The 55,747-nt window shown below is 69.8% G+C and carries 52 protein-coding genes and 2 pseudogenes (2 of these 54 only partly in view); 28 read left to right on the forward strand and 26 right to left on the reverse strand.

What is annotated here, in order from left to right; genetic code table 11:
- From H5399_RS01505 to H5399_RS01535, 7 genes are all read right to left on the reverse strand, one after another.
- Positions 1 to 74: the 5' end (the start) of an FMN-binding negative transcriptional regulator gene (locus tag H5399_RS01505; RefSeq protein ID WP_182781260.1), read on the reverse strand. 661 nt of this gene lie to the left of the window's left edge; the window shows 74 of its 735 coding nt (coding positions 1–74); it begins with the start codon at positions 72 to 74; its stop codon lies off the left edge, out of view.
- A gap of 70 nt (positions 75 to 144) precedes the next feature.
- Entirely contained in the window at positions 145 to 600 is a 456-nt protein-coding gene (locus H5399_RS01510; protein ID WP_182781261.1) for a GyrI-like domain-containing protein, read from the reverse strand.
- Positions 601 to 658: 58 nt separating this feature from the next.
- Positions 659 to 898 (reverse strand): helix-turn-helix transcriptional regulator, encoded by a 240-nt coding sequence (locus tag H5399_RS01515; protein WP_182781262.1) that lies wholly within the window; start codon positions 896 to 898, stop codon positions 659 to 661.
- Complete coding sequence (locus H5399_RS01520; protein WP_182781263.1) at positions 898 to 1,638, reverse strand: hypothetical protein; 741 nt, start codon at positions 1,636 to 1,638, stop codon at positions 898 to 900. The genes H5399_RS01515 and H5399_RS01520 overlap by 1 nt, the downstream gene beginning before the upstream one ends.
- A gap of 95 nt (positions 1,639 to 1,733) precedes the next feature.
- On the reverse strand, positions 1,734 to 2,648 hold the full coding sequence (locus H5399_RS01525) for an alpha/beta hydrolase (RefSeq protein ID WP_220490699.1): 915 nt from the start codon (positions 2,646 to 2,648) through the stop codon (positions 1,734 to 1,736).
- Between the two features lie 5 nt (positions 2,649 to 2,653).
- The gene (locus H5399_RS01530; RefSeq protein ID WP_182800220.1) at positions 2,654 to 3,643 is read right to left on the reverse strand and encodes an alpha/beta hydrolase; all 990 of its coding nucleotides are present in this window, start codon (positions 3,641 to 3,643) and stop codon (positions 2,654 to 2,656) included.
- An 80-nt stretch (positions 3,644 to 3,723) separates the two neighbouring features.
- Entirely contained in the window at positions 3,724 to 4,185 is a 462-nt protein-coding gene (locus tag H5399_RS01535; RefSeq protein ID WP_182781264.1) for an Lrp/AsnC family transcriptional regulator, read from the reverse strand.
- Between the two features lie 98 nt (positions 4,186 to 4,283).
- Between H5399_RS01535 and H5399_RS01540 the strand changes: the two genes are divergently transcribed.
- The 3 genes from H5399_RS01540 to H5399_RS01550 all read left to right on the forward strand — a co-directional run bounded on the left by H5399_RS01540 (position 4,284) and on the right by H5399_RS01550 (position 7,049).
- Entirely contained in the window at positions 4,284 to 4,904 is a 621-nt protein-coding gene (locus H5399_RS01540) for a LysE family translocator (protein ID WP_182781265.1), read from the forward strand.
- Between the two features lie 122 nt (positions 4,905 to 5,026).
- The gene (locus H5399_RS01545) at positions 5,027 to 6,001 is read left to right on the forward strand and encodes a squalene cyclase (protein ID WP_182781266.1); all 975 of its coding nucleotides are present in this window, start codon (positions 5,027 to 5,029) and stop codon (positions 5,999 to 6,001) included.
- 82 nt (positions 6,002 to 6,083) lie between these two features.
- Positions 6,084 to 7,049, forward strand: coding sequence for a hypothetical protein (locus tag H5399_RS01550; protein WP_182781267.1), 966 nt, complete (start codon positions 6,084 to 6,086; stop codon positions 7,047 to 7,049).
- A 25-nt stretch (positions 7,050 to 7,074) separates the two neighbouring features.
- Here the strand turns inward: H5399_RS01550 and H5399_RS01555 are convergent, their stop codons facing one another.
- Together H5399_RS01555 and H5399_RS01560 are read right to left on the reverse strand one after the other, a co-directional pair.
- Positions 7,075 to 7,794 (reverse strand): NYN domain-containing protein, encoded by a 720-nt coding sequence (locus H5399_RS01555; RefSeq protein ID WP_182781268.1) that lies wholly within the window; start codon positions 7,792 to 7,794, stop codon positions 7,075 to 7,077.
- Between the two features lie 48 nt (positions 7,795 to 7,842).
- Positions 7,843 to 8,886, reverse strand: a complete 1,044-nt coding sequence (locus tag H5399_RS01560) for a LacI family DNA-binding transcriptional regulator (RefSeq protein WP_182781269.1) — start codon at positions 8,884 to 8,886, stop codon at positions 7,843 to 7,845.
- Positions 8,887 to 9,111: 225 nt separating this feature from the next.
- Here H5399_RS01560 and H5399_RS01565 point away from each other — a divergent pair, with 225 nt between their 5' ends.
- The 4 genes from H5399_RS01565 (at position 9,112) to H5399_RS01580 (ending at position 15,258) form a co-directional block, all read left to right on the forward strand.
- Positions 9,112 to 10,416, forward strand: a complete 1,305-nt coding sequence (locus H5399_RS01565) for an ABC transporter substrate-binding protein (protein WP_182781270.1) — start codon at positions 9,112 to 9,114, stop codon at positions 10,414 to 10,416.
- A 72-nt stretch (positions 10,417 to 10,488) separates the two neighbouring features.
- Entirely contained in the window at positions 10,489 to 11,448 is a 960-nt protein-coding gene (locus H5399_RS01570) for a carbohydrate ABC transporter permease (RefSeq protein ID WP_182781271.1), read from the forward strand.
- Positions 11,441 to 12,253, forward strand: a complete 813-nt coding sequence (locus H5399_RS01575) for a carbohydrate ABC transporter permease (protein WP_220490700.1) — start codon at positions 11,441 to 11,443, stop codon at positions 12,251 to 12,253. The genes H5399_RS01570 and H5399_RS01575 overlap by 8 nt, the downstream gene beginning before the upstream one ends.
- Complete coding sequence (locus H5399_RS01580) at positions 12,250 to 15,258, forward strand: glycoside hydrolase family 2 TIM barrel-domain containing protein (RefSeq protein WP_182781272.1); 3,009 nt, start codon at positions 12,250 to 12,252, stop codon at positions 15,256 to 15,258. The genes H5399_RS01575 and H5399_RS01580 overlap by 4 nt, the downstream gene beginning before the upstream one ends.
- Positions 15,259 to 15,330: 72 nt before the next feature.
- On the opposite strand, the gene H5399_RS01585 is transcribed toward H5399_RS01580, so the two are convergent.
- On the reverse strand, positions 15,331 to 16,725 hold the full coding sequence (locus H5399_RS01585; protein ID WP_182781273.1) for a nucleoside kinase: 1,395 nt from the start codon (positions 16,723 to 16,725) through the stop codon (positions 15,331 to 15,333).
- Positions 16,726 to 16,848: 123 nt separating this feature from the next.
- Positions 16,849 to 17,754 (reverse strand): right-handed parallel beta-helix repeat-containing protein, encoded by a 906-nt coding sequence (locus H5399_RS01590; RefSeq protein ID WP_182781274.1) that lies wholly within the window; start codon positions 17,752 to 17,754, stop codon positions 16,849 to 16,851.
- 209 nt (positions 17,755 to 17,963) lie between these two features.
- On the opposite strand from H5399_RS01590, the gene H5399_RS01595 reads away from it, so the two are divergent.
- Positions 17,964 to 18,851 carry a VOC family protein gene (locus H5399_RS01595; protein WP_182781275.1) on the forward strand — a complete coding sequence of 296 codons (888 nt, stop codon included), beginning with the start codon at positions 17,964 to 17,966 and terminating at the stop codon, positions 18,849 to 18,851.
- A 464-nt stretch (positions 18,852 to 19,315) separates the two neighbouring features.
- On the opposite strand, the gene panB is transcribed toward H5399_RS01595, so the two are convergent.
- From panB to H5399_RS01615, 4 genes are read right to left on the reverse strand one after another with little or no spacing between them, the layout of a single operon-like run.
- Positions 19,316 to 20,224, reverse strand: coding sequence for a 3-methyl-2-oxobutanoate hydroxymethyltransferase (gene panB, locus H5399_RS01600; RefSeq protein ID WP_370585663.1), 909 nt, complete (start codon positions 20,222 to 20,224; stop codon positions 19,316 to 19,318).
- A 9-nt stretch (positions 20,225 to 20,233) separates the two neighbouring features.
- Entirely contained in the window at positions 20,234 to 20,623 is a 390-nt protein-coding gene (panD, locus tag H5399_RS01605; protein WP_182781276.1) for an aspartate 1-decarboxylase, read from the reverse strand.
- On the reverse strand, positions 20,623 to 21,477 hold the full coding sequence (gene panC / locus H5399_RS01610) for a pantoate--beta-alanine ligase (protein ID WP_182781277.1): 855 nt from the start codon (positions 21,475 to 21,477) through the stop codon (positions 20,623 to 20,625). The genes panD and panC overlap by 1 nt, the downstream gene beginning before the upstream one ends.
- Positions 21,477 to 22,211 carry a Rossmann-like and DUF2520 domain-containing protein gene (locus tag H5399_RS01615; protein WP_182781278.1) on the reverse strand — a complete coding sequence of 245 codons (735 nt, stop codon included), beginning with the start codon at positions 22,209 to 22,211 and terminating at the stop codon, positions 21,477 to 21,479. Before H5399_RS01615 ends, panC begins: the two co-directional genes overlap by 1 nt.
- A 301-nt stretch (positions 22,212 to 22,512) precedes the next feature.
- Between H5399_RS01615 and H5399_RS01620 the strand changes: the two genes are divergently transcribed.
- Entirely contained in the window at positions 22,513 to 23,835 is a 1,323-nt protein-coding gene (locus H5399_RS01620; RefSeq protein WP_182781279.1) for a hypothetical protein, read from the forward strand.
- Between the two features lie 18 nt (positions 23,836 to 23,853).
- Here H5399_RS01620 and H5399_RS01625 read toward each other — a convergent pair whose 3' ends face one another.
- Entirely contained in the window at positions 23,854 to 24,378 is a 525-nt protein-coding gene (locus H5399_RS01625; RefSeq protein WP_182781280.1) for a DUF6328 family protein, read from the reverse strand.
- A gap of 326 nt (positions 24,379 to 24,704) precedes the next feature.
- Between H5399_RS01625 and H5399_RS01630 the strand changes: the two genes are divergently transcribed.
- The 4 genes and pseudogenes from H5399_RS01630 to H5399_RS01645 all read left to right on the forward strand — a co-directional run bounded on the left by H5399_RS01630 (position 24,705) and on the right by H5399_RS01645 (position 30,185).
- Positions 24,705 to 26,120, forward strand: coding sequence for a phage tail sheath subtilisin-like domain-containing protein (locus H5399_RS01630; RefSeq protein ID WP_182781281.1), 1,416 nt, complete (start codon positions 24,705 to 24,707; stop codon positions 26,118 to 26,120).
- Positions 26,121 to 26,128: 8 nt separating this feature from the next.
- Positions 26,129 to 27,019 (forward strand): hypothetical protein, encoded by an 891-nt coding sequence (locus H5399_RS01635; RefSeq protein WP_182781282.1) that lies wholly within the window; start codon positions 26,129 to 26,131, stop codon positions 27,017 to 27,019.
- A 95-nt stretch (positions 27,020 to 27,114) separates the two neighbouring features.
- A pseudogene (locus H5399_RS01640) lies at positions 27,115 to 29,055 on the forward strand (acyl-CoA dehydrogenase family protein).
- Between the two features lie 179 nt (positions 29,056 to 29,234).
- Positions 29,235 to 30,185, forward strand: coding sequence for a DUF4389 domain-containing protein (locus H5399_RS01645; RefSeq protein WP_370585664.1), 951 nt, complete (start codon positions 29,235 to 29,237; stop codon positions 30,183 to 30,185).
- A gap of 9 nt (positions 30,186 to 30,194) precedes the next feature.
- Here H5399_RS01645 and H5399_RS01650 read toward each other — a convergent pair whose 3' ends face one another.
- Together H5399_RS01650 and H5399_RS01655 are read right to left on the reverse strand one after the other, a co-directional pair.
- Positions 30,195 to 30,917, reverse strand: a complete 723-nt coding sequence (locus H5399_RS01650) for a DNA alkylation repair protein (RefSeq protein WP_182781283.1) — start codon at positions 30,915 to 30,917, stop codon at positions 30,195 to 30,197.
- Positions 30,910 to 31,992, reverse strand: a complete 1,083-nt coding sequence (locus H5399_RS01655) for a hypothetical protein (RefSeq protein WP_182781284.1) — start codon at positions 31,990 to 31,992, stop codon at positions 30,910 to 30,912. The genes H5399_RS01650 and H5399_RS01655 overlap by 8 nt, the downstream gene beginning before the upstream one ends.
- Before the next feature lie 163 nt (positions 31,993 to 32,155).
- Between H5399_RS01655 and H5399_RS01660 the strand changes: the two genes are divergently transcribed.
- Entirely contained in the window at positions 32,156 to 32,590 is a 435-nt protein-coding gene (locus tag H5399_RS01660; protein ID WP_182781285.1) for an SRPBCC family protein, read from the forward strand.
- 220 nt (positions 32,591 to 32,810) lie between these two features.
- Here H5399_RS01660 and H5399_RS01665 read toward each other — a convergent pair whose 3' ends face one another.
- Both H5399_RS01665 and H5399_RS01670 read right to left on the reverse strand, forming a co-directional pair.
- On the reverse strand, positions 32,811 to 33,869 hold the full coding sequence (locus H5399_RS01665; protein ID WP_182781286.1) for an alpha/beta fold hydrolase: 1,059 nt from the start codon (positions 33,867 to 33,869) through the stop codon (positions 32,811 to 32,813).
- On the reverse strand, positions 33,866 to 35,434 hold the full coding sequence (locus H5399_RS01670) for a GMC family oxidoreductase (RefSeq protein WP_220490701.1): 1,569 nt from the start codon (positions 35,432 to 35,434) through the stop codon (positions 33,866 to 33,868). Before H5399_RS01670 ends, H5399_RS01665 begins: the two co-directional genes overlap by 4 nt.
- 185 nt (positions 35,435 to 35,619) lie before the next feature.
- On the opposite strand from H5399_RS01670, the gene H5399_RS17470 reads away from it, so the two are divergent.
- Positions 35,620 to 35,796: a hypothetical protein gene (locus H5399_RS17470; RefSeq protein ID WP_220490703.1), complete on the forward strand. Its 177-nt coding sequence runs from the start codon at positions 35,620 to 35,622 to the stop codon at positions 35,794 to 35,796.
- A gap of 80 nt (positions 35,797 to 35,876) precedes the next feature.
- Here H5399_RS17470 and H5399_RS17740 read toward each other — a convergent pair whose 3' ends face one another.
- Together H5399_RS17740 and H5399_RS17745 are read right to left on the reverse strand one after the other, a co-directional pair.
- The gene (locus H5399_RS17740; protein ID WP_255422071.1) at positions 35,877 to 36,062 is read right to left on the reverse strand and encodes a hypothetical protein; all 186 of its coding nucleotides are present in this window, start codon (positions 36,060 to 36,062) and stop codon (positions 35,877 to 35,879) included.
- 48 nt (positions 36,063 to 36,110) lie between these two features.
- Positions 36,111 to 36,227: pseudogene (locus tag H5399_RS17745) on the reverse strand (NAD(P)-binding protein); the annotation flags it as partial.
- Positions 36,228 to 36,330: 103 nt separating this feature from the next.
- Here H5399_RS17745 and H5399_RS01675 point away from each other — a divergent pair.
- On the forward strand, positions 36,331 to 37,842 hold the full coding sequence (locus H5399_RS01675; RefSeq protein WP_182781287.1) for an FAD-dependent oxidoreductase: 1,512 nt from the start codon (positions 36,331 to 36,333) through the stop codon (positions 37,840 to 37,842).
- Between the two features lie 354 nt (positions 37,843 to 38,196).
- Here the strand turns inward: H5399_RS01675 and H5399_RS01680 are convergent, their stop codons facing one another.
- Entirely contained in the window at positions 38,197 to 39,021 is an 825-nt protein-coding gene (locus H5399_RS01680; RefSeq protein ID WP_182781288.1) for a tryptophan-rich sensory protein, read from the reverse strand.
- A 220-nt stretch (positions 39,022 to 39,241) separates the two neighbouring features.
- Here H5399_RS01680 and H5399_RS01685 point away from each other — a divergent pair, with 220 nt between their 5' ends.
- The 6 genes from H5399_RS01685 (at position 39,242) to H5399_RS01710 (ending at position 47,367) form a co-directional block, all read left to right on the forward strand.
- The gene (locus tag H5399_RS01685; protein ID WP_182781289.1) at positions 39,242 to 39,451 is read left to right on the forward strand and encodes a hypothetical protein; all 210 of its coding nucleotides are present in this window, start codon (positions 39,242 to 39,244) and stop codon (positions 39,449 to 39,451) included.
- Between the two features lie 65 nt (positions 39,452 to 39,516).
- Entirely contained in the window at positions 39,517 to 42,456 is a 2,940-nt protein-coding gene (locus tag H5399_RS01690; protein ID WP_182781290.1) for a LuxR family transcriptional regulator, read from the forward strand.
- A 110-nt stretch (positions 42,457 to 42,566) separates the two neighbouring features.
- Positions 42,567 to 43,937: an FAD-binding oxidoreductase gene (locus H5399_RS01695; RefSeq protein WP_182781291.1), complete on the forward strand. Its 1,371-nt coding sequence runs from the start codon at positions 42,567 to 42,569 to the stop codon at positions 43,935 to 43,937.
- A gap of 188 nt (positions 43,938 to 44,125) precedes the next feature.
- Positions 44,126 to 44,710: a DUF4956 domain-containing protein gene (locus H5399_RS01700; RefSeq protein WP_370585665.1), complete on the forward strand. Its 585-nt coding sequence runs from the start codon at positions 44,126 to 44,128 to the stop codon at positions 44,708 to 44,710.
- Complete coding sequence (locus tag H5399_RS01705) at positions 44,707 to 45,477, forward strand: polyphosphate polymerase domain-containing protein (RefSeq protein WP_182781293.1); 771 nt, start codon at positions 44,707 to 44,709, stop codon at positions 45,475 to 45,477. The genes H5399_RS01700 and H5399_RS01705 overlap by 4 nt, the downstream gene beginning before the upstream one ends.
- Before the next feature lie 297 nt (positions 45,478 to 45,774).
- Entirely contained in the window at positions 45,775 to 47,367 is a 1,593-nt protein-coding gene (locus tag H5399_RS01710) for a carbohydrate-binding domain-containing protein (protein WP_255421936.1), read from the forward strand.
- A 280-nt stretch (positions 47,368 to 47,647) separates the two neighbouring features.
- Here H5399_RS01710 and H5399_RS01715 read toward each other — a convergent pair whose 3' ends face one another.
- The gene (locus tag H5399_RS01715; protein ID WP_182781295.1) at positions 47,648 to 48,577 is read right to left on the reverse strand and encodes a DUF808 domain-containing protein; all 930 of its coding nucleotides are present in this window, start codon (positions 48,575 to 48,577) and stop codon (positions 47,648 to 47,650) included.
- A gap of 172 nt (positions 48,578 to 48,749) precedes the next feature.
- On the opposite strand from H5399_RS01715, the gene H5399_RS01720 reads away from it, so the two are divergent.
- Genes H5399_RS01720 through H5399_RS01730 form a run of 3 tightly spaced genes read left to right on the forward strand, consistent with a single transcriptional unit; the run spans position 48,750 to position 51,751 of the window.
- Positions 48,750 to 49,694, forward strand: a complete 945-nt coding sequence (locus H5399_RS01720; RefSeq protein ID WP_182781296.1) for an NAD-dependent protein deacetylase — start codon at positions 48,750 to 48,752, stop codon at positions 49,692 to 49,694.
- Positions 49,691 to 50,467, forward strand: coding sequence for a fructosamine kinase family protein (locus H5399_RS01725; protein WP_182781297.1), 777 nt, complete (start codon positions 49,691 to 49,693; stop codon positions 50,465 to 50,467). Before H5399_RS01720 ends, H5399_RS01725 begins: the two co-directional genes overlap by 4 nt.
- Before the next feature lie 48 nt (positions 50,468 to 50,515).
- Positions 50,516 to 51,751: a dicarboxylate/amino acid:cation symporter gene (locus H5399_RS01730; protein WP_182781298.1), complete on the forward strand. Its 1,236-nt coding sequence runs from the start codon at positions 50,516 to 50,518 to the stop codon at positions 51,749 to 51,751.
- Between the two features lie 46 nt (positions 51,752 to 51,797).
- On the opposite strand, the gene H5399_RS01735 is transcribed toward H5399_RS01730, so the two are convergent.
- Positions 51,798 to 52,472 carry an AAA family ATPase gene (locus H5399_RS01735; RefSeq protein WP_182781299.1) on the reverse strand — a complete coding sequence of 225 codons (675 nt, stop codon included), beginning with the start codon at positions 52,470 to 52,472 and terminating at the stop codon, positions 51,798 to 51,800.
- Positions 52,473 to 52,644: 172 nt separating this feature from the next.
- On the opposite strand from H5399_RS01735, the gene H5399_RS01740 reads away from it, so the two are divergent.
- From H5399_RS01740 to H5399_RS01750, 3 genes are all read left to right on the forward strand, one after another.
- The gene (locus H5399_RS01740) at positions 52,645 to 53,247 is read left to right on the forward strand and encodes a DsbA family protein (RefSeq protein ID WP_182781300.1); all 603 of its coding nucleotides are present in this window, start codon (positions 52,645 to 52,647) and stop codon (positions 53,245 to 53,247) included.
- Positions 53,248 to 53,337: 90 nt separating this feature from the next.
- Positions 53,338 to 53,835, forward strand: a complete 498-nt coding sequence (locus H5399_RS01745) for a flavodoxin domain-containing protein (protein ID WP_182781301.1) — start codon at positions 53,338 to 53,340, stop codon at positions 53,833 to 53,835.
- A gap of 89 nt (positions 53,836 to 53,924) precedes the next feature.
- The gene (locus H5399_RS01750; RefSeq protein ID WP_182781302.1) at positions 53,925 to 54,674 is read left to right on the forward strand and encodes an extensin family protein; all 750 of its coding nucleotides are present in this window, start codon (positions 53,925 to 53,927) and stop codon (positions 54,672 to 54,674) included.
- On the opposite strand, the gene H5399_RS01755 is transcribed toward H5399_RS01750, so the two are convergent.
- A protein-coding gene (locus tag H5399_RS01755; protein WP_182781303.1) for a DUF885 domain-containing protein crosses the window boundary here: on the reverse strand, positions 54,665 to 55,747 show its 3' portion. Its footprint extends 582 nt past the window's final position; 1,083 of the gene's 1,665 nt are visible here — the last part of the coding sequence; its start codon lies off the right edge, out of view; its stop codon occupies positions 54,665 to 54,667. The genes H5399_RS01750 and H5399_RS01755 overlap by 10 nt on opposite strands.

Raw genomic sequence — 55,747 nt, forward strand, 5'->3', positions numbered from 1 at the left:
CGGCAACGCTCGACGTCGTCCACCCGCTGGCTGCTGGGGACGTAGACCCTGCTCCGCGGCGGCTCTGGATGCATGCCGGAATGTTACCCCCACCCCGTCTACCGCCCGCGGGCGACCCCTGCCGCGATCCTGACCCCGGGGCCGTCAGGCCAGCGGCCAGACGATCAGCGTCCGCCACGTCGCGGGGTCGGGCTCGGCCGCTGGGTCGCTGAGGTACTGCTCCCACATCCCCTCGGCCAGCGCCATGCCCTCCAGCTTCACCCAGGTCATCAGCTCGCCGTAAGTGCTCTCCAGCTGCTCGTACGGACCCTGGTGGGTGCCGACGATCGCCTGCCCGCCGGGCAGTTCGAACGGCTGTACGTCGCCGGCCGCGACTGTTGTCGACACCGGGAACCCGATCGACACGTCGACGGTCTCCCCCGGCATCGAGTGGTAGTAGCCGAAGGGCGGCCCGGTGACGGTGGCGCCCTGCTCGGTGACTGCGCGCATCACCTGCGAGAAGCCGGTGTCGAACGCCGTCGTGAGCTCGGCCACGGGCACGTTCCGCCGGACCGCCGCCGCCTGCTGCGCATCGATGGTGCTGATGCTGAACTCGGTCATCACATCCTCCTCGGCCCCGACGCTGGGGCCCTCGTGTTCAGTATGCGCCGGAACCAGGTCAGCGTCGCGGCCCGTCGAGCACCAGCAGCTCACCCACGTCACAGTCCAGCACGCGGCAGATGGCACGCAGGGTGGAGAAGCGGACCGCCCGGGCACGGTCATTCTTCAGGATGCTGAGGTTGACCATGCTCACCCCCACCAGCTCGCTCAGCCGGGTCAGGGTCATCCCACGATCCGCGAGCAGTTCGTCCAGGCGGCAGTGGATGCCCGTGTCCTCCTCAGGCTCGGCCGGGACCATCAGACGAGCCCGGCGGTGTCGCGCTCGAGAGCCTCCCCGTAGCGGAACGCGGCCGCGACGGCGGCGAGGGCGAACCCGGTGAAGATCGGCCAGAACTGGATGGTGATCCCGAGGCGCGGTTCGGGCATGAGCACGGTGGGATCGTCGATCCCCAGCGACTCGTCCCAGCTCCACCCCACGGCCCCGAGAACCTCGTTGGCGGCCATAGACTCCCCGATGCCGGTGCACACCTGCCACAGGATGCCGCCCCCGATGAGCGCGGCGGCCGCCAGAAGCACGGCCTTGCGCACGACGGGCCGGAACGGCTCCCCGGCCAGGAGGCGGTGGGCGATGAGGAAGACCGCCGCGGTGACGGCCAGCTGGGTGAGGCCCTGCACCAGGGTTCCCGCGGCGAGGAGCGCCCGGGCGCCCATGCCGAGGCCTGACACCGAGGACAGCGTCTCGGTGAAGCCACCGCCGACGATGCGGGCGTCGCCGCCCGGGGTCATCTCGACGCCCTCGGGGAGAACGGGCCAGAACGTCTGGACGGGGAGCGCCACCTCGATCGTCTCCAGCGTGACCTGGCCCACCACCGCGACCACGGTCAACACCAGGACGATCACCGCATAGACGGCAGCTCCTCCTCGCACCACCCGTAGCGCCGTCGCGCCTCCGCCCACCCGGCCGCGCGCGATGAGGGCCACGAGGGCGACCACCAGGGCCGCCGCCACCACTACCAAGCCTGCTGCCCCTGCGAACATCTCCGCTCCTTAACGATTCTCGATAACAACGTTCATCGATAAGGTACGCGCCGACACGGGCCCAGCGCAAGGGGCAGGGGCTCGACGGCTCTTGGCTACGCCAGGGTGTCGCCCAGCCACTGCCGGGCCCGGCCGACCACGCCTCGGGCCAACTCGCTGCCCGGGGCCCATGCCTCAACCCCGTGGGGCGCGCCCGAGATGACGTCCAGCGTGGTGTCCACCCCGGCCGCCCTGAGCCGTTCCGCGTACCGGACGACCTCGTCGTGGAACAGTTCGATGTCGGAGGCGTAGAGCCACGCGGGCGGCAGCCCGGAGAGGTCCTCGCGCCGGGCGGCGACTGCGTAGCGCGGCACGTCGTCGGTCGCGAAGGCTGCGCCCAGATAGGAACGCCACCCCACCAGGTTGGAGCGGTTGTTCCAGACGAAGTGGTCCTCGGCGTCGCGCGTGCGATCCCGCGCGGTGCGGTCGTCGAGCATGGGGCAGAACAGCCACTGCGCCGCGACACCCGCGCCCTCGTCGTGCAGGCGCTGGACCAGGCTGGCCGCCAGCCCGCCGCCGGCGCTCTGTCCACCGACGGCCAACCGGGCCGTCGAGATGCCCAACTGCCCGGCGTGGAACGTCAGCCACTCCCAGCCGCGATGCGCGTCGTCGAGGGCCGCGGGGAAGGGGTGTCGCGGGGCGAGGCGGTAGTCGACCGAGACGATCACGACCCCCAGTTGCTGGGCAGTGTCGCCGCAGAAGCGGTCGTCCATGGCTGCGGCGCCCAGCACCAGCCCGCCGCCGTGGATCCACAGCAGCCCGGCGCCCGACGGGGTCGCGGGTGTGTAGACCCGGAGTCGTGCGCCGTCGCCCAGGCGAACAATCCGTCGGCTTACTCCGTCCACCCGCTTGCCCGGGATCACCCGCGACACTCGCCCTGCCGCGGCCAGGACCACACGGTTCTCCAGATGCATGGCGGGCATCCGGCCGAGCCGGGCGCGGAGCTCCGGATCAACCCGAGAGATGTCCACCGCGGTCAGCCGAGCTCGGCGAGCTCGCGCTCCAACGCCGCCAGGGCTTCGGGCGAGACCGCGCCCGGCTGATGCCCGAGCGCCTGGCGGATCGACGCCGACCCGACGAAGGGGTCGGTCTCCATCGCGGCGGCCAGGGCCGGGGCGTGCCGGCGGAGCGAGTCGGCTGCGCGCTCGTCGGCGACGAGGCGTCCGAGCGGCATGTCCAGGCTCACGCGACGGCGGTTGAGCAAGGTCTGGTAGGTCTCGGGCTCGCCCTCCACGGCGAAGTCCCCGAAGACGGTGCGGAGGAAGCGCACGGAATCCGGCAGCCACCCCGCGACCGACGACTCCACCATCGGCCCTTGTCCGCTAGCGGTCAGCGGCTTGGCGAGGCTGATCCCGTGCGGACCCAGGAGATAGATGTGCGACTCGAACGGCACGGCATGCTCGGCCAGCGCAGCGAGGAAGGCGATCGAGTTGCGGATGGGCACGACGGTGTCGTCTGAGGTGCTGAACAGGAAGGTGGGCGGGGTGTCGGCGGAGACGTGGCTGGGCACGTCGACGATCTCCTTGCCCACGGGCGGGCCGAACTCCTCCAGCGTCACTGGGTAGCAGGCCACCAGCGCGTCGGGCTTGTCCTCGGCGGCGGTGGCGAGGCTCGCGGCCAGGTGCCCGCCGGCGGAGAACCCGACGACGGCGACCTTCGCGGGGTCGATGTGCAGCTCGGCGGAGTTGTCGCGGATCCAGGCCAGCGCGGCCTTCGCGTCGTCGAACGACATCTCGAACGGCGACTCGGGCCCGACGGCGTAGCGCAGCACGAAGGCGTTGAAGCCCTCAGCGAGGTACGCGAGCGCGATGGGCTCTGCCTCGCGGTCCGAGGTGATGAAGTAGCCGCCGCCGGGGAGGACGAGGACGGCGGGGCGGACGGCTGCGTTGGCGAGCTCGGCGCTCGGCTCCTGGACGTAGCAGGTGAGGGGGGCGTCGTGGCCGACGGTCTGGGTGAAGATCTGCATGGCCCCATTCTTCCTGCACGCCCGAGCGCGGGGGAGCTGGGACCGTCCGACGCGTGTTCGGGCCTGGACCGGGTGCCCCGTCACCGCCTGCCGAGGGGTGGGGGACGGTTGTCCACCACCGTCTTCATCACCAGGGTCGAGACCAGCTTCTGCACCCCAGGCAGGGTGGAGAGTCCCTCGTCCCAGAGGCGCTGATACTCCGGCAGATCGGCGCAGAGGATGCGGAGCAGGTAATCGGGGTCGCCGAAGAGCCGCTGCGCCTGGACGACGGCGGGGATGGCGTGGACGCTGCGCTCGAAGGCGTCGATCGTCTCGTGATCCGCGCTGCGCATCGTGATGAACAGGAGCGCCTCGAACTCGAGGCCCAGGGCCTTCGGGTCCAGGGAGGCGTGATAGCCGGCGATGACGCCGTCGCTCTCGAGCTTGCGCACCCGTCGATGACAGGGCGACAGGCTGAGCTGCACCCGATCCGCCAGCTCGGTCAGCGAAAGGCGGCCGTCCTCGACGAGCTCAGCAAGAATCTTCCTGTCGATAGCGTCCATGGCGTGAAGTCTTCCACCGTCCAGCCGGTTCGACGAAGAAGTGGCAAATATTTCGGACGCTCGCGTGAGTAGCGTCGAGGCGACGGAGAGGCAACAAGATGGATCTGAGTGCGGCGGTGGCGTTCGCGGGCGTGTCGATGCTGTTCGTGCTGACGCCGGGGGCGGACTGGGCCTACGCCATCGCCGCGGGCCTGAGGCACCGCAGCGTGGCGCCCGCCGTCGTGGGGATGCTGGCGGGGCATCTCCTCGCGACGCTCATCGTCGCCGCGGGAGTGGGGGCGCTGGTGGCCCGGCTCCCGCTCGCGCTGGCGCTGCTCACCGGCGTCGGGGCGGCCTACCTGCTGTGGCTGGGCTACCGGACATGGGTGGCGCCGTCGACGATCCGTGCGGGCGATGCAGACGGCGACGCCGGCGCCCTGCGCAACGCCGTCGCCGGGTTCGCCGTGAGCGGCCTCAATCCGAAGGTCGTGCTGCTGTTCCTCGCCCTGCTGCCACAGTTCGCCCGAGAGGACGCCGCGCTGCCGATGTGGGCGCAGCTGCTCGCGCTCGGCGGGGTCCACCTCCTCAACACAGCCGTCGTCTACTTCGCGGTGGCCGCCTCAGCCAAGGTGATGCTGCGTAGCCGCCCCGCCGTCGCGCTGGCGGTCAGCAGGGCCAGCGGCGTGATCATGATGGCGCTCGGCGGGTTCCTCCTCCTCGAGCAGTTCCACCTGGCGTGAGCTTCCCCCGTCGCTCCCGGGTGCACGACACGCCGTGCGAGTGCGCCCGCGATGCCGCAGTTGTCGTCGAGGTTCCTTCGCGACGGCGTGTCGTGCACGCGAGAGGCGCCTAGGCTCATCGCATGCCTGAGGACCCCGAACTCATCGATTGGCTGCTCGACACGGACCCGGCACTGCGCTGGCAGGTCCAACGCGACCTTCTCGGCGAACCCGACGCCGTCTGGCAGGCCACGCGCGCCCAGATCGCCACCAGCGGGATGGGCGCGCGCCTCCTCGCACTCCAGGACGACGACGGGCAGTGGGCGGGCGGGGCGTACTTCCCCACCCGGGCGGACCCGCGAGCGCTCAACCACCCCGACGACGACGAGGGCCAGCCTTACACCGCCACCACCTGGACCCTGAACACGCTGCGGGAGTGGGGTCTGGACGCCTCGGCGCTGGCCGGGACCGCCGAGAAGCTCGCGGCCAACAGCCGCTGGGAGTACGACGACCTGCCCTACTGGGGCGGCGAGGTGGACTGCTGCATCAACGCGTTCACCCTGGCCAACGGCGCCTGGCTAGGGGCCGACGTGAGCGGGATCGCCGACTGGTTCCCGGCCCACCAGCAGGCCGACGGGGGCTGGAACTGCGAGTGGGTGGAGGGGTCGACGCGGTCCTCCTTCCACTCCACCCTGAACTCGCTGCGGGGGATCCTCTCGTACGAGCGGGCGGTCGGCGGCCACGACGGGCTCAAGGCCGCACGCCATCGGGCGCAGGAGTACCTGCTGGAACGCCGGCTGATGTACAGGCTGAGCACCGGCGATGTGGTGGGTGAGTGGGTGGGCTACTTTGCCTACCCGTTCCGGTGGTTCTACAGCGCCCTCAACGTGCTGGACCACCTGCGGGAGGCATCGGAGTTCGACGGCGTGCCTCCGGACCCCAGGGCCGCCGAGGCGATCGAGCTGGTCCGGGCGGCACGGCTTGATGACGGCCGTTGGCCGCAGGGAGGGCGCTACAAGGGCCAGGTGTGGTTCGACATCGACGTCCCGAAGGGTGAGCCGTCACCGTGGCTGACCTTCCACGCCATCAGGGTGCTCCGCTGGTGGGACGAACTGTGAACAACCTCACGCAAGGGGAGCGAGGTTGTGGATAACCCCCTATGGCCGAGAAATGGACCGACGTCACGGCTACGGTCAGTGCATGAGACCACTTGGGGGGCCCGCCCGGGCGCTTGTTCTTCTGCCATTGCTCCTCGTTGTCACCGGTTGCGTGAAGCTGGACGCCGACATCGAGATCACCGCGCGGGACACCGTGAACATGACCATGCTGCTCGCCATCCAGGACGAGTACGCGGACTCGCTGGACGGGTCCTGTGAGGCGGAGCCCGGCGTCACGGTCACGCCCTACAACGAGGGGGGCTTCATCGGCTGCGTGCAGGAGGCCAGCAACGCACCGCTCGATGCCATGGCCGGCTCGTCCGACACGCTCACCATCGTCCACCAGGACGGCGAATACACCTTCGTCATGGCTGGGAGTGAGCTGAGTGGGGAATCGGGCGCAGACTCGACGATGGCGGCTGCGATGTTCACGGACTTCAGGGTCGCGGTGACGTTTCCGGGTGAGGTGATCTCGCACAGCGGATCGAGCACGGTGGACGGCACCACCGTCACGTGGACAAACGCCACGGACCTGATGTCCGCCGAAGGGCTGAGGGCGACGGCGAAGGAGGCGAATGCGCTCCTCACGCTGCTGCCGTGGCTGGGGGCAGGGCTCCTGGTGGCGGCCGGGATCGTCGTGGGGCTTCTTCTGTGGAAGCGCACGACTGCCGGCGCGCCGCCTCCGCCTGGGCCCGCGCCGTGGTCTGGCCCGGCGCAGCCCGGTCCGGGCTATCCGCCACCGCCCGGGGGCTACCCGCCACCGCCCGGGGGCTACCCGCCACCGCCCGGGGGCTATCCGGCTGCTCCCGCGTATCCACCCCCAGCTGATCCGGCAGGCGGCTATGCGCCCCCTCCGCCGACGGGTGGGTCAGCCGCCCAGCCGCCACAGCGCGATGTGCGCGACTATGCCGACACGTCCTACATGGACTCGCCGCAGCCGGAGTCGCCGCCCGCCCACGAGCCGCCACCCAACGAGCCACCACGCAATCCGTGGGGCCCGCCGGGCTGAGCCCGCCGTCGAGCCTCTGGAGCGGTCACTTGGGCTGGACCAGCACCTCGTTCGGCTTGGACTGGATGACGTACCCGGGGTGCGCCGCGAACAGGTCCTTGAGCTTGGCGAAGCCCCAGGTGCGGGAGTCGAAGTCCGACGCCAACCGCGACAGGTTGCTGCCCACCACGCCGAGGTTGGCCCAGTTGTCGTCGCCCGCGGCCGCGTTGACGGCCTCCGCCAGGAGCTTGTCCAGGAAAGCGTCGGTGGTGAGCTTCTGGGTGGTCACCGTCGCAGCCTTGTTGACCGACGGCGCCGCCGTCGTCAGGTTCTCGACGTAGATGAACGTGTCGCACGCGGCCACGAAGGGCTTGGGCGTCTTGCGTTCACCGAAGCCGTAGACCAACCTGCCGTCCTCACGGATCCGGGCGGCCAGGCGGGTGAAGTCGCTGTCGCTGGAGACCAGACAGAAGCCGTCGAGGTTGCCGGCGTGGAGGAGGTCCATGGCGTCGATGATGAGCGAACTGTCCGTGGCGTTCTTGCCGGTGGTGTAGCTGAACTGCTGGATGGGTTGGATCGAGTGCTGGAGCAGCTCGGTCTTCCACGAGGTGAGCTGCGTCGACGTCCAGTCGCCGTAGGCGCGCCGGACGGAGGCGCGGCCGTACTTCGCCACTTCGACGAGTAGCTGGTCGATGTGGGTGGCGCGCGCGTTGTCGGCGTCGATCAGCACGGCCAACCGTGCTTCCCTCGGTGTCTCTTTGCTCATCTGGGTTCCCCTTCGTCGTGCACGAACCTACCGCGTGCGCGTCCTCCGTCAGCGCGCGGGCGGCGGGGCGGTGGTGGCCCGGACGATCAGCTCGGTCGGGACGACGACGCGGTCGTGGCGCGTCATCGCACCCGTCGACCTGATCTGTGACAGCACCAACTTCACCAGCGCGTGGCCGATCTGATCGAAGTTCTGCCGCACCGTCGTCAGCGGCGGATACGCGAACTCGCTCAGCGCGATCGCGTCGAACCCCACCACCGAGACGTCCTCAGGCACCCGCCGCCCCGCCTCGTGGAGGGCGCGGATCAACCCGAACGCCATTTCGTCGTTGGCGACGAACACCGCGGTCACGTCCGGGTCCTGCGCGATCCTCCTCCCCACCGCGTAGCCGGACGCAGGCGTCCAATCCCCCTGCCACACCGGGGGCGCGTGGCTGCCCGCCGCCTCGAGCGCACGCTCCCAGGCTCCGCGTCGCATCAAGGCCGGCTCCGATTCGGCCGGTCCGGACAGGTGGTGGACCATCCGGTGCCCGAGACCCAACAGGTGGCGGGTGGCGTCGCGGGCCCCCTGCACCTGGTCCGCCATCACCGCCGGGTAGTGGCCCACAAGCCGCGAATCCGACACGGCCACCGGCATTCCGGCGGGCAGAGTCAGGGTCTCTGGGGTGGCTTCCTCTGCGCGGATGATGACCAGGCCGTCGATGGCCTGGTTGGAGATGCGGTGCGCCGCGCTCTCCCAGTCCTCGGCGACGGCCGTCTCGTCGTCGATGCTGAGGAGCGTGACGGTGTAGCCCTCCTCGTCGGCCGCCTTCACCACGGCGCCGGTGGTGAGCACCTCGCCGGTGCGCTCGTAGCGGTGGGCCAGGAGGCCGATGGTGCCGAAGGAGCCGTTGCGCAGCGCCCGGGCGGCCCGGTTGGGGGAGTAGCCGAGCTGAGCGATGGCGGCCATCACCTTCGCTTTGGTCTCCGGGCGCACGGGATCCGCGCCCGTCGACACGCGCGACACGGTTTGTGCGGAGACGCCGGCCAGCCGGGCCACGTCTTCGATCGACGGGCCGGTCTTGCGTCGTCCTCGACCCGAGACGGTCCCCATGGCCGGGAGTGTAGCCCGGTTCAGATGTTGACGTCACCATTGGGGCGAAAGCAGCCGGCGAAGCGGGTGAACAAGTGTTATCAGACCGTTATCTACCCCCCTATGTCGGCCCCATGGGGACGTGCTACGTTTACGTAAACATTGGTCACCGACGTAGGCGAGGATGCCTTCCGGGACGCACCGACCCGTGCCTCGGTGCACGCCACAACAGACAAGGAAGTTTTCATGAATTCGTGGAAGAAGCTCGCGGCCATGGCCGTCGTGGTGCCACTGGCCCTCACCGCCTGCGGTGGAGACAACGGTTCAAGCGGGAGCAACGGTTCCGACGGGGACACCGGCGACGGCAAGCTCACCGTGTGGGCCTGGGACCCGGCGTTCAACATCTACGCACTCGAAGAGGCCACCAAGATCTACCAGCGGGACAACCCCGACGTGGAGGTCGAGGTCATTGAGACCCCCTGGGATGACCTGCAGACCAAGCTCACCACGCTGGCGCAGTCGCAGGAGACCGGCGAGCTGCCGGACATCTTCCTGATGCAGAACAACGCGTTCCAGAAGAACGTCATCAACTACCCGGACCTCTTCAACGACTACTCCGACACCGACGTGGACTTCAGCGAGTTCCCCGAGGGTGTCGTGGCCTACTCCACCGTCGACGGCGTCAACTACGGTCTTCCCTTCGACAACGGCACGGCCATCACCGCGCTGCGCACCGATGTGCTCGAGGAGGCCGGCTACACGATCGCGGACTTCACCGACATCACGTGGGACGAGTTCATCACCAAGGGCAAGGACGTGCTGGCCAAGACCGGCCAGCCGCTACTCTCCGGCCTGGCGGGTGCGTCCGACCTCCTCATGATGATGCTGCAGTCCGCCGGCGGCAGCCTGTTCGACGACGAGGGCAACCCCACCATCGTGGACAACGAGGCGCTGATCGCATCGATCGAGACCTACAAGGAACTCGTGGACTCGGGCGTCTTCGTCGAGGTCAACTCGTGGGACGAGTACATCGGCACCTTTGTGAACTCCAACGTGGCCGGCACCATCAACGGCGTGTGGATCCTTGGCTCCATCCAGTCCGCTCCTGACCAGAGCGGGCTCTGGGGCATCACCAACCTGCCCAAGTTCGACGGCATCGACGGCGCCACCAACTACTCCGCCAACGGTGGCTCCTCCTGGGCCATCAGCGCCAACGCGGACAAGGACCTCGCCGCGGACTTCCTGAACACCACCTTCGCCGGCTCCAACGAGTTCTACGACACGATCCTCCCCGCCTCGGGCGCGCTGGCCAACTGGCTGCCTGCCGCAGACAGCGACGTGTACTCCGAGCCGCAGGAGTTCTTCGGTGGAGAGCCGATCTTCACCCAGGTGCTGGACTTCGCAGCTCAGGTGCCGAGCAACAACACCGGCGCCTACTACTACGAGGGCCGCGACTCCGTCAGCGCCGCGCTCACCAAGATCGTCGCCGGTGGCGACATGACCACCGCTCTCGAGGAGGCCCAGCAGGCCGTCGAATTCGCAATGGAGTGATTCCTCGCTAGCCAATGAGGTGGGGGCCGGCTGGAACCGGCCCCCACCCGCGCGAAAGGTGGACTGATACATATGACTGAACGCTCCCGGGTGGCCGTCCTCAAGACCGCCGGACCCGACGACGCGAACTCCCCGCCCGCGAAGCGCCGTCGCTTCGGCATCGAGGCGCAGCGCAACCTCACCGGCTGGATCTTCCTCATCCCGGCCGCGGTCCTCATCCTCTGGATGAACTTCTGGCCCATGGCCCAGGCCTTCATCCTGTCAATGCAGACAGGGCGGGGAACCAGGCTGAGCTTCGCCGATCCCCTCTGGTACAACTACCAGCGCCTGTTCAGCGACGAGATCTTCAAGCTGACCGTCCAGAACACGTTCATCTACCTGATCATCCAGGTACCGATCATGCTGATCGTCGCGCTCGTGCTCGCCAACCTGCTCAACGACAAGACCTTGCGGTACAAGGGCCTGTGGCGCACGGCGATCTTCCTTCCCTGCGCGGTCTCGCTGGTGTCATACTCGCTGGTTTTCCGCACCATGTTCGCCAACGACGGCCTCGTCAACGACATGCTCATGGGGCTCAACTTCATCGATTCGCCCGTCAACTGGCTGGGCGAGACGGACACGGCCCGCTTTGTGATCATCCTCGGCCTGCTGTGGCGGTGGACCGGCTACAACATGGTGTTCTACCTCGCCGCGCTGCAGAACATCGACTACTCGTCGCTGGAGGCCGCCAAGATCGATGGCGCCAGCTCTCTCAAGACCTTCTGGTACGTGACCGTCCCCCAGCTCAAGCCGATGATCCTGCTCACCGCGATCCTCTCGACCAACGGCACCATCCAGCTGTTCGACGAGTCCTGGAACCTGACGCAGGGTGGCCCGGCCTACACGTCGATGACCATGTCCCACTACCTGTACGAGGTTTCCTTCCAGAGGAACCCCAACTTCGGCTACGGCGCCGCACTGTCCTACGTGATCCTGATCATGGTGGCGGTCCTGGCGTTCATTCAGATGAGGATCGGTGACAAGCGTGACTAGGACCCAGTGGCGCCGCGTGCCCTCGTACGCCTTCCTCGCCGTCTCAGCGATCGTTTCGGTCTTTCCGCTGTATTTCATGGTGGTCTCGGCCACCAACACCAGCCAGGACGTCCTCAGCTCGCGGATGATCCCCGGCACGGCCCTGATCGACAACTTCGTCTCGCTGGTCTCCCAGCAGGACGTGGCCTCGGCCATGTGGTATTCCACCATCAACGCCGTCGGCACCACGGTGCTGGCGCTGCTCGTGTGCTCCATCGCGGGCTACGGCTTCGAGGTGTTCCACTCCAAGGGCAAGGACCGCCTGATGGGGTTCCTGCTGTTGGCCATGATGATCCCCTTCGCCGCCACGATGATCCCGCTGTTCCAGATGTTCGCCGACTTCGGGATGATCAACTCGGTGGGAGCGGTGATCCTCCCCGCGATCGCCACCCCGTTCCTGGTGCTGTTCTTCCGCCAGGCCTCCCGGTCCTTCCCGCACGAGATCATCGAGGCGGCCAGGATCGACGGGCTGAGCGAGATCAGCATCTTCTTCCGCATCTTCCTCCCCACGATGAAGTCCACCCTGGCGGCCGCGGCCGTCATCACCTTCATGACCGCATGGAACAACTTCCTGTGGCCCAAGGTGATCCTCATCAACAACAACTTCCAGACCATGCCGATGCTCATCTCGAACCTGCGCGCCGGCTACGTGACCGACTACGGAGTGCTGATGCTCGCCGTGCTGTTGGCGTCACTGCCCACGATGGTTGTCTTCCTCGTGCTGCAGCGAGCCTTCGCCGAGGGCATCACAGGAGCTATCAAGTGACATTCGATCCAAGCAGAATCTCAGACCCCACCTACTTCGCCGAGAACCGGCTTCCCGCGCATTCGGACCATCGCTGGTTCGCGGGCCCAGCCGAGGCGTCTCTGGGCTCGAGCAGTTTCGAGCAGTGCCTCAACGGGGTGTGGAAGTTCCACTACGCCAAGAACCTCACGCTCGCACCGTCGGGCTTCGAGGCCGCTGACTACGACGTGGACGCCTGGGACGACATCCGCGTCCCCGGCCACATCCAGCTGCAGGGCTACGACCGGCCGCAGTACGCCAACGTCCAGCACCCTTGGGACGGGCTCGAGGACATCTGGCCGGGCGAGATCCCGCAGAAGTTCAATCCGGTGGGCAGCTACGTCACCCACTTCACGCTCGACCATCCCCTGGCCGACGGTGAGCGGCTGAGCGTGTCGTTCAAGGGCGCGGAGTCGACGGTCGCGGTGTGGCTCAACGGTACCTACATCGGCTACGGCGGTGACGCGTTCACCCCGTCGGAGTTCGACCTCACCGAGGCCCTCGTCGACGGCGAGAACAAGCTCGCGGCGCAGGTGTACAAGTGGAGCGGCGCGGCCTGGATCGAGGATCAGGACTTCTACCGGTTCTCCGGCCTCTTCCGGGACGTGATGCTGTACCGCCGCCCCCGGGTGCACGCCGAGGACCTCCGGATCACCACACCGGTGGCCGAGGACCTGGCGTCGGCTGAGGTTCGGCTGGCCGTGTCGCTGGCAGGGGAGGGGTCCGTGCGGGCCCGCCTGGGTGAGGTGGGCGCCCTGACCATGGGCGAGGACGGGGTGCTGACGGTCGCCGTCGACCAGCCCCGCCTGTGGAGCGCGGAGGATCCGCAGCTCTACGACCTGACGGTCGAGGTGCTTGACGCGGCAGGAGCCGTCGTCGAGGTGATCCCGCAGCGCGTGGGCATCCGCCGCTTCGGCATCGAGGACGGCGTGATGAAGATCAACGGCCGCCGTGTGGTGTTCAACGGCGTGAACCGGCACGAGTTCGGGCTCGAGGGGCGGGTGATGTCGCGGGAGCAGACCGAGGCGGATCTGCGCCTGATGAAGGCTCACAACATCAACGCGGTGCGCACCAGCCACTACCCCAACAACTCGTTCCTCTACGAACTCACCGACGAGTACGGCTTCTACGTCATCGACGAGATGAACCTCGAGTCGCACGGCATGTGGGACGCGGTGGCGCGCGGGCGCGTGCCGCTGGAGGGTGCGGTCCCCGGTGACCTGCCCGAGTGGCGCGACATCCTCCTCGACCGGGCCACCAACGTGCTGGAGCGGGACAAGAACCACGCCTCGATCATCATGTGGTCCTGCGGCAACGAGTCCTTCGGCGGCACCAACCTGCGCGACGTGGCGGACCACTTCCGCGCGCTCGACACCCGCCCGGTGCATTATGAGGGCGTCCACTGGGATCCGCGCTACCCGGAGACCACCGACGTGGTCAGCACCATGTACACCCCCGCGGCGGCCATCGAGGAATTCCTGGCCACCAACCGGAGCAAGCCCTACATCCTGTGCGAGTACGCGCACACGATGGGCAACTCGTTCGGCGCTGTGGACAAGTACATCGACCTCGCCTACCGCGAGCCGCTATACCAGGGCGGGTTCATCTGGGACTTCTCGGATCAGGCCATCGCGCTCACCGACCGGCTCGGGAAGAAGTACTTCGGCTACGGCGGGGACTGCGGCGAGGCTCCGCACGACGCCGAGTTCAGCGGCAACGGCATCGTCTTCGCGGACCACTCACCGTCGCCGAAGCTGCAGGAGGTCAAGAAGCTCTACCAGGGTCTCGCCATCCAGATCTCGGGCGACTCGATCGAGGTGGAGAACCGGCTGCTGTTCACGCCCACGTCGAACTACGAGTGCGTGGTGACGCTGGGGCGCGAGGGTCGCGTGCTGGCGGAGGCCACCGTCGAGACATCGGTGGAGCCCGGGGAGACCCGCAGCTACCCGCTGCCGATCGACCTGCCCGACGCGGCCGGCGAGTACACCGTCGAGGTGTCGTTCCGGCTTCCCCAGGCATCGTCCTGGGCTCCGGCCGGGCATGAGGTGTCGTGGGAGCAGGCGGTGTTCACGGTCGCGGGCGAGTCTGCCCCGGTCGCGCCGCCGGCTGCACCGACCCTGATCGACGGGATCCACAACTTCGGCGTCCGCGGCCGGCACTTCACAGCCCTGTTCTCGAAGCTGTACGGGGGGCTCGTCTCGTACCGGTACGGGCTCAGCTCCGACGGCGGCCGCGAACTGGTGCGCGGCATCCCCAAGCCCAACTTCTGGCACGCCCCCACCTCCAACGAGCGCGGCTGGAACATGCCGTTCCGGGACGGGCAATGGGCGCTGGCAAGCCGCTACGCCGAGGCCAGCGAGGCGGGGCCCACCGCCACGGTGGTGGGCGACGCCGTCGAGATCCGCTACACCTACGAGCTGCCCAGCAGTCCGGCGGGGGAGTGCGATGTGGTCTATCGGGTCGACGGTGGGGGTCGCGTGGAGGTCACGCTCACGGCCCGCCCGGGGGATGGGCTGACCGACATGCCGGAGTTCGGCCTCATGCTGGTCACTGATCCCGAGCTCAACCGGCTCAGCTGGTACGGCGAGGGTCCGGAGGAGAGCTACGTGGATCGTCGCGCAGGGGCACGCCTTGGCGTGTGGTCGGCGGATGTGTCCGAGCAGCTCACCCCCTACATCAGGCCGCAGGAGTCGGGGAGCCACACCGGGGTGCGGTGGGCGACGGTGACTGACGGTCGCGGGGCGGGGTTGCGGTTCGACGCCGTCGACGAGCCGATGGAGTTCTCGGCGCTGCCCTGGACGCCGTTCGAGATCGAGAACGCGGCCCACCCGGTGGACCTGCCCCCGATCCAGAAGACTGTGCTGCGCCCGGCGCTCATGCGTCGCGGTGTGGGCGGCGACGACAGTTGGGGCGCGATGACCCACCCGGAGTACCGGCTTCCTGAGGGCGAGTTGGTGTTCAGGTTCGCCTTCCAGGGCATCCGCTGATGTACCGGTCGCTATCTGGGTTGGTCTACCCACCCAGATAGCGACCGCTTTCGCTCAGCCGGCGGGAAGGGTTCAGGTGGCGGCGTCGTAGATGCTGCCGCCGATGAACTCGCGCAGGATCGAGTTCGACGGGACCCGGTCCGTCCCGATGGGTTCGAAGAAGGTCAGCAGGTTCAGCAGGCGGTCCCGGGCGTCGACGTGCGGGCTCGCGTCCGGGATGGTCGCCAAGGCGGCCTCCGCGTGCGGGTGGAGCGCGTTGAGCTCGTACATCATGGACGAGTTGAACATCACGTCGGCATCCTCCTGGAACAGGAACACGTGTGCGTACTCGCCGCGCCGGACGCTGTCCCACCGGTCCATCGTCAACTCCGGCGAGATTCCGCGGGTCCTGTGATCCCGCACGATTCGGCGCAGGAGCCGGACCTCCGTCGTCGGGACCCGGTTCATCAGGTCGATGTTCAGCCCGCCCAGCGCACTCACGTACACCTTGAACACCGCGTTGCGCTTGACTCCCTCCACCAGCCGGGGATTGAGGGCGTGGAGGCCCTCGATCAGCAGGATCTCGGATGGTCCCACCTGGATCGGTGTGGTGCCGGGCAGCCTGCTGCCGGTGACGAAGTCGAAGGTGGGGGCGCCGATCGGCCGCCCGTCCACCAACTCCGCGAGGTGGTGGGTGAGGAGCGGCAGGTCCAGCGCGTCGGGGCTCTCGAAGTCGTACTGGCCGTCCTCGTCGACAGGTGTCAGCTCGCGGTTGACGAAGTAGTTGTCCAAGGACAGCGCAACGGGCTTGAGCCCGTTGACCTCGAGCTGCGTCGCTAGGCGCTGCGTCGTCGTGGTCTTCCCGGACGACGAGGGCCCCGAGATCGCCAGGACCCGCAGCGCCCGGCGCTGGCTGAGGATCACGTCGGCGATGTCGGAGAGTCGCTTCTCGTGGAGAGCCTCCGCAATGCTGACGAGCTTCCTGGTACGACCCGAGCTGATCAGGGCGTTGACGTCGGCCACCACCTCCACGTCGACCCGGTCGAGCCACTCCTGGCTCTCCGCGTAGGCAGCCGACAGCAGGGTCGGAGGGATGAGGGGGGCGCCGTCGCCCTTGTCGATGTCTCCGAAGTCGACGATGAAGCCGTGCGCGAAGGGGATCACCTCGAAGGGCTCCACCTGGCTGGGCTGCTGCAGCGCGGGGTAGACGACGCGCGCCACGTGGTCTCCGACCTGGTAGACGTGGTAGCCGCCCTCGCGGCCGAGAAGAGTGATGATGCTCGCCGGATCGGCGGCCCATTCCTTCAGCCGGGCGTCGATCTGGCGCACCTCGCGGGTGGACAGCGCCGAGCCGACGAGGTTGCAGAAGACGCCCTCGAGGATCGAGTAGGACGTCTTCAGGCGCTCCTCCGGGAAGAGGTCGTGGATCACCTTGATCAAGCCGAGCTTGACCGTCTGTCGTCCCTGACGCAGGTGCGTCTCGCGCATTGCCGATCCTCTCGTCGCCCATCCGGCGTGGTCACGGATGCCTATAGAAGAGGCTCCCACCGAAAGGCCCCGGCCGGAGCCGGGGCCTTCGATCTGGTGGCTGCCTGCGTTTCGTCGTCGGGATCAGATGTACGGCAGGCACACCACGCCGGTGCACTGCGGATCCACACCGCCGTTGTTGCCGGCCGCCAGGTTTCCTGACCCGGTGACGCCGGTGGGGGCCTGGATGCCCAGACCTCCGTTGTTGACCACGATGTTCTTGATGAGCGTCGTGCGGGAGTCCTCCACCTTGATGCCCACCTGGCCGCTGGTGTAGACCTCGTTCTTCTCCAGGTAGGAGTTCGCGGCACCCGCGCCGATGATGATCCCGTGGTCCCGGGTGGTGCTGACGACGTTCTTCAGGAACCGGGTCCCGCTCGGCGCCCCGAAGGCTCCAACGCCCATGTTCTCATTGCCGGTGGCGATGTTCTTCTCCACCACGGTGCCGACGGCGTTGTCAGTGACGCTGATGCCCCAGACCGCCCCGGTGACGGTGTTCTTCGTGACGACGGTGCCCGTCGACTCGCCGCCCACGCGGACTCCGTCGCGCCCCACATCGGCGATGACATTCTTCTCGATGAGGTGACCGCCGCCCCCGCCGATGTTGATTCCTCGGTCCCTGGTGGCGATGTTGACCTTGCTGATGCTGACTCGAGTGGACTGCTGGATTTCCACCCCGACGTTGAACCCCTCGATGGTGCCGTTGGCGACGACGACGTTGTCGCGGTAGGCGAGGTTGACTCCGACGCCTGTCGTGGGACTGCCGCTGAGCGTGAAGCCGGCCAGATCAAGAACGACCCCGTTGGCGCCGATCTCCAGTCCGTTCCCGCTGCTACAGACCAGGTCCTGGGTGAGGGTGGTGGAGGTGGTGATGACGTCGCCGCAGGCGATGGGGTCGACCGCCGAGGCCGGGAGGCTTGCCGAGGCAAGGGCCAGGACGCCGACACTGGCGCCGATCGAGAGCAGGAAGCGGTGTGTGGTGGTTCCCATGGTTCCCCCTAGGTTTGAGTCCGCTCATGCCAACACGAGCCTGTCACCGGGTCAATGGGCCTGTGAAAAGCCGCGCCCCTGGCGGCGTCGCATTTGGTTCGTGGCGAACACTTATGGATCTGCTCGACGAGTCGGCGTAGTGTCGCGAGCCTTCAACCGAGCCGAGTCGTCGGCGTGAGTCGGCCGTCCTTCATGACAGGGGAGTTGCGATGCAGAAGATAGTCCCGAACCTCTGGTTCGACCACTCCGCGGCGAGCGCCGCAGCATTTTACTGTTCGGTACTGCCCGACGCCCGCGTGACCGTCACCCAGCACTACCCGACCGAAGGGCTGGCCGACTTCCAGCGCGACTTCGCCGGCGACGTGCTCTACGTCGAGTTCGAGGTGGGCGGGTACGCCTTCGGGGCGATCAACGCCGGTCCGGAGTTCAGGGCGAACCCGTCGGTGTCCTTCTTCCTCTACTTCGACCCTTCGCGCGACGACCACGCCCGCGAGGAGTTGGACCGGATCTGGGACGCGCTCGCCGACGGCGGGGAGGTGTTGATGCCGCTGGGCGAGTACCCTCACAGCCGCAGATTCGGGTGGGTGCAGGACAAGTTCGGCGTGTCCTGGCAGCTCGTCCTGTCGGATCCCGACGATGAGCCGAGGCCCTTCATCGTGCCCTGCCTCCTGTTCGCGGGCGCGGCCAAGGGCAGGGGAGGCGAGGCGCTGGAGCGCTACACCTCAGTATTCCCAGACTCGCAGGTGGCTGTCCGAGTGCCGGAGGAGATGCCGGATGCGACCTCCCCGGGGCAGGTCGAGTTCTCGGTCGTCCGGCTGCTCGGCCAGTGGTTCTCCCTGATGGATTCGGAGGTTGAGCACGCCTTCACGTTCACTCCCGGCGTCTCGCTGGAAATCCGCTGCGAGGACCAGGCTGAGATCGACCGCTACTGGGCGGCGCTCAGCGAGGTGCCCGAGGCCGAGGCCTGTGGGTGGTGCGCGGACCGTTTCGGGGTGAACTGGCAGGTGACGCCGTCGAACATGATTGAACTCATGGAGCGTCCCGGCGCCTTCCAGGCGATGATGGGGATGAAGAAGCTGGAGATCGCAGCGTTCTGAGCGCTGACCGTCACTTCTGGTGTCGCCTACGGCATCAGAAGTGACACTGAGATGACGGCGGACAACGGCCGATTCCTGCTGGCTAGGCGCGAGGAGCGAAGCGACGAGCCTCGAAGCCTGAGAAACGTCCGTTGTCAGCTCTCGTTTCATAGGCTTCGAGGCCGCTACGCGGCACCTCAGCCAACGGTTGGGGGTCCAGGCTCCACGCGGCACCTCAGCCAACGGTTGGGGTCCAGGCTCCACGCGGCACCTCAGCCAACGGTTGGGGGTCAGGCTCCACGCGGCACCTCAGCCAACGGTTGGGGGTCAGGCTCCACGCGGCACCTCAGCCAACGGTTGGGGGTCAGGCTCCACGCGGCACCTCAGCCAGCGGTTGGGGGTCGAGGCCGCTGCGCGGCACCTCAGCCAGCGGTTGGGGCCCAGGTCGCTGCGCGGCACCTCAGCCAGCGGCTGGGGGGGCAGGCTCAACCAGCGGGAGAGGCGGAGTGTGCGGCGGACTTCCCGCGGAAGGCCGCCAACTCCTCGGCGTTGATGCCGTAACAGTGCTCGGGTGCCGGGTAGGAGCCGTCGCGGACCTCGGCCGCGAACCCGCGAATGCCGTCGACCACCCGGCCGTGCAGGTCCGCGTAGCGCTTGACGAACCGCGCCGACCCACCCGACGACATGCCCAGCAGGTCGTGGAACACCATCACCTGCCCGTCGGTGGAGGGGCCCGCACCGATGCCGATCACGACGGCATCCATCGACGGCATGATCGCCTCCGCCACCGCGGCCGGGATGGCCTCGAACACGATCGAGAAGCAGCCCGCGTCCTGCAGTGCGAGGGCCTCCGCGGCCACCCGTCGAGCACCGTCCGCGGTCCGGCCCTGGGCCTTGAATCCGCCCAGCTCCGCCGCGGTCTGCGGGGTCAACCCGACGTGACCCATGACCGGAATCCCCGCCGCGACAATCGCGCGGACCCGCGACACCGACGCCTCCCCGCCGCCCTCCAGCTTCACCGCGTCGCAGCCAGCCTCGTCGACGAAGCGGCGCGCCGTCGCCACGGCTTGCTCGTCGCTGTGCTCGTACGAGCCGTAGGGCAGATCTCCCACCAGCATGGGCGCGCCCAGGCCGCGCCGCACGGCCGCGGTCAGCATCAGCATCTCGTCGACGGTCACCTCGGTGGTGCTGGGGTAGCCGAGCACCGTCATGGCTGCCGAGTCACCCACCAGGACCACGTCGACGCCGGCCTCCTCCGCCGCGAGCGCGCCCGGGTAGTCGTAGGCCGTGACCATGACGATCGCCTCGCCGGCGCGCTTCATGTCCGCCAGGTCCGACGTCGTGACGCGGGATCCGGCGGCGGGGGCGCCTCCGTGGCGGGGCCGGGCTGACACGGCGGCGCCTCAGCGTCCGGTGAGCAGGGTGGCGACCTCGGCGTCGATGTCGATGATGGCGTTGCTCCCCGCCTCGACGTGCACGACGACGGGCTCGTAGGTGGCCAGCTCGGCGCGGTCGTACTGGGCGTAGGAGATGACGATGATGGTGTCGCCGCGGTGGACGAGGCGGGCGGCGGCGCCGTTGACCTTCATCTGGCCGGAGCCGCGCTGGCCCGCGATCGTGTAGGTCTCGAAGCGGGCGCCGTTGTCCACGTTCACCACGGCAACCTGCTCGTGCTCGAGGATGTCGGCGGCCTCAAGCAGGTCCGGGTCCACGGTGATCGAGCCGACGTAGTGCAGGTCCGCGTCGGTCACGGTGGCGCGGTGGATCTTGGACTTCAACATGGTGCGGTGCATCAGCGGGCCTCCTGGCTGGGGGTCACGGGCGGGATGGGCAGGTTGTCGATGAGCCGGACAGCGCCCACGCGGGCGGCGACGACGGCGAGGGTGGGACGGGTGAGGTCCTGGGCGGGGGCGAAGGTATCGGGATCCACGACGGCGAGGTACTCCGGCTCGACGCCGCGGCTGAGCATTTCCTCCACCGCGTCGCGCTCGGCGGCGCGCGGGTCGGCGCCGCCGGCCAGTGCGGCCGAAGCCGCCTCGAGCCCTGCCTTCAGCGCCAGCGCCCGGGGTCTGTCGTCCGGGCCGAGCCGGACGTTGCGGCTGGACATCGCCAGGCCGTCGGGCTCGCGCACCGTGGCGCAGACCGCGATCTGGACCGGCAGCCCCAGGTCCGTCACCAGGCGCCGGACCACGGCCACCTGCTGGGCGTCCTTCTGCCCGAAGTAGGCCACGTCCGGGGCGACGGCGATGAGCAGCTTCGCCACCACGGTGGCCACGCCGTCGAAGTGCGCAGCACCGCGGTGCGCGCCCTCGAGTGGCTCGCTGACCCCGCGGACGCTCACGGTGGTGGCGTAGCCCTGCGGGTACATCTCCTCGACGGCGGGGACGAAGAGCAGGTCCGTGCCGGCGGTGTCGGCCAGGTGGGCGTCGCGGGCCTCGTCGCGCGGGTAGGCGGCCAGATCGGTCTGGTCGTTGAACTGGGTGGGGTTGACGAAGACGGAGGTCACCACCGTGTCGCACTCGTCCCGGGCGGCCGAAATCAGCGTCAGGTGCCCCTCGTGGAGTGCGCCCATGGTGGGCACGAACCCCACCCGCCCGGCGTCGGTAAGCGCCTCGCGCAGCGCCGCGACAGTCCGCACGATCCTCATCAGCGTCCCCTTTCGGCGAGCCGTCCGGTGGCCGCGACCATGGCGTCGAACAGGTCCAGGTCCGCCGGGCTCAGCTGCTCGACGGCGGCGCGCTGACGGGCGACGGTGCCATGGTCGCCGCGTGCCACGGGCCCGGTCAGCACGGGTGCCGCTCCCTCCCTGGCCCAGTTGTCGACGGTGGCGCGGACCATCGGCACCAGCCGCTCGCGCGGCACCCCCGCCGAGGCCGCGAGCCGCTCGGCCAGGTCCTCGAGGGTGAGGAGGAAGTTGGAGGCCACCGAGGCCGCGGCGTGGTAGGCGGGGCGTGCGTCGTCGGCGATCTCCACAGGAGTCATACCGAGCGACGTGGCCAGCGCAGTGGCGGCTTCGAGCGCACGCCTGGTGGTCCCCGCGACGGCCGCCGTCGCGCCGGCGAACACGGTGGCACCGGAGGCCGGGACGGCCATCAGCGGGTGCAGGCCGAGGGCTTCGTGGGGGCCGAGGACGTCGAGCGGCGTGGCCCCGGAGCAGTGCCCGACAAGGAGGTCCGCCCGAGGCGTCAGGCCGGCGGCCGCGTCGGCGATCTGGCCGTCGGGGACGCACAGCAGCACGATGCCGGCTGTGCGGGGGTCGGCGCCGCGCCCGAGCGGCCCCTGGACGTCCCATCCGGATTCCCGGAGCGAGGTGGTCAGCGCGGTCCCGAGCCGACCGCCGCCGACGAGGGCCACGCGCAGGCGCGTGACGGCATCAGGCATGCGAGCTCCTCCAGGAACGGGCGGGTGGGTGGAGCAACTGTAGACGAGGTTGCCGAGAAGCCGATGCCGTGCCCGGGGGGCGGGCGCCGCGGGAGACGCCAAAATGGGCATAACTACGACGAAGTGTAGTACCTGAGCCGCGTCGGATATGTGGCGCCAGGCAACAAGTAGCCGCTCTTTTAGCCGTGGACGACGATCCGGTCACCGATTCCCTGAGCTCGGAGACCTTGCGGCGGCCCTGTCGCAGGCCAAGTCGGAGTGGGAGTCCGCAGGCGCGGACACCTCCGGCGTCTCTGCGTCGGTGGGCGACCTGTCCGGGACGGGGCTGGGATCTGCGTCCGGCAGCTCGATCACCATCGACGGCGACGCCGCGGGCTGGGGATGGTCGCGGATGAGCCTGATCACAGTGGTCCGCCACGAGGTGGGCCACGCGATCGGGCTGGGTCACAGCTCCGCTCTGATGGACGACACGCTTGAGCCGGGCGAAAGCCACGGCGTGAGCTCGTCGTTCCTGCCTGAGCCGGAGCCCGCCCCAGCGCCGGAGCCCGCCCCCGAACCTGAGCCTGCACCTGACCCCGCCCCCGAGCCTGGCGCCGACACGGCGGCCGACGGCGCTGAGTCCGGCGAGCCCCTGGGCCTGAGCTCCGATGCTCCGGCCTCCGACGATCCGCCCGCCTTCCTCGCCGCCCCTGATCCCGCAGCATCCTGGGCGGTCGACGGCAACACAGCCACCTTCGACGGCACCGGCGGAACGCTGGGCGTCGACGCCGAGACCGGCCACCTGGTCTTCATCGCCGAGGACGGCGTCGTGCACGCGGTCCCGACCGCCGGGCTCGTCACCATCGTCGTCAACGCCGCCGGCGGCACAGTCCTGATCACGGGCGAGATTCGCCTGACCGACTCCGGTGCGGCGCTGACCATCCGCGCCCGGCAGATCACCGTGACCCCGGGTACCGTCCTGAACACCGGCTCCGGGATGATCACCCTGAGCGCATCCGACGAACGCGAATCCGGCGCCACTGCCTCCGTCCTGGTCACGGACGCGACGCTCGCCGGCGGCGCCATCATGCTCGAGGCACACGCCAGGGCTCTCGGTGCCTTGGTGGCGTCGTCGTCAGCCGCGGTTCTCGTCAGGGACTCGCGCCTCCTCGCCGACGGCGCCGTCACGCTGTCGGTCTCCTCCGATGCCCGGGTGCTGTCGGCCACCACTGATGGATCCGGCGGAGAGGTGGACGCTGCCCTCATGGCCGCCTCCAGCTCGGCCCGCGCCGGCAACAACGGCGGCTCGGTGCAGACCCTGGGTGAGCTCGCAGTGCTCGCCCGCAACAACGCATCGCTGGCCGGTGCCGCCGTCGCGGCCGCCGGGCGCATCGACCGCGACACCTCAGCCTGGGTGGCTGGGACCGACGTCACCGCGGCCGGCGTCACGGTGGACGCCGTCGCCACCGGGACCCTCGACCTCGACGCCGTGGCCGGCCTGCCCACCGCCGCAACCTTGACTTCCGCCGGGCTCTCGGCCTCGCAGATCGCCGCCCTCACCCGCGTGGCCCAAGGCCCCGGCGCAGTGGCACTCGCGAGGGGAAGCATCGGCTCCGCGTCACCGTCGCCCTCCCCCGGGGGGTGAGCCCTCAGCGGACTGCCGTCATGCGTCCCGGCGAGACCTCAGGCTGAATGGGAGGATGATCCACAGGCCGAGGAACACCACGACGGCGGCACCCGCGCCCACCAGGCCCCACTCGGGGCCGAGGACGAAGCCGAACGTCAGCCACGACACCGCCACGATGGTCGCCGCGAGCAGCCCGAGGCCGATCTTCGCCATGACATGTCCGGCGGCGACGATGGTGTCCTTGCGATGCTCCTGGAACAGGTGCCGATGCAGCACGACCGGACCGACGACGAGCGCCGTGGCCAGCGTCGCCGTCGCGACCGCCACCAGGAACACCGTCAGCAGGGTGGGCGACAGGTCGGCGAAGCGGTTCTGGAACGGCAGCGTCAACAGGAAGCCCGAGAGGAGTTGGAGGCCCGTCTGGGTGACCCGGAGCTCCTGGAGCAGTTCGTTCCACTGCCTGTCGAGGCGTTCCCCTGGCGTCTCGTCGCGCTCGGACCTATCTGCGTCGTCGGCGTAGCGCGACGGGACGGCGCGAGGGGTGTCGTCGTGGTCACTCATGTCTGTGACGTACCCACTGTCGCGGTGATCCACACATCGCCCTTGTCGTGGCAGTTGCGCCGATGGATGGGTTCGCGGCGTTGGTCGCGTGACGGCTGCGCGGCTGTTGTTCCTCCAGAACGCATGTCAAGCCCGCAGGGGACTCGGAGCCAGTCCTGGAGGAACGTGAGCCGCACGGGCGTCTCGTCACGGCACCATGCTGGACGCGGTCGCGCGGGGCGGTGGACCTATTGGCGAGTGGCGAAGCAATCCGGCGAGAGGGGCAGGCCCTCAGTGAGCGGTCGGATGGTCTTGCCAGGCGCTGATCCGTCAGCCACAGTGGACAGATGCCCTACATCGAGGAAATCCCCTCCGGCACAGCCATTCAGCCGCTGCCCACTTCGGTGACGGGGTTCGTCGGCGCCTGCAGCCAGGGGCCGGTGGAGACGCCGGTCACGGTCACCAGCCCGGGCGAGTATCACGCGACCTTCGGCCCCAGTCTCGGCGCGGACCAGCCACTGGGCCACGCCGTCGACCTGTTCTTCGCCAACGGGGGCACCAGCGCGATCGTCGTCCGGGCGGCAGGGCCCGCCCCGGAGCAACTCGTGCCCGTCGACGGCGCCTCGGGCCTCAACGCCCTCGAAGATTCCGGCGTGACCGTCCTCGCGATCCCCGGGCTCACGGCCGCCCATCACCAGCACGTGACCGCCGCGCTCACCTTCTGCGCGGCCCACCGCTCCGTGCTGCTGCTCGACCTCCCCGCAGGCCCTTTCGACGCCGTTGCCAGGGCGACGGTGCAGCAGACGGGACCATACCGTGAGCGAGCAGCCGCCTATCACCCATGGCTCGTCGTCGGCGGGGTGCAGGTCCCGCCCTCGGGAGCCGTCGCGGGCGCGATCTCCCGATCCGACGCCGAGCGCGGGGTGTGGAAGGCCCCCGCCAACATCGCGCTGCACGGCATCGATGGGTTCACCGAGGCGCTCGGCGAGGAGGCGGGCGAGCTGCTGACCCAGGAGGGCGTCAATGCCCTCCGTGAGTTCCCCGGCCGGGGCCGCCTGGTGTGGGGGGCGCGCACCCTTGCCGGCGCCCAGAGCATCGAGCCACCCAAGCGGTACCTGTCGGTCCGCCGGCTCACCGACCACGTCCTTGCCTCCATCGCCGCGGGGTTGGGTTTCGTGGTGTTCGAGCCCAACGACGTGCCCCTCTGGGTGCAGGTGCGGACGACGGTGGAGAACTTCCTCTTCGACCTCTGGCGCCAGGGCGCGCTGCAGGGCACCAAGCCGGAGCATGCCTACGGGGCACGGTGCGGACTGGGCCAGACCATGACCCAGGCGGATGTGGAGGCGGGACGGCTGATCCTCGAGGTGTTCATCGCGACGGTGAGGCCCGCCGAGTTCGACGTCCACCGCCTCACGCTGCAGACCCAGGCGCCAGGAGAGCCCGCGGACGGCGATACCCAGCCGTTCGGTCTCGTGGGACGCAGGCGCATCGACGCGCAGACTGTGCGTACCGTCGACCTGTCGCGCGTGGTCTCGCGCTACATCGGCGAGACGGAGAAGAATCTGGCCGAGGTGTTCGACGCGGCGGAGCGCGCCGGCCAGGTGCTGCTGTTCGACGAGGCAGACGCGCTGTTTGGCGGCCGCTCGGACGTCCGCGACTCCCACGACCGGTACGCCAACCAGGAGGTCAGCTACCTGATCGAGAAGCTGGCGCGCGAGCGGCATGTTGAGGTGCGCTGGCGGCGGCCACGCCCTCCCGCCTAGCATGAACCATGCCTTATCCGTCGCAGCTGGCGGTCGCCGAGGTGGTCGCACTCACAGATCCGGTGACGCGCAACGTGGCCATCACCGCCTGCTACCGCGACCTCGCCCACTCAGTCGCCGAACTCGTCGGCCGCTCTGACGTCAACTGGCTCGCGTTCGGCGCCTGGGCGAGCGCGTCCGCCGGCCGGGTGATCCGTCGCGACGCGCTGCCGTTCGGCCTCGACCCCGGCACCTCGGCCGCGGTCGCTGAGGGCAACCGGACGATCATCGCCGACGTCGCGCCCCGCTTCGTCCGCTGGCTCGACGAGGTGGCGCGGGCGGGTGGGCCCACCCGCCTGGCGCTCGAGGTCGCCGTCGCGGATCCGCTCTTCGGCGAGGCCCCAGATCTGGCTGCGGCGCTGACCGCATACCAGTCGGCCCTTGAGCTGCGGGCTCTGGCGGTGAAGGAGGAGCTCGACGACGAGGCGGACCGGGCCGTCGCGGAGCTGATGCTGCTGGGCAACGTGCGGGTGGCCGCGCACGAGCAGTGGATCGCTGACTCGCTGATCGACGAGGCCATGCCGCTGGGCGGGCTCTTCGGGCGGATCGTGACCCGCTTCGTCGACGTCTACACCCCTGACGGGCCGATCGATGTGTGCCGCGACGTACCCCCGCCGTCCTACCTGGGCGGGCTCCGCTACCCGGAGGTGCTCGACCACCTCGCGCACGCCGACCTGTGTGATTTGGCCGAACGCTTCGAGCATGCGCTGACGGTCGACGTGGCCGGCAGCTCGGCCACCACCTGGGAGTGCTACGAGGAGCGGATGGGCTTCATCTTCGCGTTCTTCCGCGCCTTCGCCCGCGACACCCGCTTCTTCGACGCACCCCCGGAGCCACTCCCCGCCCATCCCGTTGGCTGAGGTGCCGCGGAGGAGGCCATCTCGCTGGGGGTAGCAGTGCCCGCCGCAGGAGCGACCGCCCAGGAGTATCGTGGAATGCGTTCCTGGAGGGCATCATGAGCACCGCGACTCACCCCACATCCACGCCCACCCAAGGTCCCAGCGCCCGCGAGGCCCGCACGGTTGCGGAGGCGGCACGACAGACCGAGTGGACGAAGCCCAGCTTCGGCAAGGAGCTCTTCCTCGGCAGACTGCGGCTCGATCTCATCGAGCCCTGGCCTACGCCCAGCCCGGCGGCCAAGGCCAAGGGTGAGAGCTACCTCACGCGGGTCGAGGAGGTGTGCCGCCGGATCGACGGCGCCCGCATCGAACGCGAGGCCAGCATCCCCGACGAGACCTTCGCGGAGCTCGCCGACATCGGGGCCTTCGGGATGAAGGTCCCCGAGTCGTACGGCGGCCAGGGCCTCAGCCAGTACTACTTCAACAAGGCGCTCACGCTGATCGGGTCGGCCAACCCCGCGGTCTCCGCGACACTCTCGGCCCACCAGTCCATCGGCGTGCCGCAGCCGGTCAAGATGTTCGGCACCACCGCCCAGAAGGACCAGTATCTTCCGAGGGTGGCCGCCGGTGAGGTCTCCGCGTTCCTGCTGACCGAGCCCGACGTCGGATCGGATCCCGCCCGCCTTGCCACCACGGCCACTCCCGACGGCGACTTCTACGTCCTCGACGGGCTCAAGCTGTGGGCCACCAACGGCACCATCGCCAGCCTGTTCGTCGTGCTGGCTCGCGTCCCGGCCACCCCCGGGAGTAAGGGCGGCATCACGGCGTTCATCGTCGAGGCGGACTCGCCCGGCATCACCGTCGAGCGCCGCAACGCGTTCGTCGGCCTCCGCGGGATCGAGAACGCGCTCATCCGGTTCCATCAGGTGCGCGTGCCTGCCGCCAACGTGCTGGGCGCCACCGGCAAGGGCCTCAAGATCGCGCTGGCCACCCTCAACACCGGCAGGTTGTCGCTGCCCGCGATGTGCGTCGGCGCGGCGAAGTGGTCGCTGCACGTCGCGCGCGGCTGGGCCGGGGAGCGGGTCCAATGGGGGCGGCGCGTGGGCGACCATTAGGCCATCGCCACCCGGATCGCGTTCATCGCGGCCACCACCTACGGCATGGAGTCGATGCTGGACCTGGCCGGCATGCTGGCCGACGACGACGCCAACGACATCCGCATCGAGGCAGCCCTGGTCAAGCTCTACGCCTCCGAGATGGGGTGGCGGATCGTCGACGACCTGGTCCAGATCCGCGGCGGGCGAGGATACGAAACGGCAGAGTCGCTGGCCGCCCGGGGCGAGCGCCCGGCCGAAGTCGAGCAGCTCCTGCGCGACATGCGGATCAACCGGATCTTCGAGGGCTCCACCGAGATCATGCACCTCCTCATCGCCCGCGAGGCCGTTGACGTCCACCTCGAGGTGGCCGGCGAGATCATCGATCCCGAGGCGACGACACGTGCGCGGGCGGAGGCTGTGGCGCGGGCGTCGGGCTTCTACGCCAGGTGGCTGCCGATGCTCGCCGTCGGTGCCGGCACCGTGCCCGGCGCGTACCGGGAGCACGGCGCGCTGGCCGAGCATCTGCGCTACGTGGAGCGGGCAGCCAGGCGCCTGGCCCGGGCGATCTTCGCCGGGATGGCGCGCTGGCAGGGCAGGTTGGAGCATCGTCAGGCCTACCTTGGCCGGATCGTCGACATCGGCGCCGAGCTGTTTGCCATGTCGGCCTCCTGCGTGCGCGCCACCGCCGAGCGGGACAGCAACACCGAGGGCGTGGAGCTGGCCGGGGCGTTCTGCGAGCAGGCCAGGATTCGGGTGGATGCCCTGTTCGGCGCGCTGTGGCACAACTCGGACCGCAGCGACCGTCACCTGGCCCGCCGTGTGCTCGACGGGCACCACGCGGGGCTGGAGGACGGGGTCCTGCACATCGCCGACGACCTGCCGTGGGTCGCGGCGTGGGAGCCGGGCCCATCCACGGTGGCCGACGTCCGGCGTCGGATCCCACGCCCACCCGCTGGCTGAGGTGCCGCGCAGCGGCGCCCACCCGCTGGCTGAGGTGCCGCGCAGCGGCCTCGAAGCCTAAGAAAGGCGAGCTGAGAGCGTCACTTTTCTTAGGCTTCGAGGCTCGTCGCTGCGCTCCTCGCTCCTCAGCCCGCGGGGGTGGGATCGTCGCTTCGCTCCTCGCTCCTCAGCCTGCGGGGGTGGGATCGTCGCTGCGCTCCTCGCTCCTCAGCCTGCGGGGGTGGGTTCGTCGCTTCGCTCCTCGCCCCCTCAGCCAGCTGATGGGTGGCACTGCCGAGGGGACCCGTGCTGCTGCGCGTCTCATCACCGTTCCGCCGCCGGACGCCCACATCTGGGACGATTCGGCCATGGACATGGATACGTTCCGCGGTCCCGATTCCCCTGTCACCGTCGAAGGCGCTGAGCGACCCGAGGTGTCGCGAGCGCTCTGGCTGGTGAAGTGGCTCCTGGCCTTCCCTCACTACATCGCGCTCGCCTTCCTCGCGATCGGGGCGGTGTTCGCCTGGTTCTGGGCGCTGCTCGCGATCCTCATCACCGGCCGGTACCCGCGCGGGGCGTTCGACTACCTCGTCGGCGTCATGCGCTGGGGCTGGCGCCTGGCGTATTACCTCTACAGCGTCGGCGCCACGGACCGATATCCGCCGTTCACGCTCGCCGACGTGCCCGACTATCCTGCGCGGCTGGACGTTCGCTACCCCGAGCGGCTCTCCCGCGGGTTGGTCCTGGTGAAGTGGTGGCTGCTGGCCATCCCGCACTACATCATCCTGGCCATCCTCTTCGGCTTCACCCGCCCCCACAACGACGAGGCCGGGCAGGTCACCACGGACACCAACTGGCCGGGCCTCGTGCCGATCCTGGTCCTGATCGCGCTCATCATCGTGCTGGTCTCCGGCGCCTACCCGCAGCAGGTCTACCGCGTGGTCATGGGGTTCAACCGATGGCAGCTGCGTGTCACGGCCTACTCCCTCCTCATGACCGACGAGTACCCGCCGTTCCGCCTGGACCAGGGCCCGTACGAGCAGGACGGTCCACGGCTGATGCCGTTGCCGCCCGCGTGGGACGACGGCTGGCCCACCGACGAGGCCCCGCCCCCGCCACCACCGACTCCGCCCCCGCCACCACCAGCCTGAACGTTCGGATCAGCGGGCGGCCAGAACGGCTTCCCGCTGCTCCGGCGCGAGGTACTTGACCGCCTCTCGGATCGTCACTCCCGACGCTCTGCCCGCGCGCGGCAGCAGCCAGTCGAAGACATACTCCGGCCGCCGTCGGGCGGTGTCGCGGAGGATCCACCCGATCGCCTTGCGGATGAAGAACTCCTTCTCCTCCAGCATGGCGTCGGCGTAGCGGGCGAAGCGCGCCCAGTCCCCGCCCCCGGTGCGCAGCGGGATCAGGTGGGCCAGCAGCGCCGAACGCCTGATCCAGAAGTCGTCGTCGGAGGCCCATCCGTCCAGGACGGGACCCCATAACGGGTCGCCGTCGGAGACCGGGCCGACGACGGAGCCGGCTAACGAGTCCACCAGCGCCCAGGTCCGCGACTCCCGCAGCAGCCGCTCGAGCAGGTCGGCATCCGCCACCCCCAGGAGCCCGCGGCGTGTCTCCAGAAGGTCGACGGAGGCCGCGCGACGCTCATGCACCGGCTCGGCCCACAGCGCCTCGACGAGCGCGACCAACTCGTCGTGGCCCAGCGTGACCCCCGCCATGGCCGCGCGGACAGCGGCGCGCATCGCCGGCATCGATGCCCCGTAGTGCGTCAACTCGCTTTTGAGGTAGGCCTTCTCGCCCGCGGCGCGCTCGGGGACCGCCCGCGCGCGAAGCTCGGCGTCGAGCTCTGCGGCCAGACCCGCGGCCCACTCCTCACCCACGGCGGTAGACCCGGAGGGCGTCCGCGTCGACAGCCATCAGCCACGGGCGATCATCCCCGAGCCGGATGCCCAGGCGGGCGCCGTCGCCCGGGTCGGCCTCGCTGGTGAGCATGGGAACGGGCTCGACGGTGCCCGCCCCCGCCGCGTCGATGCGCAGCACGGCTGAGGCGTCAACCGCCACGCCGGTCTCCACCTCCGCGATCCCGCTCACCAGGAGCGTGAGAACTCCGTCGGTGCCCGTGGCCGCCTCGATCGAGGGATACACCAGGGCGTCGGGGTGGTCCGCCGCCTCAAGCGGGATGGGCAGCGCCAGGTCGCCGAGCTGGACCGAGACGCTCCCTGGCTCCGCCTCGACGAAATAGCTCAGCCCACCTTGCCCGACGAAGGAATCCACCTGCGCGAGCAAGCCATCTGCCGGGTCCACCACGACGGGGCGGCCATCCTCGTCGAAGCCGAAGAGGCTGGTGCCGTCGGTGCCTTTGAGCCCCGGGAACCGGTCCAGCTCCACCCGGGAGAACGTGCCGTCCGGGGCCAGCCTCAGCATCCCGGGGCGGTCGGGGGTGGTGCTCTGCAGCACGACGGTGCCGTCGGCCAGCGCCTGCGGGGACTGCCATTGAAGAAACTCTCCCTGGGCGAGGTGCTCCTCGGGGAGGGGGGCGTCGCCGAGGTACGAGCCGCCCTCGTCGAAGTGGGCCAGGCGGAAGTTGGCGGTGTCGAGGAACCACCAGGTGCCGTCGGGCAGCTGCGTGCCGTAGCTGGGGCCCCATTCGAGGCCCTCGCCGCCGGGGGAGGTGCCGAGCCGGTCCTCGCCGTCGCCGTAGGGGAGCGTGAACAGCTCCTCCCAGGGCGGCGCGAGCTCGTGGAATTCGGGGAGGAGAACGGTCTGCGTGGTGAAGTCGAGCAGCGACGGTGAAGATGCGGGGTTTGCCGACTGGGTGGCATCCGGGGTGGGTGCGGCCGTCGACGTCGCCGACCGGCTCGTCGTCGGCGAGGGTGAGGGCAGCGCGGGGGCGCAGCCTGAGACGCCGAGCGCGATGCAAACGGCGCCGACAACGGCAGATACACGGCAGAACATCAAGCAAACCTCATCTCCTCACGATACCCCTGGGCGCTGGCCCGAAGCTGTCTGCAACTTGCTATCCAGAGAGCGGCTTGTGTGTATATACGCAGAAACCGCTCTATGGATAGCAAGTTGCAGACCGGACCTCGCCCGGCCCGGGGCCGCCTAGGATTGGGCGATGATCCGGGCCCACTTCACCGTCGAACTCCCGGCCGCATGCCCGTCCGACCAGGCCCTGCGCCGCCTCCTCGACCTCCGCGCCCATGACCGCCTCATCCCGCTGACCAGGGTGACCCTGGCGGTTTCGGCGGACGAGTTGACGGTGGGGTCGCGGTTCGTCGGCCGCACCGGCGTGGGCCGGTTCGGCTTCGATGACCACATGCGCATCGAGGCACTCACCTTCGCGCCCGACGCGGCGGCGACCATCGTGAAGCGGGGTCGCGTCATCCGCGGTGTCGTGCAGGTCACCGCCAGGCCGTCGGCCGGCGGAAGCGCGGTCCGATGGGAGCAGAGTGTCCATCTCCCGTGGCTGCCGGAACTCCTCCAGCCGACGGCGGCGCGGGTGCTCCGAGCCGGCTACCGGAGGGTGCTGGTCAGGTTGCTCGCCGGCTGAGCTCCGGAACCGCTGGCTGAGGTGCCGCGCAGCGGCCTCGAAGCCCAGGAAACAGGAGCTGACAAGGATCGTTTCTTAGGCTTCGAGGCTCGTCGCTTCGCTCCTCGCGCCTCAGCCAGCGGTAGGGGCGTCGTTCCGCGGTTGTCGCCTCAGCCGCCGGTAGGGACTGCGGCGCTGGGCGCTCAGCCAACGGATAGGCGCCAGGAACGGCCGACGATGGTCAGCGGGCCAACTCGGCCAGCATCCCCGGGAACACGTCCCGCGCCGCGTCGTGGCCCAGAAAAATGTCCAGGTGACCGTACCCGGGCACCACGCGCAGCGCATGCCGCCCCGGCTCCACCCCCTCCAGCCACCGATGAGTGCGCTCCTGGCTCTCGGGCAGGAAGCAGCGGTTGTTGCGCCCGGCGTAGAGCACCCACCGGGCGGCGGTCTGGGGCGCGCTCACTCCGTAGTCGTCCGGGAGCCCTTCCCTCCGCGACACCGACACCAGGTGCCCCGCGCGGACCGAGGCGTCCATCTGCGCAAAGAAGCTCATCGGCACCTTCCCGAACTCGCCGCGGATCCACTCGTGCGTGTCCGCATCCAGGTTGGCATGGGACCACAGCGCAGGCCTGCCCGCGCCGTAGGTGAAGCTCACCTGCCGGCACACGGAGTTGTCGCACTCGCGGTGCGTCAGGTTCACCGCCGCCCTGGTGGCGCGCGCGAACAGCGAGTCCGGCTCGTCGCCCCACGCCGGGTTCAGGTACGGGCTGAGCGGCTGGAGGAGCGGCCGAAGCCGACGGATCTTGAACACCGACACCGGCGGGATCACGGGGTGGAACGAGACGGCGTTCGAGACGATCGTGGTGACCTGAGGCAGCAGCCCCGCCGCGGCGGCCATGGCGAACGAGGTGGAGCCCTGGCAGTGGATGACCGCCTTCATTGTCGGTGACCCGGTCGCCTCGGCCACGTAGTCGACGGCGGCCGGATGGTCCCACGCGGCGGCGTCGTCGAGGGTCCACGCAACCGGGTCGAGGTCGATCGACGCCCGCCAGTTGAGCAGCCACACGTCCCACCCGTCGTCGATCAGCGCGTCGACGAACGTCCGCGGCACCGGTGGCCGGAAGATCTCCCCGCGGACCCCCGCGCCGTGCACCAGGATCACCGGCTCCCTCGTCGGCTCATGCCTGCCGCGGATCCGCAGCAGGGTGATCGGGTGCCCGTCGCGCGCGGCGATCACGTGGTGGGTGACCCGATGGTCGGCGCGGGTGGTGGGCCGGATCTGTACCGGGGTGCTCATCGGTCCTCCTTGCGAACGGGCCCGTAGGTATCGGTCAAGGTGCGCGCGAAGTGGGTGCCGAACCTGCCCAACGAGCGCAGCGGGGTCCGGCCGTCCGCGCGGAACGTGGTGAGCTGGCGGGCGAAGTCGCGCGGCAGGATGCGGAGGAGCCCGGCGCCGAGGACCGGCCCGTCGCCGCCGGGCGGCACATGCCCCTTGAGCAGCGTGATGTACAGGGTGGAGGTGTCCTTCCAGATGTCTAACCCCGGGTCGTTGCGCACGGTCTTGAAGCCGTACATCGTCACCGGCGCACCGGCGAGGTCACGGAACCACAGCCGGTAGCGCATCTCCCGCGTGGCGGCGAACTCCGTGGCGACGAACAGATTGAAGAAGCCCCGCTCCACAGGAAGCTTCCCGCCCAACTCCTCGCAGCGCACGTACCCCGACGCGGTCCCGGGGTGCAGGTCGTCGGCGAGGAACCGTCCCACGTCGGGGACGGTGATGGTCAGCTCGAACATGAACCGCTGATTCACCAGCCGCGCCCGCTTCCAGCCGACGACGGGATCCGTCTCGCCGAGCGCCAGGAAGCCTTTCATCTGCTCGGTGAACTCGACGGTGTCGCCGTCGAGGGGAGCGGCCGGCGCGGATCCCGGCAGGTCGTCGTCGTTCTCGTCGGCCCGACGCCCGGCAGGGGCCGATTCCAGCACCCGCTCCACGATCCGGTCCGCGTTCGCGGCGATGGTGAGCGCCGGATTCGGACCCACGGGGCCGGGCATCGCGGCGCCGTCGACGACGAAGAGGCCTGGGTGGCCGAACACCTCGCCGTGCGCGTCGACCAGCCCGTCATGGGGAGAGCGGCCCATCGGCGCGCCCCCGAGCGGGTGCACCGTCACGACGCGTTTCGTCCACCACAGCGGGTTGTCGTGGAAGTCGGCGTTCAGCTTGTCCGACATCGCCCGCATGGTCTCGCGCATGGCGGTGAAGTAGCGCATCGACGTGGCGCTGCACCAGTCGACGTCGATCTGGCCGTCCCTCAGGACCACGCGTCCGTCCGCGACATCCCGGCCCATCCCCAGCATCGGCAGCGAGCTCGAGCCCAGGCGTCCCTGACCCACCAGCCCAGCGACCTCCGCCGAGATGGTCGATTCGTTCTGCCCCCGAAGGCGGTGCAGCAGGATCTCGCGCGCCACCTTCGCCGCGCGCTGGAGCGACGACGTCACCTGGGCGGTCTCGATCAGCCAATTGGCGAACTCGGGGAACCCGGCCTCCTGCACGTAGTACCCGCGGTGGTGCTGCGGGTCTCCGTCGAGGGCGTCGGGGACGCGGATCGACGTGGTGATGACGGGGCCGTGGCTGCCGTCGATGAGCCGAGGGTTCCCGGACTCGGTCTCCACCCGGGCGCCCATCGCGAAGGTGAGGAGATCGCCGTTGCCGGAGAACCGCGACCCCAACGCCCGGCTCAGGCCGGGCAGGTTCACCCGGTTGCGCAGCAGGAGGGTGGTGGTGCCTAGCGCACCTGCGGCCAGGAACAGTCGGGTCGCAGTGGAGGGTGCGGGTGGTGCGCGTGCGGTGGCCGTTGTCCTCAAGCGGGTCGCCGTACTCGGTGTAGCTCACGGAGTAGCCGCCGCCGCTCAGCGGGACGATGCCCGAGACCTCGCAGTGGGGGCGGATGTCGGCCCCGTGGTGGACCGCGGCCGAGAGGTAGGTGTGGTCCAGGGTGTTCTTGGCGCCCTCGTTGCAGCCGATGTCGCACTCGCCGCAGAGTCGACAGGTGAGGCGGGTGGTGTCGTGCAGGTTCCCGTACTCCGGGGGCGCGATGATCTGCTTCATCGCGGGCGCCCCGTGCGGGGTGGCCGAGAAGGAGATGGCCAGGGGAGGGTGGATCACGTCCAGCCCCAACGACTCCGCTGCCTCGCGCAAAGCCCTCGTCTTCGGCAGGTCCGGGTAGGGCGACGGGACGGGGGTCAGCATCGCCTCCACCGCGTCGTAGTGCGGCTCCAGGTCCGCGCGGCTGATCGGCCAGTGTTCCTAGCCGCCGCCGGGGAGCGGTGAGTCGGCCACGAACCACTTCTCGTCCTTGCGCAGCAGCACGTTGGCGTAGATCAGGGAACCGCCGCCCAGGCCGCTGGAGACCACCGCCTCCAGCTTGCGGAAGGACTTGATGTCGAACAGGCCGAACAGCTCGTCCTTCGGCTCCCAGAAGGCACGGCTCATCTCGTGCGGATTCCGCGCGAAACTTCCTGGTGGATATGGGCGGCCGCGCTCCAAAAGGACCGTCGCGTGTCCCGCTTCGGCGAGCCGAAAGGCCGTCACGGACCCCCCGAAGCCTGATCCCACTACCACTGCATCGACCCGCTCGACGGGGGCACGCTCGCTCATGGCTCACCCTAACGGCCGGACGGAGGCGCGGGGAAGGGGCGGAATCCGGACCTGATTTCGCCAACCGGCCGGGGCCACGACCCGGCCGGGGCGATGATGGGGCATGGAGTCCATGAAGTCAGTCTGGTTCGTCACCCACCCCACCCTGAGCGCGCCGTCGGGCCCGTTCCCGGAGGGCGCACACCTGGACACCGTCATCGCCGGTGCCGGGATCACGGGCCTCACCGTCGCGGCGCTGCTGGCCAGGTCCGGCCAGCGCGTCGTCGTCATCGAGGCGCGATCAGTGGGCGCCGTCGCCACCGGAAACACCACCGCGAAGGTGTCGCTGCTTCAGGGCACCGTCCTCTCCGACCTCCGGTCCCACCAGTCCGACGACGTGCTCCGCGCCTACGTCGAGGGCAACAGGGAGGGGCAGGCGTGGCTGGTGCGGCTGCTCGAGGATCGCGGCGTGGCGTACCAGCGCAGGACCGCCTACACCTACGTGGCGGGCGACGACGCCGTGATGGGCCTGCGCGCCGAACTCGACGCCTGCCGCGCGTCGGGCCTCGAGGCCGAGTGGACCGTCGACACCGAGCTGCCGTTCAAGGTGGCCGGAGCCATCTCTCTGGCGGACCAGGTGCAGATCCACCCGCTGCTGGTCCTCGACGTCCTCCTGGCCGAGCTCGCCGCGCACGGGGGCGTGCTCGTCGAGGACGCCCGGGTCACCGACGCGGACCCGGGCCGCATCGTCACCGTCACCACCACGCGCGGCACCCTCACCGCCGACCGACTCATCCTCGCCACCGGCAGCCCCATCCTGGACCGCGGCGGCTACTTCGCCAAGCTCGCCCCGATGCGTTCCTACGCCACCACCTACCGCGTGCCTGGCGCCATCCCGCAGGGCATGTATCTGAGCGCGGACAGTCCGTCGAGATCACTCCGCACGGTCCCCGTCGACGACGGCGAGCTGCTCATGGTGGGCGGCAACGGGCACGTCGTGGGCCGCACCGACTCCGAGGCGGAGGCCGTCGCGGATCTCCGACGGTGGGCGCAGGAGAACTTCCCCGGCGCAGAACCCCTGCACGCCTGGTCCGCGCAGGACTACCAGGCCGTGGACCGCGTGCCGTTCGTCGGGCCCATGCCCCGAGGTGGCGGGAAGATCTTCGTCGCCACGGGCTACAACAAGTGGGGCATGACCAACGGGGTCGCGGCGGCGCTCAGCCTCAGCGCGCAGATCCTCGACGGATCCATGGCGTGGGCGGAGACGCTACTGTCGCGGCGACCCAAGCCCAAGGCAGTGGTCAGCGCCGTCGCGCCCAACCTCAAGGTGGCCGCGACCATCGCGCAGGACTGGGTTCAGGCTGAGCTGCGTGCCCTCCCCGACGGGCCCCCCTCGGAGGGGGAGGGCGTCGTCGGCCGGGGTTCGCGGGGCCTCCCTGAGGCGGTGTCGACGGTCGGCGGTGTGACCTGCCGGGTGTCTGGCGTGTGCACCCACCTGGGTGGGGTGGTGCGGTGGAACGATGCGGAGAGGTCATGGGACTGTCCGCTGCACGGCTCCAGGTTCGCGGCCGACGGGGCCTTGCTCGAGGGTCCCGCGGTGAAGGACCTACCCCCGGTCGCCACTCCCGCTGGCTGAGGTGCCGCGTGGCGCTTTCCCCGCTGGCTGAGGTGCCGCGTGGCGGCCTCGAAGCCTTTGAAACGTGAGCTGACTAGGTACGTTTCTTAGGCTTCGAGGCTCGTCGCTGCGCTCCTCGCTCCTCAGCCAGCGGGAGGTGCTGCGTGTTGCTTTCCCTGCTGGCTGAGGTGCCGCGAAGCGGCCTCGAAGCCTATGAAACGTGAGCTGACAACGTGCGTTTCTTAGGCTTCGAGGCTCGTCGCTGCGCTCCTCGCACCTCAGCCCGCGGTGGGGGCTCGTCGCTGCGCTCCTCGCACCTCAGCCCGCGGTGGGGGCTCGTCGCTGCGCTCCTCGCTCCTCAGCCCGCGGGTCGGGTCAGGCGGTCGCGTGCGCCGCCCGGGACTCGACCGACGACGAGGTGCGCAGCCGGACGGCCACCGCCGCCGCGACAATCACAGCCGCCGCGACCGCAGCCGCCACCCCGGTGAGCGTGGACGCCGGCGCGTCGGTGAGGCGTCCCACAGCGATCCAGCCCAGGCCCCAGGCCATGGCGGCGGCCACGCCGAACCGGCCGCCGAACGCCTTCGCAAGAATGACGCCCAGCGCGGCGGCCACCGCCAGCACCGCGACAGCCAGGTACTCCGAGACGGGAGCCGCTGGGTTGACGCCGGAATCCACGAGGGTCGCGGTGATGTTGGCGACGGTGGCCACCGACACCCAGCCGAGGTACAGCCCGAAGGTGCCGTCGACGATGAAGCGCTCGGCCCACGTCGTGGCGGGGCGGTCGGCGTCGGCGGGGAGCGCGGTCAGCCGTCGGACCAGCTCGCCGAGCACCAGCGCGAGGGCGACGATCACCGCGACACTCGCCCACAGCCAGCCCACCTGCGTGACCAGGAGCCAGGAGGCGTTGAGCACCATCGACGCCGCGGCCAGCCATCCGATGGAGCGGGCGCGGGCGGTGGTCGTGTTGGCCGGCAGCCACTGCCACACTACGTAGGCGATGAGTCCGGCGTAGATGACCGACCAGATCGAGAACGCGCTGACCGCGGGGGCGACGAGGGTCGCGGTGGCGGACAGGCTGCCGCCGGCGCTCTCCTCGACGCGGGTGCCGATCACTCCGATGCCGAAGAGGGTGCCGATGATCATGAAGACCGCGCTCGCGGTGATGACGACTTGCCGGATTCGATCGTTGCGGAGCATGGCTCGCCCTTCCTCAGTGACTAACATTGAACAAAGCTTATACAAACATTGGTCACGCCGCCAGTCTCCCGCCGATCTGGATCCCCCTCAGGCCTCGACGTCTGCGCCGCCCCAAGCCCACGCGCGCAGAACTAAGGCACCTGCCTGATGCCGGCCACCCCCCTTAGAGCGGAGTGTTGACCCATGGCCCCATGGGGGGAGAGCCAGAGGAAAGGCAGCCATGTCACAGCTCGAGATCAACCTCGCGTCGTCGGTCTACCGGGACCGCGCCGCGGACGTCGCCTTCGATGCGGAACGCCGTCGGATCGTCGCCGAACGTCGCGGACTGACGCCCAGCGACCCGAACCATCACTGGTCCCTCTGGGAGGGCCTGTCCGATCTGCTCAAGGGATTCCACATCCCCAGGCGCCATGCGCCACTGGGTGCCTGAGGAGCCTTCCGCGGCCCCGATTGAGTGACCCTTGGTGGGGGTCGGTTGGTGTGTCACCATGAGGCATGACTGACGCCACGGTCAGCCCTGTCATCGTCGGCAGGGACTGGGAGCTGGCTCATCTGCGAGACCTGTTCCGCGCCTCACTGGACAACGTGCCGAGGGGCGTGATCATCGCCGGTGAGGCAGGCATCGGGAAGACCAGGCTGCTGCGTGATTTCGCCGCCGGCCTGGGGTCCGACACTGCCGTTGCGGTGGGGCACTGCGTGGGCATGGGCCGGTTCGCCACCCCGTTCGAGCCCGTGCGCGAGGCGCTGCGGGACCTGGTCGCGGCCTTCGGTGCCGACACTGTCAGCGCGGTGGCGGGGCCCGTCCGTCTCGCCACACTGGCCGCCCTCGTCCCGGAATTGGACGGCGGCGAAACAGAGCGCGCAGACCGCGAGCAGCTCCACGAGGCCGTCCGCGACCTCCTCGTCGGCCTGTCCAGGATCACCCCGGTCCTGGTGGTGCTTGAGGACCTGCAGTGGGCCGACGCCGCGACCCTCGACCTGCTGCGCGCCGTGATGGGGCGATTCCGGGGCGGCCGCCTCATGCTCGCCCTCAGCTACCGGACCGACGAGGTGGGCAGGACCGATCCCCTGCGGCCGTTCCTGGTCGAGCTGCAGCGGATGCGGCATGTGTTCCGCATCGACCTTCGTCGGCTCTCCCTGGAGGAAATTGAGGCGCAGGTGGCCCACCTCCGCGGCCCGGACCACAGCGTCGATGTTTCCGCCCTGTCGCGCAGGAGCGACGGCGTGCCGTTCCTGGTGGAGGAGCTCGTCGCCCTCGACGGACACGCCCTCCCGGAGTCCCTGCGCGATGTGGTGCTCGCCCGCTACCACGGGGTCGGCCCGCCCACCCAGGCCGTGTTGCGGATGCTGGCGGCAGGCGGGGTGTCCGTGCCGCACGACCTCGTCGAGGCAGTCCATGATGGCGACCCGTCTGAGCTGGAGGCCGCGCTGCGAGAGGCGGTCGAGGCGCACATCCTCTCCGCGCGGGACACCAGCTACGCCTTCCGCCACGCGCTCAGCCAGGAGGCGATCGAGGGCGAACTGTTGCCGGGGGAGAGCGCACGCTTCCACGCCCGGTACGCGGAGGAGTTGGAGAGGGCCGGCGGGGCCGGGAGCGCCGCCCAGATCGCCCACCACTGGACCAAGGTCCGCAACTGGCCGCGCGCCTTCCAGGCCCTGCTCCGGGCCACCCGCGAGGCCAGGGCGACGGGGGCGCTGGTGAGCGCAGCCTCGTTCGGCGAGCAGGCGCTGGAGCTGTGGTCCGCGGTGCCCGACGCGCCGACGGTCGCGGGTTGCACCCGCACCGACTTCGTTCTGGACGTTGCGGCCCTGTTCATGGAGACGGCAGACCCGCGGTCGCTGGCGCTCCTGCAGCGTGAGCTGGCGCGGTGCGCGGCCGACGATCACCGCAGTCGCGCGCTGCTCCTGCATGAGCAGACGATCTTCGCCCAAGGCCTGGGGCAGCCCGGGATCTGCGAGCTGGCCGAGGCCGCGTACGCGGAGCTGCCGCCGGACGGCGACGACCTGGACCGGTTGGCGCGCGTCCGGGTGACCTGTGGGCTCGGGATCGCCCAGGCCTTCTACGGCGACCCGGAGGTCGGATGGGGCAGGCTCCAGGAGGCGCTGGAGGGTGCGAGAGTGCTGATGGAGGGTGACGCATCAGACCGCGTCAAGGGGAAGGCTCGGGCCGAGTTCGCACGCGCACTCACCTCGATCTCCTCGATCCGCGGATACTCCGGCGATGTCGACGGCGCCCTCGAGGGCCTGGCCGAGGTACAGGCCATGAACGCGGACCCGGATGCCTTCCTGCGCGCCTCCGGCCTGCGGCTGGACCTGCTGCGCCTCGTCGGACGGCATCGTGAAGCGCTCGAGGAAGGCCTTGCCGCGTTGACGTTGGCGCGCGAGACGTGGCGGCAGCGCAGCTGGGGGAGCGCCATCTCGCTGCACGTGATGAACGTCCACCTCGATCTGGGGGACCTGCCCGCCGCCGAGCGGATGGGGCAGGAACTGATCGGGTTGGGGCCGTGGACCTTCGCCGGCGGCTACTGCAGGTTGGCCCAGATGGACATCCTGCGCCTCCGGGACCGGGCCGGCCAGGCCCGGGACCTGATGCGGCAGCACGCCCAGGCGATCGACGGCGCCCGCCGGAGCGCAACCGGAAGGCTGACGGTTGCGCGGGCGGTCGGTGCGGTTGCGCTCGCCGTCGACGATCTGCCGGCCGCGTGGGAGCAGGTCGAGCGCCTGTGGGACGGCCATCAGTCGGTGGCGAGCCGCGCTGCCCTGAGGCTCACGGTGCTCGGCGCGGAGGTGGTGGCCGCTCTGCGGAGCTCCCATGCCGACGGCATCCTTTCCGGCGAGGGTTATCCCTTCGCCGCCGCCGAGCAGCGGCTCCGCTCCACCCTCGACAGCCTCGCCCTGTGGGAGGTGGTGGCCGACTGGCGCGCCCTCGTGGAGGCCCGGCTGGGGGGCGCCGACGGCGCGGGCACCGACGTCGGCGCCTGGCACGAGGCCGTGGCCGCCGCGGAGCGGGGACGGGTCCCGATCCAGTACCACTCGGATGCCCTCTTCCGGCTCGGTGAGGTACAGATCATGTCGGGAGACCGGCTTGCGGCCGAGGAGACGCTGGACCAGGCGGCGCACCTGTCGGGGCGGATCCATGACCTGCTGACCCTGCGGAAGGTCACCGAGCTGAGAAGCCGGGCGCATCTGTTGGCGGCGGTGCCCCACTCCACCCAAGCCCCTGCGCATCTCACGGACCGCGAGCGGCAGGTCCTCCACCTGGTGGCTGAGGGCCTCACCAACCGCGAGATCGGGAAGCACCTGTTCATCAGCGACAAGACTGCCAGCGTCCACGTGTCCGCCATCCTGCGCAAGCTCGGCGTCGGCTCGCGCACTGAGGCCGCCGTCATCGCGGCCAGACTCCAAGGGGCCGAGACCGGCCGGGACCGCCCATAAAGGGGTGCGGCGAGCCGAACGCCGCAGCGTCGTCGCTGGTGAGGCGCGCGCCGCCAGTGATCGCCCTCGTCAGCGTCGGATTTCGGCGGGCGAGCAGGCACACTCCGGAGATGGACAGGGACGCTCTCCTTCAGCTCGCTGCCGGCGTCCACGGCTCGGTGCTCTCAGCCGCGGACGACCAGTACGACACCGCACGCCGCGTGTGGAACGGCACCATCGACAAGAGGCCCGCGGCCATCGTGAGCTGCCAAGGGACGGACGACGTAGTCGAGGCGGTCAGGTTCGCCAGGTCTCAGGACCTGGGGATCTCCGTGCGCAGCGGAGGCCACCACGTGGCCGGCTCCTCAGTCATCGACGGTGGCCTGGTGATCGATCTGGGGCGGATGCGGGCCGTGAGGGTGGACCCCGTCCAGCGGTTGGTGCGCGCCGAGGGCGGGGCGCAGATCGGCGACGTCGACGCGGCCACCCAGAAGCACGGGCTGGCGGTGCCGCTGGGTGTGGTGTCCGAGACGGGGGTCGCGGGGCTGACGTTGGGTGGCGGCTACGGCTGGATGCGCCGCAAGCACGGCCTGAGCTGCGACAACGTGACCGGCGCCGACGTCGTGACGGCCGACGGTCGCCTGGTCCACGCGTCCATCGAGGAGCACTCGGAGTTGTACTGGGCCCTCTGCGGCGGCGGGTGGGACCTCGGCGTGGTGACGGCCCTCGAGTACGAGGCGCACCCCGTCGGCCCTGACGTGTACCTGCCGTTCCTGACCTACCCGCTGAGCGAGGGGAAGAAGGTGCTGGCCAACCTGCGCGAGTTCGTGGGGTCCGCACCGGACGAGTTCGGCTCCATCGCCGTGTGTTGGAGTTTCCCGGAGGCGGAACCGTTCCCCCGCGAGCTGTGGGGACAGCCGTTCGTCGGGATCGCCGGCCCCTACATCGGGGACGTCGACGATGGGGAGCGCGTCTGCGCGCCGCTGCGCGACCTCGGCACCGTCCTCACCGACATGAGCGGCGTCGTGCCCTGGGTGGAGGCGCAGAAGTTCTTCGACGAGGACTATCCGCGCGGCCGGCGCTACTACTGGCGCTCGTCGCACCTGGTGGATCTCAGCCCGGACGCCTCCGAGGCCATCCTCGACCTGGCTGCCCGGCGGCCCTCGCCCCTGACGTCACTGGACATCTGGATCAACGGCGGCGCCATCGCGGTGGTTCCCGCCGACGGCACGCCGATCGCCAACCGGACCTCGCCGTACATGATCGGGCTGGAATCCAACTGGGACGACCCCGCCGACGACCGAGCCAACATCGCCTGGGCGCGCGACGCGGCGAAAACCCTGCAGCCGTTCTCGAGCGTGGGCTCCTATCTCAACTTCGATGACCTGACCGACCCGTCGGCGGTCCGGCGGGCACACGGGGAGAACTTCGAACGGTTGGCATCGGTCAAGAGCCTCTACGATCCCTCGAACCTGTTCCGATCCCGGGGCCTCCCGCTCTGACGTCCATATCCTGATGGAGGGGTGCCAGATCGCCCGATCGGGTGCGCCGCAGCCGAGGCATGATTGTTCAGCATGCTCATTGGGCGCCGAACGGACTCATAGCGGCGGCGCAGGGCGCCCACAGTAACCCCACAGACTCGGCTGGCGGAATAGGTACATCACCGAAACCACCTCCGAGGAGTACCCCTGTGACCACCACCGCCATCCTGTACCTGGCCAACATCGTCGGCATCCTGATCCTGACGCTCGGCCTGTACTTCCCCCGCCACGGCCGCCGCGACCTCGTCGTGGCCTACCTCGGCGTCAACATCGGCATCATGGCGGTCAGCTCCGTCCTGCTCTCCACCGCGGTGGGCGCCGGCCTGGGGCTCGGGCTCTTCGGCGTCCTGTCCATCATCCGGCTCCGCTCCGACGAGCTGGCCCAGCACGAGATCGCCTACTACTTCAGCGCCCTGGCGCTGGGTCTGCTCAGCGGCCTCGGCGCCGAGCCCGTGATGGCGCTCAGCCTGATGGCCGTGGTTCTCGGGGGCATGTTCGTCGCCGACCACGGGATGCTGCTGCGCGGCTACAAGCGGGAGGTGGTGGTGGTGGACCGCGCCATCACCGACGAGGCCACGCTGATCGGCTACCTGCAGGATCGCCTGGGCGGCACTGTCAAGCACCTCAGCGTCCAGCGGCTGGACCTGGTCAACGACACCACCACCGTCGACGTCCGCTACCGCGACGCCACGCCGGCCCTCACCCGCCGCGTCGTCCTCACGGACGCACGATGACCGCCGCGACACTCCCGCTCCGCGGTCTCGCCGCCCGCGAGCCGGTCTCCCTCGACGAGCTCAACCGGACGGCCGCGCTGCTCACCCGGGTGGACCGCAAGTACGTGCTCACCTCCGCCGAGGCCGACGCGTTCGTCCTCGGCCTGCCCCGCGACGCCCGCGTCCTGGACATCGACGGCCGCCGTCGATTCGGCTACCACTCCACCTACTTCGACACCGCCGAACTGACCTGCTTCCTCGGCACGGCCCATCGTCGCGGTCGCCGCTACAAGGTGCGCACCCGCCGCTACGTGGACAGCGGGGACCAGTACCTGGAGGTCAAGACCCGCCGCGCCGGGTGCACGGTCAAGCACCGGGTGGCGTGGGAGGAGCCGATCCCGCACCTCGACGGTGGCGCCCGCGACTTCGTCGCCGGGGCCCTCGGCGAGGACCGGATCCGGCTCGACGAGGACCTCACGCCGGTCCTGGACGTCACCTACACCCGGTCCACATTCCTGATGCCCGACGGCGCCGCCCGCGCCACGCTCGACACGCACCTGTCGTGGTTCGACAGGCAGACCGGCCACGAGCGGACGGCCGACGGCCTGGTGATCGTCGAGACGAAGTCCAGCTCCAGTCCCTCGGTGGCGGACCGGGTGCTGTGGGGTCGCGGGCACCGGCCCGTGTCCATCTCGAAGTACGCCACGGGGCTGGCGACGCTCCGCCCCGAGCTCCCCCACAATCGTTGGCACCGCCTCATGACCCACACCGAACTCGCCGCCGCCTGACCACCCTCCACCGCCGGCTGAGGTGTGAGGAGCGCAGCGACGACCCTCGAAGCCCAATACACGTGACCTTGTCAGCCTACGTTTCGTAGGCTTCGAGGCCGCTGCGCGGCACCTCAGCCAGCGGAGTGGGGCCGCCGCCGAGTGACCCGGGAAGTGGTCGCTCACCCTTCTGCTGGCTGAGGTGTGAGGAGCGCAGCGACGAGCCTCGAAGCCTAAGAAACGCAACCTGACAACCAGTCACACCCCCCGTCACCCGACCCAACCCGACACCCACCAAGCACCACAGGAGATATGACCATGACCCCCAAGCGACTCCTCGCCTCCCTGTCCTCCCTCGCCGTCGGCGCCCTGCTCGTGGGCTGCGGCGCCACCGGCGTCGGGAGCACGGCCGCCGCCGGGACGACCTCCGCCACCACCGCGACCACCGTCGACGGCGCGGCCCTCACTGTGGACGCCACCCGGGCCGCCAACGCCACGCCGGACGCCGCCGACGTGACGTGGGACGCATCGTCGGCCACCACCATCACGCTGAGCGGCAGCACCGCGACCGTCGACGGCGAGGGCGTCACCATCGACGGCAACACCGTCACCATCACCGCCGGCGGCACCTACGTGCTCACCGGCTCGCTCGACGGCCAGGTGGTGGTCAACTCGGCCTCCGACGACGAGGTGAAGCTCGTCCTCTCCGACGCCGAGATCACCTCGGACACGGGGCCGGCGATCACCATCGCCGATGCCGGCGAGGCGGTGGTGGTGCTCGCCGACGGCACGAGCAGCACGCTCACCGACGCGGCCAGCTACGCCGGCACCTCCGACGAGGCGCCCACCGCGGCCCTCTATTCCAAGGCGGACCTGACCATCGGCGGCGACGGCTCCCTCACGGTCACCGGGCGGAGCCTCGACGGGATCGCCACTGCCGACGGCCTGGCCATCGTCGGCGGCATCATCCAGGTCACCGCGGCCGACGACGGCATCCGCGGCAAGGACCACCTCGCCATCACGGGCGGCGCCATCACGGTCGAGGCGGGTGGTGACGCGCTGAAGTCCACGAATGACACCGAGGCGGAATCCGGCTTCATCGACATCTCGGGCGGCACCCTGGCGCTCACCTCCGGGTCCGACGGCTTCGACGCCGCCACGGACGTGATCATCTCCGGGGGCACCGTCACGGTGGAGGCGGGCGACGACGGCATCCACGCCGAACTCAGCCTCGTCATCGGCGACGGGGAGGTCACGCTCACGCGCTCCTACGAGGGCATCGAGGCGCAGTACATCGCGATCACCGGCGGCACCGTCGACGTGACCGCCGAGGACGATGGACTCAACGTGTCCGCCGCGGCCACCTCCACGTCCACCGACACCGAGGGCCAGCTGGGCGGCGCCCCGGGCGGAGGAGGAATGGGAGGAGGAATGGGGGCCATCGACGGGTTGGCCCTGGTCACCGGCGGGACGCTCACCATCGACGCGGGTGGCGACGGGTTCGACTCCAACGGAGATGCCGAGATCACCGGCGGCACCGTTATCGTCCACGGGCCGCTGAACGACGGCAACGGCGCGCTGGACGTCAACGGCACGTTCACGATCAGCGGCGGCACGCTGCTCGCCGTCGGTTCCTCCGGGATGGCTGGGACGCCGGACGTGGAGTCGACGCAGGGCTGGGTGCAGGCGACGGTGACCGGCTCGGCCGACTCCACCATCCAGATCCTGTCTGGGTCCGAGGTGGTGGCCGAATTCGCGGCTGAGAAGGACTTCTCCAACGTGGTCTACTCCGGCGAGGCCGTCAGCAGCGGCCAGGAATACACGGTCGCGGTGGACGGGCAGTCGGTGGTCGCGACCGCCGGCACCTCGACCGGCGGCGGGATGGGTGGAGGAGGTCGCCCCAACCGCTGACCCGCCACGCCGAACGCTGGTTGGGCTACGTCGTGGGTAGAGCCCCCCCAAAAAAACGGTTGAGCCAGCCGCCGCGCGTGGCCCGCTGCCGCGGAGCGCCTGAGCCCGACAGCGAGGATGCGGGACGGCAGGGCGGGCTTGCGCAGTGATGCCCAACCCGGGGATCACCCAGCTGGCGTCCCGCCTGGGCTGACCCGACCCAGGCCCGCCCTGCCGTCGCGCACCCGGGCATCCTGTACCAGACCACGCTGCCCGGAGAGCAGGCTGCAGGAGGCGCGGGTCAGTGCGCCGCGACCTTCTTCTTCCGCGGGATCAGGTGCATGATCACCACGACGATCCCGCCGGCCACGAGGCCGAGCACCGCCGACGCCAGCGTGTTGACCAACCAGCCGACGAAGCCGCCCGCCGCCTCGGCCGCCAACACCTCCCAGTGGTGCACGAAGTCGTAGATGACGGGCCAGCCCAGGTCGTTGATGCCGACCAGAAGGATGTGTCCACCCACCCACAGCATCGCCGCGATCCCCACAGTGGACAGCACCTTCATGACGATCGGCATCGCCTTGACCAAGCCCTCGCCCAGCCGGCTGGTGGGCGGGTTGGCGGCCAGCCTGAGGCCGACGTCGTCCATCTTCACGATCAGCGCCACGACGCCGTAGACCAACGCGGTGATGCCGAAGGCCACCACCACGAGCGTGATCGCCCGCATCCAGAAGCCCTCGCCGGCGATCTCGTTGAGGGAGATGACCATGATCTCCGCGGATAGGATGAAGTCGGTCCGGATGGCGCCACCCACCATCTTGTCCTCGTGGTTCTCGCCCTTGATCGCGACCGGTGCCTCCTTCACCTTGGAGTGGCCGCTGACCGCCTCCCAGATCTTCTCGGCGCCCTCGTAGGAGAGGTAGAGGCCGCCCACCATGAGTAGCGGGGTCAGTGCCCACGGCAGGAACTGGCTCAGCAGCAGGATTGCGGGCAGGATGAACAACAGCTTGTTGCGGATCGATCCCTTGGCGATCTTCCAGATCACCGGCAGTTCGCGGTCCGGGGTGAAGCCGTCGACATAGCGGGGGGTGACCGCCGCATCGTCGACCACCACGCCCACCGCCTTGGTGGACGCCTTGCCGGCCGCGGCCGCGATGTCGTCGACGGAGGCCGCCGCCGCACGGGCGATGGCCGCCACGTCGTCGAGTAGTGCTGCAAGGCCGCCGGCCATGGGTTCCCCTCTCACCAGGTTTCGTCGGCGATTCTACGGTGGTGGGCGGCACCCGCAGGGTGCCCGCAGCCCCGCCCGCGAGTGAGTGCCTGCTCACTGGGGGTTCGGGGATGCTAGACCGACCCCCAGGCGCCACTCTGGAGAGGCCTAGGCTTGGCCGGGAAGGAGACCGATGAACAGTGCCCCGATTCCGGACGTCGGCGGCTGGTTTCGCACCGCCGCGGACGCCGTCGCGCTGCCGTCGACACCCTCGTGGGGGCCCGGCACGGGCGGTTTCGGGCTGCGCTCCCACGACGACGACCTCGCGGCCGCCGTTGACCTCTTCCGGGGGCGCCCCGCCATGGTCCTCACTGGCGCCGGCATGTCGACAGCCTCCGGCCTGCCCGACTACCGCGGCCGCGACGCGGTGCCCCGCTCGCCGATGACCTACCAGGAGTTCGTGGGCTCTGACCTCAGCCGTCGACGCTACTGGGCGCGCAGCACGGTGGGCTGGCGGTGGTTCGCCCAGGCGCGCCCCAACGCGGCGCACCACGCGCTGGCGGACCTGGGTGAGCTGACTCCGCTCACCGGCGTGGTCACGCAGAACGTCGACGGGCTGCACCAGGCGGCGGGGTCGCGGCCGGTGCTGGACCTGCACGGCGCACTCGAACGGGTGGTCTGCCTCGCCTGCCGCACCCTGATTGACCGGGACGGCATGCAGGAGCAACTCCTCGCGCTCAACCCGCGCTTCGCCGAGCGCCTCGACGCGCTCGCCGTCGACAGCCGCACCGCCCCCGACGGGGACGCCGAGGTGGATCGAACAGAGGACTTCGACTATCAGGACTGCGCGCGCTGCGGCGGCATGCTGAAACCCGACGTGGTCTTCTTCGGGGAGAACGCAGACCGGGCCGTCGTCGGCGAGGCGATGGCGCTGCTGGACGAGGCCGCCGCGCTGCTCGTCCTCGGGTCCAGCCTGTCGGTAATGAGCGGTCTCCGGTTCGTGCGCCGGGCCGCCCAGCAGGGCCACGACGTCGTCATCGTCAACGACGGCGCCACCCGCGGCGACGACCTCGCCACCCTGCGCCTCCACGGAAGGCTCGAGGACGTGCTCGCCGCCTGGGTTGCACGCCTCGGATGAAGACGTTCCGGAAGGCGGGCACCCGGCGGGCGATCGCCACCGAGGTGGCCAGCCTGCGCTGGCTGTCCGAGGCGACCCCAGGAGGGGGCGCCGCGGTCGCCGAACTCGCCGGCTCGGGGGAGACCTGGCTGGAGACGGTGCTGCTGGACGAAGAGGCGCCGACGCGCGCCCACGCCGCCGAGTTCGGCCGTCGGCTGGCGTTGACCCACGCCGCCGGCGCCAGGTGGTGGGGTGAGGCGCCACCGGGTCTGGACCCGGCGGATCTGGCGACGGCGAACCTGCCGACGCCTGCCACCGCAGTGCCCACCTGGCGGTCGTTCGGCGAGTACTACGCCGAGGGGCGGCTCAGGCCCTACGTCGCGATGGCCGCCGGACTTGAAGCCGAGGACAACCGGCTGCTTCACCGGGCGTGCGACGCCGTGGCGACGGGGCGGTTCGACTCGCCGCAACCCGCGCTCTGTGGGGAGGTGGCGCGCATCCATGGCGACCTGTGGGCCGGCAACGTGGTGTGGACGGCCGACGGGGTGGGGACGCTCATCGACCCCTGTGCCAACGGAGGACACGCAGAGACGGACCTGGCGGAGTTGGCGTTGTTCGGGAACGGGCAGATCTCCGACATCCTTGACGGCTACCGCGAGGTCAGCCCGCCGGCGGAGGGCATGCGCCAGCGGATTCCCCTGCACCAACTGCACATGCTGCTGGTTCACGTGGTCCTGTTCGGGGGCGGATACCTGCCGATGGCCCTGAATGTGGCGCGCGGGCTCCTGCGTTAGCGGGGCCTCGGGTAGCCCGTGGAGGGATGCTGGGTTAGGTTTGCGCGCATGAGCACTGCAGCCGTCGCCCAGAAGAAGAAGTTCACGTTCGGTCTTCTGCCCCGGATCGTCGTCGCCATCACGCTTGGCGTGTTGTTCGGGAACTTCTTTCCCGACTGGCTGACGCGCGTCTTCGTCACCTTCAACGGCGTCTTCGGTCAGTTCCTCGGCTTCGCCATCCCCCTGATCATCCTCGGACTCATCGCCCCGGCCATCGCCCAGCTGGGTCGCGGCGCGGGCCGGTGGCTGGCGGTGACAGCCGCCCTGGCCTACGCGTCGACGCTGAGCGCCGGCCTCATCGGTTTGGGCGCATCGCTGCTCGTCCTCCCGCGGGTGCTGCCCGAAGGCGGGGCGCCGTCGCTCACCAACCCCGACGAGGCGCTGCTCGCCCCCTACTTCGCGCTGGAGATTCCGCCCCTGTTCGGCGTCATGTCGGCGCTGGTGTTGGCGTTCATCGTGGGCGTCGCGCTGACGATGATCGAGGGCGGCGCGCTGCAGCGCGGGTTCGAGGAGTTCCGCGAGGTGATCAACATGGTCATCCAGAAGATCCTCATCCCCCTGCTGCCGTTCTACATCTTCGGCATCTTCCTCAACATGACGCAGGGCGGCCAGGTGTACACGGTCATCGCCACCTTCCTGGGTGTGGTGGTGTTCGTGTTCATCCTGACCTGGGTGATGCTGCTGGCGCTGTACACCGTCGCGGGGATCATCACCGGGCGGAATCCGCTGAAGATGCTGGTCACCATGCTGCCGGCCTACGCCACGGCGCTCGGCACCTCGTCCTCGGCCGCCACCATCCCCGTCACGCTGCGCCAGGCGATCAAGATGGGCGTGTCGCAGCCGGTGGCGGCCTTCGCCATCCCGCTCAACGCCACCATCCATCTCGCGGGATCCACCATCAAGATCACCTGCTTTGCGCTGGCAGTGATGATGCTCGCAGGGATCGAGATCAACGTGGGCGTGATGATCGGGTTCGTGATGATGTTGGGCGTCATGATGGTGGCGGCGCCAGGGGTGCCCGGCGGCGCGATCATGACCGCGGCGGGCCTGCTCTCGACGATGCTCGGGTTCACCGAGGCGCAGGTGGGCCTCATGATCGCGGCCTACATCGCCATCGACTCCTTCGGCACCGCCACGAACGTCACCGGCGACGGCGCCCTGGCGGCCATCGTCGACAAGTGGGTGTCGCGGTCCAGGCACAAGGACGAGTTGGCCGACGAGGCCGCCGTCCGGGCCGCCGCCTGACGATGGGTGCGTTCGCCCAGCGGAGCCTGGGCGGCGACCATCAGCCTCAGGACTCGGGGGCAGCCTGATCGGACCCGGACGGTCTGCGCGACAACGCCGCCTCCGCGGTCGTCGCCAGAACCGGGTCCACCTGAATGGTGGCGGCAGCGCGTTCTCCTCCGGTGAGGGCCGGGAGGGCGGCTGCTGCCGCCGCGATCTGAGCGATGGCGGCCCGCTCGGACATGGAGTCGCTGTCGATGACGAGGTCGAAGTTGGACTCGTCAGACCAGTCGACGTTGTAGAACAGCCGGACGAACCGGGCGCGGATCTCGTCGTCGGCCTTGATCAGGCGGGCCGCCTCGTCGGGCTCGATGCTCGTGCGCTTGGCGACCCGGCCCGCGCGCACCGAGTCCGGCGCCTTGACGAGCACGTTCACCACGTCCGCCATGCCCTGGAGCACCCGGAATCCGCCCCGGCCCAGGATCACCACGTTGCCGCGGGCCGCGAAGGCCGCGATGGTCTCGTTCATCATCTGGATGGTCGTGGCGCTGTCCTCTTTGAACAGCTCCCAGACCTTGGGCTTGTGGTCGTAGATCGCATCGAGCCGGGTGACGCCGTATTGACGGATGACCTTGTTGATGGTCGATTTATCCACGAAGTCGTAGCCCAACTGATGGGCCAGTTCCTGCGCGATCCGGCCTCCCTGGCTGCCGAGCTGACGCGACACGGTGATGACGGCCATGACTACCTCCTCGAGCCCGCGGACATCGGAGTCCGCTCCTGCATCCGACTGTAGTCCTGCCGCAGCGCCCCCGCGCGGCGATCCCTGATCGCCCGCGTCCCTCGACGCGGCGCTGTCATCCCCCTCAGCGATCTCAACCGGCGACCAAGCCGGACTGTGGTGAGATGGCCCCATGACCACTGACGTTGACTTCTGGTTCGATCCCATCTGCCCCTGGGCCTGGATGACCTCGCGTTGGATGCTCGAGGTGGAGAAGGTCCGGGACGTGAAGGTCATCTTCCACGTGATGAGCCTGGCCGTCCTCAATCACCGCCGCGACCTCCCCCCGGCGTATCGGCGGCACATGGACCGCGCCTGGATGCCGGCCCGCGCCGCGCTCCTAGTCGAGCAGCGCCACGGCTCGGACATGCTGCGCGAGTTCTACACCGAACTCGGCACCCGCTTCCACCCCGGCGGTGAGAAGCAGGGGCCGGAGACGGTCGCGGCCGCGCTCGCCGCCGTCGGGGCAGATGCCGACATCCTCGACATCGCCCAGACGGGCGACATTGACGACGACCTCCGCCGCTCGCACCACGAGGGCATGGACCCGGTGGGCGACGAGGTGGGCACCCCGGTGCTCCGCGTCAACGGGATGAGCCTGTTCGGTCCCGTGATCTCCCCCGCGCCGAAGGGAGAGGAAGCAGGCAACCTGTTCGACGGATTCGTGAAGGTCACCGCTTACCCCGGCTTCTTCGAGCTGAAGCGCACCCGCACGACGGACCCGATCTTCGACTGAGTGCCGAAGCCGCAATTAGCACCGGACATTTGGACTTATTAGTCCACCCCGGGAGCTACGGGGCGGACCCCGTTGGCTAGCGTGTGCGCCATGGGCAAGGTTCTGGTTGCGTACGCGACCCGCGGGGGCACCGCACGCGACATCGCCGAGGCCGTCGGCTCGGTCCTCCGATCCACCGGGCATCAGGTCCTCGTCGCGGACCTGAAGTCCCGCCCCGCCGTCGACGGCGCGGCGCTGGTGGTGCTCGGCAGCGGGATCAACGCGGGCAGCTGGTATCAGGAGGCGACGGCGTGGGTCGCGGCGGAGGAGGGCGCGCTGCGGGAGGTGAGTGTCGCGGTGTTCAACGCGTGCCTCAACGCGGCGGATCCGGCCAAGCGGGTCGAGTCGCTGGCCTACAACGCGTCGATGGCCGAGCGGCTGGGTGCGGAGGCCAGTGAGTCGTTCGCCGGGCGCTTCGTTCCCGAGCATGTGAGCTGGTGGCGGAGATGGTTCCTGCGCACGATGCAGAAGCCGATGCAGGACAACCTGGATCTGGGCGCGGTGCGTGCCTGGGCGTCGACCCTCCACGTGCCCTCGTCCGCTCTCTGAACGGCGGCCCCGCCGGTAGCGCGGGCTCCGTTCGACGGGTGACCCCCAACCACGCCGACCCGGACCCAGGCGCGCATACCATCGAAGGCATGCGACGCCGTGCCCTCCTCCTCGGAGCCGCCGCGCTCCCCGCGGCGGCCTGCTCGGGGCCGGGGTCGCTGCCCATCCCCGACGTCGGCGGCCTCGGCGGGTGCCGCACACCCGACTCCCTGTCCTCTTTCTCCACGCTCGGCGGCGCACCGCTGAGCTACGAGATCACCCGCACCCCCCAGGCATTCCGCGCCGACCCCCGGTTCATCGAGCGCCTTGAGGAATGGGCCGCGGAGTGGGTCTCGGTCAGCGGCCTCGGGCCCCTCCGGGAGGTATCCACGTATGGCGCCTTCGTCGACAGGTGCGAGTCCTGGCACGCCGCCGGCCGCGCGTTCGACTTCGCCGAGCTGGTGCACGACGGCGGCCGCGTGTCCTGCCGCTACGACCTCTGGGGCGAGGACCCCGCCGAGCTGCCCGGCTACTGGCGGCTCGCCGCCTCCGTCGCGTCCCGCTTCACCTACACGCTGACCTACCGCTACAACGCGCAGCACCACAACCACATCCACATCGACAACGGGATCAACGGCTACGAGGCCGCGTCGTTCCGGGAGGGGTCGCGGACCCAGGTGGAGCTGGTGCAGGGCGTGCTGCGGCATCTGTTCGGCCGCGACGTCGAGGCGTCGGGCCGCTACGACGAGCAGACCAGGTCCGCGGTCCGCGCCGTCCAGCGGGAGCTGGGCATCAGCGTCCCCCTGGCCTCGGCCGACGGGTGGCGCGAGTTCCTCACGGGCGCCGCGGGTCAGCGCTGAGCTTTCAGCGCCTCCCGCAGCACGTCCAGGCCGACGGACCCGAGGTCCAGAGCCCGGCTATGGAACTTTCGCAGGTCGAACGACGCCCCGTCACGCGCCGCCGCCTCGTCGCGGGCCTGCTCCCACAGCCGCTGCCCCACCTTGTACGCCGGGGCCTGCCCTGCCCAGCCCAGGTACCGCTCCAACTCGAAGCGCACGAACTCCTCGGCCATGTTCACGTTGGCCTTGAGGAACGGCCACGCCTTGTCCGCGTCCCAGGTGCCGCCGCCCCACTCCTCGGGGGCCGGCTTGCCGAGGTGGACGCCGATGTCGAGGACAACGCGGGCGGCCCGCATCCGCTGGGCGTCGAGCATCCCCATCCGGTCTCCCGGGTCGTCGAGGAAGCCGAGCTGTTCCATCAGCCGCTCCGCGTACAGGGCCCAGCCCTCGCCGTGGCCGGACACCCAGCAGATCATCCTGCGCCACCTGTTGAGCTCGCCGGCGCGGTAGACGGCCTGCGCGATCTGAAGGTGATGCCCCGGCACGCCCTCGTGGTACACCGTCGTCTTCTCGCGCCAGGTGCCGAAGCTCTCGACGCCCGGGGGAACCGACCACCACATCCGCCCCGGCCGCGAGAAGTCGTCCGTGGGGCCGGTGTAGTAGATGCCGCCGTGCTGCGTGGGGGCGATGCAGCACTCCAGCCTGCGGATCGGGTCCGCGATGTCGAAGTGCGTTCCGGCCAGGGCCTCGACGGCCGCGTCGGACGTCTGCTGCATCCAGCGCTGGAGGGCGTCGGTGCCGTGGAGCTGTCTGGTGACGTCCTCGTCGAGGAGACGCATGGCCTCGTCGGCGGTGGTGCCGTCACCGTAGAGCTGATGCGCCACCTCGTCCTGCTCCGCGACGATGCGGGCCAGCTCCTCGCGACCCCACTCGTAGGTCTCGTCCAGGTCGATGGTGGCGCCCAGGAACTGCCGCGACAGCCGCCCGTAGCGTTCCCGGCCGACGGCGTCGGCCCGCGGCGCGCGGGGGGCGAGCTCGCGCAGGCTCTCCGCGAGCCGGGAGTAGGCGCCGCGGGCCTGGTCCGCGTTGTGGCT

The sequence above is a fragment of the Tessaracoccus sp. MC1627 genome (assembly GCF_014164725.1).
Classification (GTDB): domain Bacteria; phylum Actinomycetota; class Actinomycetes; order Propionibacteriales; family Propionibacteriaceae; genus Arachnia.

What these genes read in the sequence shown, in the direction of transcription:
- H5399_RS01510 (WP_182781261.1), bottom strand. Translation starts at nt 600, where the DNA reads ATGACCGAGTTCAGCATCAGCACCATCGATGCGCAGCAGGCGGCGGCG.
- H5399_RS01515 (WP_182781262.1), bottom strand. Translation starts at nt 898, where the DNA reads ATGGTCCCGGCCGAGCCTGAGGAGGACACGGGCATCCACTGCCGCCTG.
- H5399_RS01520 (WP_182781263.1), bottom strand. Translation starts at nt 1,638, where the DNA reads ATGTTCGCAGGGGCAGCAGGCTTGGTAGTGGTGGCGGCGGCCCTGGTG.
- H5399_RS01530 (WP_182800220.1), bottom strand. Translation starts at nt 3,643, where the DNA reads ATGCAGATCTTCACCCAGACCGTCGGCCACGACGCCCCCCTCACCTGC.
- H5399_RS01535 (WP_182781264.1), bottom strand. Translation starts at nt 4,185, where the DNA reads ATGGACGCTATCGACAGGAAGATTCTTGCTGAGCTCGTCGAGGACGGC.
- H5399_RS01540 (WP_182781265.1), top strand. Translation starts at nt 4,284, where the DNA reads ATGGATCTGAGTGCGGCGGTGGCGTTCGCGGGCGTGTCGATGCTGTTC.
- H5399_RS01545 (WP_182781266.1), top strand. Translation starts at nt 5,027, where the DNA reads ATGCCTGAGGACCCCGAACTCATCGATTGGCTGCTCGACACGGACCCG.
- H5399_RS01550 (WP_182781267.1), top strand. Translation starts at nt 6,084, where the DNA reads ATGAGACCACTTGGGGGGCCCGCCCGGGCGCTTGTTCTTCTGCCATTG.
- H5399_RS01555 (WP_182781268.1), bottom strand. Translation starts at nt 7,794, where the DNA reads ATGAGCAAAGAGACACCGAGGGAAGCACGGTTGGCCGTGCTGATCGAC.
- H5399_RS01560 (WP_182781269.1), bottom strand. Translation starts at nt 8,886, where the DNA reads ATGGGGACCGTCTCGGGTCGAGGACGACGCAAGACCGGCCCGTCGATC.
- H5399_RS01565 (WP_182781270.1), top strand. Translation starts at nt 9,112, where the DNA reads ATGAATTCGTGGAAGAAGCTCGCGGCCATGGCCGTCGTGGTGCCACTG.
- H5399_RS01570 (WP_182781271.1), top strand. Translation starts at nt 10,489, where the DNA reads ATGACTGAACGCTCCCGGGTGGCCGTCCTCAAGACCGCCGGACCCGAC.
- H5399_RS01585 (WP_182781273.1), bottom strand. Translation starts at nt 16,725, where the DNA reads ATGCGCGAGACGCACCTGCGTCAGGGACGACAGACGGTCAAGCTCGGC.
- H5399_RS01590 (WP_182781274.1), bottom strand. Translation starts at nt 17,754, where the DNA reads ATGGGAACCACCACACACCGCTTCCTGCTCTCGATCGGCGCCAGTGTC.
- H5399_RS01595 (WP_182781275.1), top strand. Translation starts at nt 17,964, where the DNA reads ATGCAGAAGATAGTCCCGAACCTCTGGTTCGACCACTCCGCGGCGAGC.
- panD (WP_182781276.1), bottom strand. Translation starts at nt 20,623, where the DNA reads ATGCACCGCACCATGTTGAAGTCCAAGATCCACCGCGCCACCGTGACC.
- panC (WP_182781277.1), bottom strand. Translation starts at nt 21,477, where the DNA reads ATGAGGATCGTGCGGACTGTCGCGGCGCTGCGCGAGGCGCTTACCGAC.
- H5399_RS01615 (WP_182781278.1), bottom strand. Translation starts at nt 22,211, where the DNA reads ATGCCTGATGCCGTCACGCGCCTGCGCGTGGCCCTCGTCGGCGGCGGT.
- H5399_RS01625 (WP_182781280.1), bottom strand. Translation starts at nt 24,378, where the DNA reads ATGAGTGACCACGACGACACCCCTCGCGCCGTCCCGTCGCGCTACGCC.
- H5399_RS01630 (WP_182781281.1), top strand. Translation starts at nt 24,705, where the DNA reads ATGCCCTACATCGAGGAAATCCCCTCCGGCACAGCCATTCAGCCGCTG.
- H5399_RS01635 (WP_182781282.1), top strand. Translation starts at nt 26,129, where the DNA reads ATGCCTTATCCGTCGCAGCTGGCGGTCGCCGAGGTGGTCGCACTCACA.
- H5399_RS01655 (WP_182781284.1), bottom strand. Translation starts at nt 31,992, where the DNA reads ATGTTCTGCCGTGTATCTGCCGTTGTCGGCGCCGTTTGCATCGCGCTC.
- H5399_RS01660 (WP_182781285.1), top strand. Translation starts at nt 32,156, where the DNA reads ATGATCCGGGCCCACTTCACCGTCGAACTCCCGGCCGCATGCCCGTCC.
- H5399_RS01665 (WP_182781286.1), bottom strand. Translation starts at nt 33,869, where the DNA reads ATGAGCACCCCGGTACAGATCCGGCCCACCACCCGCGCCGACCATCGG.
- H5399_RS17740 (WP_255422071.1), bottom strand. Translation starts at nt 36,062, where the DNA reads ATGAGCCGTGCCTTCTGGGAGCCGAAGGACGAGCTGTTCGGCCTGTTC.
- H5399_RS01675 (WP_182781287.1), top strand. Translation starts at nt 36,331, where the DNA reads ATGGAGTCCATGAAGTCAGTCTGGTTCGTCACCCACCCCACCCTGAGC.
- H5399_RS01680 (WP_182781288.1), bottom strand. Translation starts at nt 39,021, where the DNA reads ATGCTCCGCAACGATCGAATCCGGCAAGTCGTCATCACCGCGAGCGCG.
- H5399_RS01685 (WP_182781289.1), top strand. Translation starts at nt 39,242, where the DNA reads ATGTCACAGCTCGAGATCAACCTCGCGTCGTCGGTCTACCGGGACCGC.
- H5399_RS01690 (WP_182781290.1), top strand. Translation starts at nt 39,517, where the DNA reads ATGACTGACGCCACGGTCAGCCCTGTCATCGTCGGCAGGGACTGGGAG.
- H5399_RS01695 (WP_182781291.1), top strand. Translation starts at nt 42,567, where the DNA reads ATGGACAGGGACGCTCTCCTTCAGCTCGCTGCCGGCGTCCACGGCTCG.
- H5399_RS01705 (WP_182781293.1), top strand. Translation starts at nt 44,707, where the DNA reads ATGACCGCCGCGACACTCCCGCTCCGCGGTCTCGCCGCCCGCGAGCCG.
- H5399_RS01710 (WP_255421936.1), top strand. Translation starts at nt 45,775, where the DNA reads ATGACCCCCAAGCGACTCCTCGCCTCCCTGTCCTCCCTCGCCGTCGGC.
- H5399_RS01715 (WP_182781295.1), bottom strand. Translation starts at nt 48,577, where the DNA reads ATGGCCGGCGGCCTTGCAGCACTACTCGACGACGTGGCGGCCATCGCC.
- H5399_RS01720 (WP_182781296.1), top strand. Translation starts at nt 48,750, where the DNA reads ATGAACAGTGCCCCGATTCCGGACGTCGGCGGCTGGTTTCGCACCGCC.
- H5399_RS01725 (WP_182781297.1), top strand. Translation starts at nt 49,691, where the DNA reads ATGAAGACGTTCCGGAAGGCGGGCACCCGGCGGGCGATCGCCACCGAG.
- H5399_RS01730 (WP_182781298.1), top strand. Translation starts at nt 50,516, where the DNA reads ATGAGCACTGCAGCCGTCGCCCAGAAGAAGAAGTTCACGTTCGGTCTT.
- H5399_RS01735 (WP_182781299.1), bottom strand. Translation starts at nt 52,472, where the DNA reads ATGGCCGTCATCACCGTGTCGCGTCAGCTCGGCAGCCAGGGAGGCCGG.
- H5399_RS01740 (WP_182781300.1), top strand. Translation starts at nt 52,645, where the DNA reads ATGACCACTGACGTTGACTTCTGGTTCGATCCCATCTGCCCCTGGGCC.
- H5399_RS01745 (WP_182781301.1), top strand. Translation starts at nt 53,338, where the DNA reads ATGGGCAAGGTTCTGGTTGCGTACGCGACCCGCGGGGGCACCGCACGC.
- H5399_RS01750 (WP_182781302.1), top strand. Translation starts at nt 53,925, where the DNA reads ATGCGACGCCGTGCCCTCCTCCTCGGAGCCGCCGCGCTCCCCGCGGCG.